The 54375-nt window shown below is 68.8% G+C and carries 59 protein-coding genes (2 of these 59 running past the window's edge); 27 read left to right on the forward strand and 32 right to left on the reverse strand.

Annotated features, from left to right (window positions below; all coding sequences use genetic code 11):
* Both LHP98_RS15085 and LHP98_RS15090 read left to right on the forward strand, forming a co-directional pair.
* Positions 1-955: the 3' portion of a sugar-transfer associated ATP-grasp domain-containing protein gene (locus LHP98_RS15085; protein ID WP_227253373.1), read on the forward strand. It extends 200 nt beyond the left edge of the window; the window shows 955 of its 1155 coding nt (coding positions 201-1155); its start codon lies beyond the left edge, outside the window; its stop codon occupies positions 953-955.
* Positions 952-1806, forward strand: coding sequence for a DMT family transporter (locus LHP98_RS15090; RefSeq protein WP_227253374.1), 855 nt, complete (start codon positions 952-954; stop codon positions 1804-1806). Before LHP98_RS15085 ends, LHP98_RS15090 begins: the two co-directional genes overlap by 4 nt.
* A gap of 7 nt (positions 1807-1813) precedes the next feature.
* On the opposite strand, the gene LHP98_RS15095 is transcribed toward LHP98_RS15090, so the two are convergent.
* The 3 genes from LHP98_RS15095 to LHP98_RS15105 form a co-directional block, all read right to left on the reverse strand.
* Positions 1814-1993: a YdcH family protein gene (locus tag LHP98_RS15095; protein WP_227253375.1), complete on the reverse strand. Its 180-nt coding sequence runs from the start codon at positions 1991-1993 to the stop codon at positions 1814-1816.
* A gap of 102 nt (positions 1994-2095) precedes the next feature.
* Positions 2096-2857 (reverse strand): tRNA1(Val) (adenine(37)-N6)-methyltransferase, encoded by a 762-nt coding sequence (locus tag LHP98_RS15100; protein WP_227253376.1) that lies wholly within the window; start codon positions 2855-2857, stop codon positions 2096-2098.
* Positions 2854-3069 carry a DUF2007 domain-containing protein gene (locus LHP98_RS15105; RefSeq protein ID WP_227253377.1) on the reverse strand — a complete coding sequence of 72 codons (216 nt, stop codon included), beginning with the start codon at positions 3067-3069 and terminating at the stop codon, positions 2854-2856. The genes LHP98_RS15100 and LHP98_RS15105 overlap by 4 nt, the downstream gene beginning before the upstream one ends.
* 52 nt (positions 3070-3121) lie before the next feature.
* On the opposite strand from LHP98_RS15105, the gene LHP98_RS15110 reads away from it, so the two are divergent.
* Complete coding sequence (locus tag LHP98_RS15110; protein ID WP_413687716.1) at positions 3122-4135, forward strand: polyprenyl synthetase family protein; 1014 nt, start codon at positions 3122-3124, stop codon at positions 4133-4135.
* A 40-nt stretch (positions 4136-4175) separates the two neighbouring features.
* On the opposite strand, the gene LHP98_RS15115 is transcribed toward LHP98_RS15110, so the two are convergent.
* Positions 4176-4352 carry a DUF1674 domain-containing protein gene (locus LHP98_RS15115; RefSeq protein ID WP_227253378.1) on the reverse strand — a complete coding sequence of 59 codons (177 nt, stop codon included), beginning with the start codon at positions 4350-4352 and terminating at the stop codon, positions 4176-4178.
* Positions 4353-4422: 70 nt separating this feature from the next.
* Between LHP98_RS15115 and LHP98_RS15120 the strand changes: the two genes are divergently transcribed.
* Entirely contained in the window at positions 4423-5655 is a 1233-nt protein-coding gene (locus tag LHP98_RS15120) for an RsmB/NOP family class I SAM-dependent RNA methyltransferase (RefSeq protein ID WP_227253379.1), read from the forward strand.
* 633 nt (positions 5656-6288) lie between these two features.
* Here the strand turns inward: LHP98_RS15120 and LHP98_RS15125 are convergent.
* Together LHP98_RS15125 and LHP98_RS15130 are read right to left on the reverse strand one after the other, a co-directional pair.
* Complete coding sequence (locus LHP98_RS15125) at positions 6289-6990, reverse strand: glutamine amidotransferase-related protein (RefSeq protein WP_227253380.1); 702 nt, start codon at positions 6988-6990, stop codon at positions 6289-6291.
* Between the two features lie 9 nt (positions 6991-6999).
* Positions 7000-7659: a TetR/AcrR family transcriptional regulator gene (locus LHP98_RS15130; protein ID WP_227253381.1), complete on the reverse strand. Its 660-nt coding sequence runs from the start codon at positions 7657-7659 to the stop codon at positions 7000-7002.
* A gap of 173 nt (positions 7660-7832) precedes the next feature.
* Here LHP98_RS15130 and LHP98_RS15135 point away from each other — a divergent pair, with 173 nt between their 5' ends.
* Genes LHP98_RS15135 through LHP98_RS15145 form a run of 3 tightly spaced genes read left to right on the forward strand, consistent with a single transcriptional unit; the run spans position 7833 to position 10519 of the window.
* Complete coding sequence (locus LHP98_RS15135; RefSeq protein WP_227253382.1) at positions 7833-8687, forward strand: ABC transporter substrate-binding protein; 855 nt, start codon at positions 7833-7835, stop codon at positions 8685-8687.
* Between the two features lie 4 nt (positions 8688-8691).
* Entirely contained in the window at positions 8692-9774 is a 1083-nt protein-coding gene (locus LHP98_RS15140; protein ID WP_227253383.1) for an amino acid ABC transporter permease, read from the forward strand.
* 1 nt (position 9775) lies between these two features.
* Positions 9776-10519 carry an amino acid ABC transporter ATP-binding protein gene (locus LHP98_RS15145; protein WP_227253384.1) on the forward strand — a complete coding sequence of 248 codons (744 nt, stop codon included), beginning with the start codon at positions 9776-9778 and terminating at the stop codon, positions 10517-10519.
* A gap of 15 nt (positions 10520-10534) precedes the next feature.
* Here the strand turns inward: LHP98_RS15145 and LHP98_RS15150 are convergent, their stop codons facing one another.
* From LHP98_RS15150 to LHP98_RS15200, 11 genes are all read right to left on the reverse strand, one after another.
* Positions 10535-11608 (reverse strand): P1 family peptidase, encoded by a 1074-nt coding sequence (locus LHP98_RS15150; RefSeq protein ID WP_227253385.1) that lies wholly within the window; start codon positions 11606-11608, stop codon positions 10535-10537.
* A gap of 10 nt (positions 11609-11618) precedes the next feature.
* The gene (locus LHP98_RS15155; protein ID WP_227253386.1) at positions 11619-12218 is read right to left on the reverse strand and encodes an ABC transporter permease; all 600 of its coding nucleotides are present in this window, start codon (positions 12216-12218) and stop codon (positions 11619-11621) included.
* Positions 12191-12436, reverse strand: a complete 246-nt coding sequence (locus LHP98_RS15160) for a hypothetical protein (protein ID WP_227253387.1) — start codon at positions 12434-12436, stop codon at positions 12191-12193. Before LHP98_RS15160 ends, LHP98_RS15155 begins: the two co-directional genes overlap by 28 nt.
* On the reverse strand, positions 12429-13316 hold the full coding sequence (locus tag LHP98_RS15165) for an ABC transporter permease (protein ID WP_227253388.1): 888 nt from the start codon (positions 13314-13316) through the stop codon (positions 12429-12431). Before LHP98_RS15165 ends, LHP98_RS15160 begins: the two co-directional genes overlap by 8 nt.
* The gene (locus LHP98_RS15170) at positions 13313-13843 is read right to left on the reverse strand and encodes an ABC transporter ATP-binding protein (protein WP_227253389.1); all 531 of its coding nucleotides are present in this window, start codon (positions 13841-13843) and stop codon (positions 13313-13315) included. Before LHP98_RS15170 ends, LHP98_RS15165 begins: the two co-directional genes overlap by 4 nt.
* Before the next feature lie 42 nt (positions 13844-13885).
* Complete coding sequence (locus LHP98_RS15175; protein WP_319638958.1) at positions 13886-15244, reverse strand: extracellular solute-binding protein; 1359 nt, start codon at positions 15242-15244, stop codon at positions 13886-13888.
* A gap of 802 nt (positions 15245-16046) precedes the next feature.
* Complete coding sequence (locus LHP98_RS15180; RefSeq protein WP_227253390.1) at positions 16047-16787, reverse strand: SDR family NAD(P)-dependent oxidoreductase; 741 nt, start codon at positions 16785-16787, stop codon at positions 16047-16049.
* Positions 16784-17368: a DUF3833 domain-containing protein gene (locus LHP98_RS15185; protein WP_227253391.1), complete on the reverse strand. Its 585-nt coding sequence runs from the start codon at positions 17366-17368 to the stop codon at positions 16784-16786. The genes LHP98_RS15180 and LHP98_RS15185 overlap by 4 nt, the downstream gene beginning before the upstream one ends.
* A 3-nt stretch (positions 17369-17371) precedes the next feature.
* Positions 17372-18610 (reverse strand): MFS transporter, encoded by a 1239-nt coding sequence (locus LHP98_RS15190; protein ID WP_227253392.1) that lies wholly within the window; start codon positions 18608-18610, stop codon positions 17372-17374.
* Positions 18610-19365, reverse strand: coding sequence for a DUF1365 domain-containing protein (locus LHP98_RS15195; protein WP_227253393.1), 756 nt, complete (start codon positions 19363-19365; stop codon positions 18610-18612). Before LHP98_RS15195 ends, LHP98_RS15190 begins: the two co-directional genes overlap by 1 nt.
* A 106-nt stretch (positions 19366-19471) precedes the next feature.
* A complete protein-coding gene (locus LHP98_RS15200; RefSeq protein WP_227253394.1) occupies positions 19472-20767 on the reverse strand; it encodes an NAD(P)/FAD-dependent oxidoreductase in 1296 nt (431 codons plus the stop codon).
* 242 nt (positions 20768-21009) lie between these two features.
* Between LHP98_RS15200 and LHP98_RS15205 the strand changes: the two genes are divergently transcribed.
* The 3 genes from LHP98_RS15205 (at position 21010) to LHP98_RS15215 (ending at position 22908) form a co-directional block, all read left to right on the forward strand.
* A complete protein-coding gene (locus LHP98_RS15205) occupies positions 21010-21558 on the forward strand; it encodes a sigma-70 family RNA polymerase sigma factor (RefSeq protein WP_227253395.1) in 549 nt (182 codons plus the stop codon).
* Positions 21559-21566: 8 nt separating this feature from the next.
* Positions 21567-22211 (forward strand): ChrR family anti-sigma-E factor, encoded by a 645-nt coding sequence (locus tag LHP98_RS15210; protein ID WP_227253396.1) that lies wholly within the window; start codon positions 21567-21569, stop codon positions 22209-22211.
* Positions 22212-22323: 112 nt separating this feature from the next.
* Positions 22324-22908, forward strand: coding sequence for a biliverdin-producing heme oxygenase (locus tag LHP98_RS15215; protein ID WP_227253397.1), 585 nt, complete (start codon positions 22324-22326; stop codon positions 22906-22908).
* On the opposite strand, the gene LHP98_RS15220 is transcribed toward LHP98_RS15215, so the two are convergent.
* The 11 genes from LHP98_RS15220 to LHP98_RS15270 form a co-directional block, all read right to left on the reverse strand.
* Positions 22905-23432 carry a HutD family protein gene (locus tag LHP98_RS15220; protein ID WP_227253398.1) on the reverse strand — a complete coding sequence of 176 codons (528 nt, stop codon included), beginning with the start codon at positions 23430-23432 and terminating at the stop codon, positions 22905-22907. The two genes, LHP98_RS15215 and LHP98_RS15220, sit on opposite strands and share 4 nt — an antisense overlap.
* Positions 23429-24601, reverse strand: a complete 1173-nt coding sequence (locus LHP98_RS15225; RefSeq protein ID WP_227253399.1) for a DNA recombination protein RmuC — start codon at positions 24599-24601, stop codon at positions 23429-23431. The genes LHP98_RS15220 and LHP98_RS15225 overlap by 4 nt, the downstream gene beginning before the upstream one ends.
* On the reverse strand, positions 24598-26391 hold the full coding sequence (gene mutL, locus LHP98_RS15230) for a DNA mismatch repair endonuclease MutL (protein WP_227253400.1): 1794 nt from the start codon (positions 26389-26391) through the stop codon (positions 24598-24600). Before mutL ends, LHP98_RS15225 begins: the two co-directional genes overlap by 4 nt.
* A gap of 119 nt (positions 26392-26510) precedes the next feature.
* Complete coding sequence (locus LHP98_RS15235) at positions 26511-27830, reverse strand: M16 family metallopeptidase (protein WP_227253401.1); 1320 nt, start codon at positions 27828-27830, stop codon at positions 26511-26513.
* The gene (locus LHP98_RS15240) at positions 27827-29224 is read right to left on the reverse strand and encodes a M16 family metallopeptidase (RefSeq protein WP_227253402.1); all 1398 of its coding nucleotides are present in this window, start codon (positions 29222-29224) and stop codon (positions 27827-27829) included. The genes LHP98_RS15235 and LHP98_RS15240 overlap by 4 nt, the downstream gene beginning before the upstream one ends.
* A gap of 88 nt (positions 29225-29312) precedes the next feature.
* The gene (locus LHP98_RS15245) at positions 29313-29846 is read right to left on the reverse strand and encodes a DUF3035 domain-containing protein (protein ID WP_227253403.1); all 534 of its coding nucleotides are present in this window, start codon (positions 29844-29846) and stop codon (positions 29313-29315) included.
* A gap of 56 nt (positions 29847-29902) precedes the next feature.
* Entirely contained in the window at positions 29903-30412 is a 510-nt protein-coding gene (gene lspA, locus LHP98_RS15250; protein ID WP_227253404.1) for a signal peptidase II, read from the reverse strand.
* Positions 30413-30416: 4 nt separating this feature from the next.
* Entirely contained in the window at positions 30417-32003 is a 1587-nt protein-coding gene (gene purH, locus LHP98_RS15255) for a bifunctional phosphoribosylaminoimidazolecarboxamide formyltransferase/IMP cyclohydrolase (protein ID WP_227253405.1), read from the reverse strand.
* A 14-nt stretch (positions 32004-32017) separates the two neighbouring features.
* Positions 32018-33745, reverse strand: a complete 1728-nt coding sequence (locus LHP98_RS15260) for a heparinase II/III family protein (RefSeq protein ID WP_227253406.1) — start codon at positions 33743-33745, stop codon at positions 32018-32020.
* Positions 33746-33844: 99 nt separating this feature from the next.
* Entirely contained in the window at positions 33845-34996 is a 1152-nt protein-coding gene (locus LHP98_RS15265) for a saccharopine dehydrogenase family protein (RefSeq protein WP_227253407.1), read from the reverse strand.
* A gap of 56 nt (positions 34997-35052) precedes the next feature.
* Positions 35053-36105, reverse strand: coding sequence for a saccharopine dehydrogenase (locus LHP98_RS15270; protein WP_227253408.1), 1053 nt, complete (start codon positions 36103-36105; stop codon positions 35053-35055).
* Positions 36106-36299: 194 nt separating this feature from the next.
* Here LHP98_RS15270 and LHP98_RS15275 point away from each other — a divergent pair, with 194 nt between their 5' ends.
* The 3 genes from LHP98_RS15275 (at position 36300) to LHP98_RS15285 (ending at position 38017) form a co-directional block, all read left to right on the forward strand.
* Positions 36300-36473 carry a hypothetical protein gene (locus LHP98_RS15275; protein WP_227253409.1) on the forward strand — a complete coding sequence of 58 codons (174 nt, stop codon included), beginning with the start codon at positions 36300-36302 and terminating at the stop codon, positions 36471-36473.
* A gap of 442 nt (positions 36474-36915) precedes the next feature.
* The gene (locus tag LHP98_RS15280; RefSeq protein ID WP_227253410.1) at positions 36916-37623 is read left to right on the forward strand and encodes a sugar transferase; all 708 of its coding nucleotides are present in this window, start codon (positions 36916-36918) and stop codon (positions 37621-37623) included.
* Positions 37624-37795: 172 nt separating this feature from the next.
* A complete protein-coding gene (locus LHP98_RS15285) occupies positions 37796-38017 on the forward strand; it encodes a hypothetical protein (RefSeq protein WP_227253411.1) in 222 nt (73 codons plus the stop codon).
* A gap of 6 nt (positions 38018-38023) precedes the next feature.
* On the opposite strand, the gene LHP98_RS15290 is transcribed toward LHP98_RS15285, so the two are convergent.
* Positions 38024-38914 (reverse strand): LysR family transcriptional regulator, encoded by an 891-nt coding sequence (locus LHP98_RS15290; RefSeq protein WP_227253412.1) that lies wholly within the window; start codon positions 38912-38914, stop codon positions 38024-38026.
* Positions 38915-39039: 125 nt separating this feature from the next.
* Here LHP98_RS15290 and LHP98_RS15295 point away from each other — a divergent pair, with 125 nt between their 5' ends.
* The 8 genes from LHP98_RS15295 (at position 39040) to LHP98_RS15330 (ending at position 45821) form a co-directional block, all read left to right on the forward strand.
* Positions 39040-39834: a S49 family peptidase gene (locus LHP98_RS15295; RefSeq protein WP_227253413.1), complete on the forward strand. Its 795-nt coding sequence runs from the start codon at positions 39040-39042 to the stop codon at positions 39832-39834.
* A 1-nt stretch (position 39835) separates the two neighbouring features.
* Positions 39836-40006 carry a hypothetical protein gene (locus LHP98_RS15300; protein WP_227253414.1) on the forward strand — a complete coding sequence of 57 codons (171 nt, stop codon included), beginning with the start codon at positions 39836-39838 and terminating at the stop codon, positions 40004-40006.
* Entirely contained in the window at positions 40003-40776 is a 774-nt protein-coding gene (locus LHP98_RS15305) for an SDR family oxidoreductase (RefSeq protein ID WP_227253415.1), read from the forward strand. Before LHP98_RS15300 ends, LHP98_RS15305 begins: the two co-directional genes overlap by 4 nt.
* Before the next feature lie 298 nt (positions 40777-41074).
* The gene (gene uvrC, locus LHP98_RS15310) at positions 41075-42928 is read left to right on the forward strand and encodes an excinuclease ABC subunit UvrC (protein ID WP_227253416.1); all 1854 of its coding nucleotides are present in this window, start codon (positions 41075-41077) and stop codon (positions 42926-42928) included.
* A gap of 76 nt (positions 42929-43004) precedes the next feature.
* Positions 43005-44264 (forward strand): PAS domain-containing protein, encoded by a 1260-nt coding sequence (locus LHP98_RS15315; protein WP_227253417.1) that lies wholly within the window; start codon positions 43005-43007, stop codon positions 44262-44264.
* A 204-nt stretch (positions 44265-44468) separates the two neighbouring features.
* The gene (gene pgsA, locus LHP98_RS15320; protein ID WP_227253418.1) at positions 44469-45134 is read left to right on the forward strand and encodes a CDP-diacylglycerol--glycerol-3-phosphate 3-phosphatidyltransferase; all 666 of its coding nucleotides are present in this window, start codon (positions 44469-44471) and stop codon (positions 45132-45134) included.
* Entirely contained in the window at positions 45131-45379 is a 249-nt protein-coding gene (moaD, locus tag LHP98_RS15325; RefSeq protein ID WP_227253419.1) for a molybdopterin converting factor subunit 1, read from the forward strand. Before pgsA ends, moaD begins: the two co-directional genes overlap by 4 nt.
* A 1-nt stretch (position 45380) precedes the next feature.
* Positions 45381-45821 (forward strand): molybdenum cofactor biosynthesis protein MoaE, encoded by a 441-nt coding sequence (locus tag LHP98_RS15330; protein WP_227253420.1) that lies wholly within the window; start codon positions 45381-45383, stop codon positions 45819-45821.
* Here the strand turns inward: LHP98_RS15330 and LHP98_RS15335 are convergent.
* Positions 45808-46809 carry a P1 family peptidase gene (locus LHP98_RS15335; RefSeq protein WP_227253573.1) on the reverse strand — a complete coding sequence of 334 codons (1002 nt, stop codon included), beginning with the start codon at positions 46807-46809 and terminating at the stop codon, positions 45808-45810. The genes LHP98_RS15330 and LHP98_RS15335 overlap by 14 nt on opposite strands.
* 294 nt (positions 46810-47103) lie before the next feature.
* Here LHP98_RS15335 and LHP98_RS15340 point away from each other — a divergent pair, with 294 nt between their 5' ends.
* Both LHP98_RS15340 and LHP98_RS15345 read left to right on the forward strand, forming a co-directional pair.
* Complete coding sequence (locus tag LHP98_RS15340) at positions 47104-48312, forward strand: aminopeptidase P family protein (protein ID WP_227253574.1); 1209 nt, start codon at positions 47104-47106, stop codon at positions 48310-48312.
* Between the two features lie 153 nt (positions 48313-48465).
* Positions 48466-49383, forward strand: a complete 918-nt coding sequence (locus tag LHP98_RS15345; protein WP_227253421.1) for a L,D-transpeptidase — start codon at positions 48466-48468, stop codon at positions 49381-49383.
* Between the two features lie 57 nt (positions 49384-49440).
* On the opposite strand, the gene LHP98_RS15350 is transcribed toward LHP98_RS15345, so the two are convergent.
* Positions 49441-49782 carry a cupin domain-containing protein gene (locus tag LHP98_RS15350; protein WP_227253422.1) on the reverse strand — a complete coding sequence of 114 codons (342 nt, stop codon included), beginning with the start codon at positions 49780-49782 and terminating at the stop codon, positions 49441-49443.
* Between the two features lie 150 nt (positions 49783-49932).
* On the opposite strand from LHP98_RS15350, the gene panB reads away from it, so the two are divergent.
* Together panB and panC are read left to right on the forward strand one after the other, a co-directional pair.
* On the forward strand, positions 49933-50763 hold the full coding sequence (panB, locus tag LHP98_RS15355; protein WP_227253423.1) for a 3-methyl-2-oxobutanoate hydroxymethyltransferase: 831 nt from the start codon (positions 49933-49935) through the stop codon (positions 50761-50763).
* Positions 50760-51599: a pantoate--beta-alanine ligase gene (panC, locus tag LHP98_RS15360; protein ID WP_227253424.1), complete on the forward strand. Its 840-nt coding sequence runs from the start codon at positions 50760-50762 to the stop codon at positions 51597-51599. Before panB ends, panC begins: the two co-directional genes overlap by 4 nt.
* A 172-nt stretch (positions 51600-51771) precedes the next feature.
* On the opposite strand, the gene LHP98_RS15365 is transcribed toward panC, so the two are convergent.
* On the reverse strand, positions 51772-53052 hold the full coding sequence (locus LHP98_RS15365) for an acetylornithine deacetylase/succinyl-diaminopimelate desuccinylase family protein (protein ID WP_227253425.1): 1281 nt from the start codon (positions 53050-53052) through the stop codon (positions 51772-51774).
* A gap of 125 nt (positions 53053-53177) precedes the next feature.
* Here LHP98_RS15365 and LHP98_RS15370 point away from each other — a divergent pair, with 125 nt between their 5' ends.
* Together LHP98_RS15370 and LHP98_RS15375 are read left to right on the forward strand one after the other, a co-directional pair.
* Positions 53178-54248, forward strand: coding sequence for a hypothetical protein (locus LHP98_RS15370; RefSeq protein ID WP_227253426.1), 1071 nt, complete (start codon positions 53178-53180; stop codon positions 54246-54248).
* Positions 54249-54375, forward strand: the 5' end (the start) of a protein-coding gene (locus LHP98_RS15375; protein WP_227253427.1) for a hypothetical protein. The gene runs 998 nt beyond the window's last position; 127 of the gene's 1125 nt are visible here — the first part of the coding sequence; it begins with the start codon at positions 54249-54251; the stop codon falls past the right edge of the window. It abuts the gene before it with no gap.

Consider the following 54375-nt stretch of genomic DNA (forward strand, 5'->3'; position numbering starts at 1 on the left):
ACGGCGGGCCTTCGTCGGCATGGATGTCAACGCGGCGCTGAACAAGTTGCTGAACCCGCCGGTGGCCAGGGGCGAGGTGGTTGCGATGACCGACAAGCTGGTCGGACATGCGCTGTTTACCGCGGCCGGGCTGCCGCAACCGCGCATTCTGGCGGTGGCCGCCGAGGCCGACCCGGGCGAGGGCCTGCGCTGGCTGGACAGCCCCGAGGCGACGCTGGCCTTTCTGCGCGAGCCGGGCACCCTGCCCTGTTTCGGCAAGCCGGTGCATGGCAGTCTGGCGGCCGGGGCGGCCAGTCTGTTGGAGCTGGACAGCGAGGGCCGGCTGCGCCTGGGCGACGGCAAGCGGGTGACGCCGGAAGATCTGGTCGCCGAGATCTGGCGCGACCATTCCCGCGGGTTCCTGTTTCAGGAGCTGGTGCGGCCGCATCCGCAGCTTGCGGCGCTGATCGGCCCGGTGATCGGCACGCTGCGGGTGGCCTCGGTCGATGCCGGCAGCGGCCCCGAGACGCTGTACACGGCCCTGAAGTTCCCCGGCGTCGGGGCGATGGTGGATTCCGCCTCGGGGCCGCTGGGCGGCTATGCGGCCATCGACGCGCAGCGCGGCCAGGTGCTGCGGGCGCAGGACCGCCGGCAGATGGGCGGGACGGACCTTGAGGTGAACCCGGTGACGGGCGCGCCCTGGGCCGGTGCCGTGCTGCCCGACTTTGCCGAGGCGCTGCGGCTGGCCCAGGCCGCGCATCGCTGCGTCAAGGGCTGGGGCCTGCTGGGCGTGGACATCCTGCTCTCGGACCGCGGCCCGCTGGTGACCGAGGTGAACGGCAATCCGCATCATGCGTCCTATCAGATCGCCTTCGCGCGGGGCGTGTTGAACCCGGATCTGCTGCCGAAGCTGCGGGCCGTCCGCGAGCGGATGCGGGGCATCGCGGGCAAGGTGAGGAATGCCCCGCTGCCATGACCCGCGCCAGGGCCACGGCCATCGGCTTTACCGCCATCCTGATGTGGGCGCTGCTGGCGCTGTTGACCATCGGCAGCGCGCCGGTGCCGCCGTTCCTCTTGAATGCGCTGTGCTTTGGCATCGGCGGGCTGATCGGGCTGGTCTGGACCCTGCGCAAGGGCCTCGGCGTGTTGCGCGGGGTGTCGTGGAAGGTCTATGCCTTCGGCACGCTGGGCCTGTTCGGCTATCACTTCCTGTATTTCACCGCCTTCCGCATTGCCCCCGCGGCCGAGACCGGGCTGATCGCCTATCTCTGGCCGCTGTTCATCGTGCTGTTCTCGGGCCTGCTGCCGGGAGAGCGGCTGACCGCGGGGCATGTGGCGGGGGCCTTGGTGGCCTTTGGCGGCGTGGCGCTGATCGTGCTGGGCCGCGACGAGGGCGGCGGGGCGACCTCGGGCCTGGGCTACGGGCTGGCCTTTGGCTGCGCGGTGACCTGGGCGGCCTATTCGGTGTTGTCGCGGCGGCTGGGCGGCGTGCCGACGGAAAGCGTCACGGTGTTCTGCCTGGCCACGGCCGTGCTGTCGATCCCGGCGCATCTGGCGCTGGAGCAGACGGTCTGGCCGCAAGGCGCGACGGGCTGGCTGTCGGTGCTGGGCCTGGGCCTGGGGCCGGTGGGCGCCGCCTTCTTCACCTGGGATCTGGGAATGAAGAAAGGCGACATCCAGCTGCTGGGTGTCGCCTCCTATGCCGCGCCGCTGTTGTCCACGCTGACCCTGGTGGCCGCCGGCATCGCCTCTGCGACCTGGACCCTGGCCCTGGCCGCGGTGCTGATCACGGCGGGCGCGGCGCTTGCGGCGCGCCGCACACCGTGACCGCGCCCTAGTGGTGCTGGTCCTGATGGGTCAGACGCTCGATCTCTTCCTTCAGCTTCAGCTTCTGCTTCTTCCATTCGGAAATCTGGAGGTCATCCGACCCGGGGCTCCGCTGGGCCTCTGCGACCATCTCGGACAGCGCCTCGTGCTTCTTGCGGAGTTCCGCCAGATGCGAAGCAATCGTCATGTTCGTCCTCCTTGTCATGACACCCACATGATACCAATCCACCACCAAACCTGAGTCTTGTCACCCCAATACCGACAGGCTGCGTCAGGATTTCACGGGTATTCAATCGAAAACCCCGTCAAGCGAGGCCCCGTCGCGCAGGATGGCCCTGGCCAGCGGCGTATAGCTTTCGCGGTCGCCGTCGTGCGCCGCGCCATCGTGCAGGACCAGCGGCGCCAGCAGGCGGAAGGGCGCGCGACCGACCTTTCGGGCGCGCAGGATCAGCCGCAGCGCGGGCCGCCCGGCGCGCGGTTGCAGCGGCAGCACCGACGCCGAGCCAAGCTTGGGGCCAAGGGCTGCAAGCAACTCGGGCAGGCTGTCGGCTCCGGCGATCAGGGTCAGCCAGCCGCCCGGCCGCAGGCGTTGCGCGGCCGTGGTGACCCAGGCCGAGACCGGCAGGCTGACCTGCAGCGCGGTGGCCCGGTCGCGCCGCGGCGAGGCCGTGCCGCCGGGCGGATACCAGGGCGGATTGGCGATGACATGGTCGAAATCGCGCCGCAGGGCACGCGGCATGCGGGAAATGTCGCCCTCCACCACCTCGAACGGAATGCCGTTGCGGCTGGCGTTGCGGCGGGCCAGGTCGGCATAATCGGATTGCAGTTCCAGCCCCGAAAGCTGCACCCCCGGCACCCGCGCGGCCAGGCACAGCGACGCCGCACCGGCACCGCAGCCCAGGTCAAGCACGCTTTCCCCCGCCTGTGCCGGGCAGGCGGCGGCAAGCAGCACCGCATCGGTCGCCGCGCGATAGCCCTTTTCGGGTTGCCACAGCCGCAGCCGGCCGGACAGAAAGCCGTCGTCGGTCAGCCGATCTTCCTGCAAGGTCATGGGCTTGGCGCCAGGCCGTTGTCGCGGCAGACGACGCGGGCCAGAAACAGGTCGCGGTCCGCCACCATCAGGCGCTGCGGCAGGATGCCCAAGCTGCCGTCAAGGATGCTCATGTGGACGTCCATGGCGAAGGCCGCTATACCCTCGCCCTGAAGCAGGGCTTGGGCGAAGGCGATCACCGTCGGGTCGGTCGTGCGCAGAAGTTCCTTCATGGAAATGACTTAAGCGCGCCTGCCCGGCCGGGCAAGAGCGGCGGGGGCAGGGATGGACATGGACGGTTCGGTGGAACAGCCGAAGGAAAGCCCGCAGGACCGGCTGGCGGTGGCGCTGGCCGAGGACATGGCAGCGGTGAACGGGCTGATCCGCGCGCGGATGTCCAGCGAGCATGCGCCGCGCATCCCCGAGGTGACCGCGCATCTGATCGAGGCGGGCGGCAAGCGGCTGCGGCCGATGCTGACGCTGGCGGCGGCACGCATCTGCGGGTATCGCGGCAGCGACCACCAGAAGCTGGCGGCGACGGTGGAATTCATCCACACCGCGACGCTGCTGCATGACGATGTGGTGGACGAAAGCCATCGCCGCCGCGGCCGGCCGACGGCCAACCTGCTGTGGGACAACAAGTCGAGCGTGCTGGTGGGCGACTATCTCTTCGCCCGGGCGTTCCAGTTGATGGTCGAGCCGGGCAACCTGCGGGTGCTGGACATTCTGGCCAACGCCAGCGCGGTGATCGCCGAGGGCGAGGTGCTGCAACTGACCGCGGCACAGGACCTGGCGACGACGGAAGACATCTATCTGAAGGTGATCCGCGGCAAGACGGCGGCGCTGTTTTCGGCGGCGACCGAGTCGGGTGCGGTGATCGCGGGGGCGCCCGAGGCGCAGGTCCGGGCGCTTTACACCTATGGCGATGCGCTGGGGATCGCCTTCCAGGTGGCCGATGACCTGCTGGATTATGGCGGGTCCTCGACCACCATCGGCAAGAACACCGGCGATGATTTCCGCGAGCGCAAGCTGACCCTGCCGGTGATCAAGGCGGTGGCACAGGCGGATGCGGAAGAGCGCGCCTTCTGGGTGCGGGTGATCGAAAAGGGCCAGCAGGCCGAAGGCGACCTGGAGCAGGCGCGGACGATCATGGCGCGGCACGGCGCGATGGAGGCGGCGCGGGCGTCGGCGCTGGGCTGGGCGCGGACGGCCGAGGCGGCGCTGGCCGCCCTGCCCGACGATCCGCTGCGCGAGGTGCTGGCGGATCTGGCGCAATACGTGGTGGCACGAATCGCCTGAGACGGCGCCGGGCATCGGGCCTGGCGCCTGCCGGGGCGGCTCAGAAGTCGATGGCGAGGCCCTTCTTTTCCCAATCGCCGTAGCGGACGGGTTCGGGGCCGTCGCGGCCGCCATATTCCTTGGGCGGGGTCTGGGCCTGTGCGGCCTTGCGGCGGGCTTCGGCCTCGGCCAGGGCCCGAAGGGCTTCGGGCGGCAGGTCGCGCTGGTCCTGTGGCATGGTCGGGTTCCTTGTGCGGTGCCTGGGGGTGGTATAGGGCGCTGCGGGCGGGGCCGCAAAGGGGATTGGCATGGCTGAGGGCTTGGGCGCGCGGGCGGCGGCGGCGGCGATGCTGGATGTCGTGCTGGGCGAGGGGCGGATGCTGTCCGAGCTGCCCGAGCCCGAGGCGCTGGCGCCGGGCGAACGGGCGCGGGCGCGGCGGCTGGCGGAAGAGGTGCTGCGCCGGGTCGAGCCGGTGGACCGGCTGTTGGGCGGGCTGATGCGCAAGGCGCCACCCTTGCCGGTGCTGAACCTGCTGCGGCTGGCGGTGGTGGAAATGGCGCTGGGGGCGCCTGCGCATGGCGCGGTGAACGCGGCGGTGGCGCTGGTGCGGCAGGGCAACCGGACGCAGCATCTGGCGGGGCTGGCGAATGCGGTGCTGCGGGCGGTGCCGCCCGAGCCGGCGCTGGGGGTGCAGAAGCTGCCGCGCTGGATGCGCCAGCCGATGGTGCATGCCTATGGCCGTGAGGCGGTGGCGGCGATCGAGGCGGTGCAGGCCGCCGCGCCGCCGCTGGACCTGACCCTGCGGGACGGGGCCGAGGCGCCGGCCGGGGAGTGGTTGCCGACCGGCAGCCTGCGGCTGGCCTTGCCGGGGCAGGTGTCGGGGCTGCCGGGCTATGCCGCGGGCGGCTGGTGGGTGCAGGATGCCGCCGCCGCGCTGGCGGTGCAGCTCCTGGCGCCGGTGGCGGGTGAGCGGGTGCTGGACCTGTGCGCCGCGCCGGGGGGCAAAACGATGCAACTGGCGGCGGCGGGGGCCGAGGTGGTGGCACTGGACGTCAGTGCCGCGCGGCTGGCGGTGGTTCAGGAGAACCTCGGCCGCACCGGGCTGGCGGCGCGGCTGGTGGTGGCCGACGCGCTGGAGTGGGTGCCTGACGGGCCGTTCGACGCGGTGCTGCTGGACGCGCCCTGTTCGGCCACCGGGACGGTGCGGCGGCACCCGGATCTGCCGTTCGTGAAGGATGGCTCCGAGGTGCCGGGGCTGGTGGAACTGCAGGCGCGGCTCCTGGACCGGGCGCTGGGGATGGTGCGGCCGGGGGGGCGGGTGGTCTTTGCCACCTGCTCGCTGCTGCCCGAGGAGGGCGAGGGGCAGCTGGCGGCGGCGCTGGCGCGGCATCCGGGGCTGGCGGTCGAGAGGGCGGCGATTCCGGGGGTTGAGCCGGGCTGGTGGACCGAAGGCGGCGGGCTGCGGCTGCGGCCGGATTTCTGGGCCGAGCAGGGCGGGATGGACGGGTTCTTTCTGGCCCGGCTGCGGGTGCCGGGCTGAGGTGTCCCATGATGGGACGGGGAAGGCCGCAAAGGATTCCACGGGGTTACGCAGCCGTTTTCAGGATTTGTTGACCTTTGGGCCTTGCAGCCCGCCGCAGGACCGGCTGATTTCGTCGCCCGGAGCGAACCACCTGCCGGTGCCACGCGCGACACCGGCCCGCGCCCGACCGCGAGGGGGCGCATCCCACGGAACGAAGCCGGCGCCTTTAGGGGGCGGCCTCTCCCAAGGGGTGAACGAAGAAACGCCCGCTCCGCGACGCGGTCTTGGCGGCGGTCGGGTGCTGGCCGGGGCCGGGCACGTCGATCCGGGCGTCGCCGGCGGAAGGGGCGGAGAGCAGGCGTTGCAGGAGCGGAGTCTGCCCCGCGGCCTTCTGGTCCAAGCGGTCATTCAGCCAGGCGGCCGCGTCAAGGGGCAGCGGCGGCCGCGCACCGCCCAATGATGCCGGCCGCTCGCGCCGCGCGCCGCGTTCGGCAGGTGCGGTCGCCGGGTCGGGCGCGGAGTGGATCCCTCACCGACCGGAAGGTTTCTTCGGCGACCGATGGGAAAGCCGATGAGTCCGACGGCCTTCTATCGACCTGAACGACGCATCCGATGCGGCCGGCCGGTCGCCCTTGCCGGGGCGAGCGGCAGTCAGCGTGCGCCGGCGCAAAACAACCTGGCCAGGAACCCGTTGAACCAGGCGGACTGCGCGGCGTCGTGCCGGGCCATCAGCCGGGTCTGCTCGTCGCGGTCCTGCACGCCCGGCTTGCCATAGGGCGCCCAGTCGGCGTCCTGCCAACGGCGGAAGATCTCGATGGTGCATTCAGGGTGGAACTGCACGCCAAAGACCCGGTCGCCGAAGCGGAAGGCCTGGTTGACGTAGTTGGTGCCGGTGGCCAGAAGCTCGACCCCGTCCGGCAGGGTGAAGGTGTGGTAATGCGCCTCGGTCACATGCATCGGGCCGGGCATGAAGCCCTTTCCGGCTGCCGTGGGCGTGACCGGGTAATATCCGAACTCATGCAACTCGCCGTCGTGCGGCCCCACCCGGCCGCCAAGGGCGCGGATGATCAGTTGCGCCCCAAGGCAGATGCCGAGAATCGGGATGTTCGCGGCCATGCAATCGGTGATCCAGCGCAGTTCTTCGGCAAGGTAGGCACAGCCGTCGTCATCCTCGGCCGATTGCTTGCCGCCGAAGACCACGGTTCCAGCCAGGTCCGCCGTGGGCCGTGGCAGGGCATCGCCGCGGAACGGCCGGTAGGTGACGGGCCGAAAGCCGTTCATCAGGGCAAAGCTATGAACCCGATCATCATCGGGCTCATCGCCGTGGCGGATGAAGACGAGGTCTGGGGCCATGGCGTCCTCTCAGCGGCTTTTGCTGCCGGGCGGCAGGCCGGTCAGGATGAAGGCGCGCACCTCCTCGGCGGTGCCACAGACCATCAGGTCGCTGCGGCCGGTCAGGGCCTCGGCGTAGAAGCGCAGGTTCAGAAGCCGCTCATCCGGGTCGTCGTGAATTTCCATCGCGCCATAGCCGACCTGGTGGAAATAGGTGATCCGCGCCCGGATCTGGGCGCGCTTGTCGTCGAAGCCCAGGGCAAGGAACATCCGCGCCAGCAGGTCGATGCGCAGCGCCTCGACCTCGGCCAGCACCTGCGCCGTGCGGGGGGAGGAATGCGCCCATTCGCGCACCGCATTGTCGAAGCGCGGGTCGATGCCGGTTTCCAACACCGTCACCCGCAGGCCGGCAAGATACTGCCGAAAGCCATCGGCTCCGGCATCGGTCAGGGCGGCAACCAGCGGCGTGGTGTTCTGATCGCGCCACTTCTGGCGCAGCGCCTCGTGCAGGTCTTCCAGCCCGGAAAAGGCGGAATAGAACGCGCCCGTCGTAACCCCCAGCGAGCCGGCCAGCCCGCGCAGGTTCAGGGCCGGGAACCCGCCGGAAATCAGGATGTCGCGCGCCGCATCGACCCAGGCCTCTCGCGCGGCATGCGCCATCCTGGATTGCAGTCGGCCTGATTGAGGCACCTTGACGCTCCGTCCGGTTGCAGTTGACACATCGAGCTTTCGTAACATACGTTATCCATCAATAACACGAGTTACAAGCGCTTCCAGTGAGGGCGGCCTGCGCGGCACGGCGCGACGGCCGCTGGCAGCAGAAAGAGGCGCGGCGACACCACGACCCAACAGGAGGACCCGAGATGATCACCAAACGCACCCTTGCCGCCGCGCTTCTGGCCAGCCTTGCCCTGCCCGGGCTGGCGCTGGCCGATGGCGATGCGCCGAACTTCGGCAATTGCGCGCCCACCGGCGAGGCCGGCAGCATCAGCCTGACCACGGTCGAGCCCGATACCCTGATCGTGGCCACCGTGCTGCCCAACCCCGGCTGGTGGAACGGCACCTCGCCCGAGGAAACCAAGGACGGCTTCGAATATTGCCTGGCGGCCGAGGTCGCGCATCGGGCGGGGCTGAAGCACCTGAAACTGATGAACCTGGCCTGGGACCAGTTCATCGGCGGCGCGGCGACGGGCTATGACATCGCCATGGCCTCGGCCTCGGCCACCGACAAGCGGCGCGAGGTCTTCGACTTCTCGCAGAACTACTTTGCGGCCAATCTGGGCGTGGCCACCAAGGCCGGCGCCGACGTGACCGCGGCGAACCTGAAGGACAAGCGCATCGGTGTGCTGCAGGGCAACCTGGGCGCCGACTGGGTGATCAACACGCTGAAGCCGAATGCCGAGGTCGGCCAGTATCAGGGCCAGCCCGAGATGATTGCGGCGCTGATGGCCGACCAGGTGGACGCGATCATGACCGACACCACGCTGCTGCTGACCGCGACCTCGGGCACCAATGGCGCGCTTGAGGTGGTGGGTCAGTTCGAGACCAACTGGGGTGTCAACGTGATCACGCCCAAGGGCTCGGCCAACACTCCGGCGGTGGACGCCGCGGTGGGGGCAATGAATGCGGACGGCACGCTGGCCAAGCTGTCGGCCGCCTACCTGACGCCGCTGTTCGGCAAGGACCCGAACGCCATTCCGGTCTGGCCGCTGAACTGAGCCGATGGCAGCGGCAGACCCGTCGGGGCTAAGCCCGCCCCCGCCCAGCCTGGGCCTGGCGGTGGTGGCGCTGCTGGTCGCCGTGGCCGGGCTGCTGGTCATCGGCATCACCGGCGGCGCGGTTCGGGCCGGGGTCAGCGATCCCGGCCTGCACGGACTGGCCAGCGGCGCACTGTATGTGGCGCTGGCGGCGGGGGCGGTGACCTTGTGGCTGGGCGCGCGGTCACTGACGCTGGCGCTGCAAAGCCGGGCCGATCTGGCGCGGTCCGAGATTCTGGCGGCGCGGGCCAGTGCGGCCCGCGCCCGCGACAGTGCGCTGATCGTCTTCGGCCTGACGCTGGCGCTGATGATCGGCTTCTTTCTGGTGCAGATGATCCTGTTCAACGACGGCAAGATCCAGAAGACCTTCCTGCGCTGGGACCTGATGACCGAATCCGCCGCCGACGTGGCGCGGGCCTTTCTGGTGAACCTCAAGCTGGCGCTGATCGCGCAGGTGCTGGTGATGATCGTCGGCCTGTTCCTGGCCGTTGCCCGCCTGACGCCCGGCCGCGCCGGCGCCCCGGTGCGGATGCTGGCCATCGCCTACATCGACCTGTTCCGCGCCGTGCCCGCGATCATCGTGCTGTACCTGATCGGTTTCGGCCTGCCGCTGACCGGGCTGCCGCTGATCTCGAAGGTGTCGTCGCAATGGTTCGCCATCATTGCGCTGACGCTGACCTATTCGGCCTATGTCGCCGAGATCTACCGCTCGGGCATCGACTCGATCCACCCGTCGCAATGGTCGGCCGCGCGATCCCTGGGTTTTTCCTTTCCGCAGACCATGCGCTTTTTCATCCTGCCGCAGGCCATCCGCATCGTGATCCCGCCGCTTCTGGGTGCCTTCATCGCGCTGCAGAAGGATACCTCGCTGGTCAACGTCATCGGCACGATGGACGCCTTCAACCAGGCCAAGTTCTACGCCTCGGCCAACTTCAACCTGTCCTCGGTTCTGGTGGTGGCGATCCTGTTCGTCATCATCACCATTCCGCAGACCCGCTTTGTCGACTGGATGCTGGAACGGTCGCTGGAAAAGCGGAAGCGGGGATAACATGGCCTTCATCGAGATCGCCGGCCTGAGAAAGATCTACGGCAGCCACGAGGTGTTGAAGGGCATCGACCTCGAGGTCGACCGCCACCAGGTGGTCAGCCTGATCGGCGCCTCGGGGTCCGGCAAGTCTACCCTGCTGCGCTGCATCAACGCGCTGGAGCCGATCGACGCCGGCCGGGTTTCGCTGGATGGCGACGTGGTGTCCGGCCCGGGGGTCGACCAGAACCGGCTGCGCCGCAAGGTCGGCATGGTGTTCCAGGCGTTCAACCTGTTCCCGCACCTGTCGGTCGAAGACAACATCATGGCCGGTCCGATGCGCTTGCTGGGCGAAAGCCGCGAAGCCGCGCGCGACCAGGCCCGCGCGCTGCTGGACCGGGTTCAACTGGGCCACCGTGCCAGCTACTACCCCGACCAGCTGTCCGGCGGCCAGCAGCAGCGCGTCGCCATCGTGCGCGCCATCGCCATGCGCCCCGAGGCGCTGCTTCTGGACGAGATCACCTCGGCGTTGGACCCCGAACTGGTGGCCGAGGTGCTGAACATCGTGCGCGACCTGGCCCGCGACGGCATGACGATGATCCTCGCCACGCACGAGATGCAGTTCGCCCGAGAGGTCTCGGACATGGTGGTGTTTCTGGAGCAGGGCACGCTTCTGGAAAAAGGCCCGCCGGAGCAGATCTTCGGCAACCCGACGGAGGCCCGCACCCGGCAGTTCCTGAAACAGATCATCGAGGCCGGGCGGCTGTAGGCGGCCGCCGGTGCTTCAGGCGAAGATCGCCTGTAGCCGCGCGTGATCCAGCGCGCGGCAAGTCAGGCCTGCGGGCTTGACCGTGGGCACGTCTTCGCCTGCGACCAGGGCATTGACCACGGCCTCTTCGATCGCCTGCACGGCGGCAAGATAGAGCGGGTCCAGGAGATCGATGTTCAGTTCTGCCTTCAGCGCCACGGCCGGGGCGAACTGCGGCATCGGGCCTTGGTTGGCGGTGGAAAAGGCCAGAAAGATGTCACCCGAATTGTTGCCCCCCGGCGTGCCGCCGCGACCGATGCCGATGGCCGCACGTTTGGCGACCTGGCGCAGGGCCAGCCCGGACAAGGGCGCGTCGGTGGCGACGATGACGATGATCGAGCCCATCTCGCCCGAGTAAAGCGCGTCTTCGGGCATCAGCTGGCCCACCGGCTTGCCGAGGATGGTCAGCCAGGGCCGGATGCCGTGATTGGCCTGCACCAGCGCGGCCACGGTGTGGGCCTGCCCGCCAAGGTCGATCCGGCGCGACGCGGTGCCGGTGCCGCCCTTGAACTCATAGCAGATCATGCCGTTGCCGCCGCCGGTCGACCCTTCGGCCACCGGGCCAAAGCTCCGGGCCTCCAGCGCCGCGATGGCATGGTCGGGCTGGACGTGCAGCGCGTTGATGTCGTTCAGCACGCCATCATAGGTTTCCGCCACGACCGGCATGGCCCAGGCGTGTTCGCGGGCGAAATACTCGGCATAATGGCCGATCATCCAGCGGGTCGCGCCCAGATGCGCCGCCCCGACACCGTGGGTATTGGTGATCAGGATCGGCCCCAGGAAATAGCCCGCATCGTTGATCCAGTGCGTGCCCGTCATCTCGCCATTGCCGTTCAGCGCGAATTGCCCGGCCCAGACCGGCTGCGGCTGGGTCGACGGGCGCGGCAGGATGGCGGTGACGCCGGTGCGCATCCTGCGGGCCGGATCGGTGAGGGTGCAGAAGCCCACGGCCACGCCCGGAACGTCGGTGATGGCGTTCAGCGGGCCGGGCGTGCCGGGGAAGGGCAGGCCAAGGTCTCGGGCGCGCGGTCTGGCGGTGGTCTGGGTCATCTCAGTCGGTCTATCTGCTGCGCAGCCAGAGGCCAAGGCCGGCGACGACCACCGAGGCCAGAATGATGAGGGTGGCGATGGCGTTGATCTCGGGCTTCACCCCCCGGCGGATCATGCCGAAGATGAAGTCCGGCAGCGTGGTGTCGCCGGTGACCGAAACGAAATAGGGGATCACCAGGTCATCCATCGAGATGACGAAGGCCAGAAGCGCCCCGCCCAGCACCCCCGGCGCCAGTTGCGGCAACAGCACCTTGCGCAGCGTCACCCATTCCGAGGCGCCAAGGTCGGCCGAGGCTTCCTCGAGCGCCGGGTCAAGCCCGGCGATGCGGGCCTGCACGATGATGAAGACGTAAGAGGTCAGGAACGTGCAGTGCCCGATGATGATGGTGATCAGCGACAGGTTCATGCCGATGGTGACGAAGAAGATCAGCAGGCCGATGCCCAGCACGATATCGGGCATCATCATCGGCAGCAGCATGAAGCCGTTGTAGAACCCGCGCAGGCGGAGCTTGTAGCGCGCCAGGGCGATGGCGGTTGCCGTGCCGATCACCGTCGAGATTGTCGTGGTGAACAGCGCCACCGTCAGCGAGGTGCGCAGCGCCGCCAGCATCTGGTCGGTGCTCGATAGAGGCGGCGCGATTCCCGATGTCCGTTGTGCGATCCGACAGGCCCAGCAGCCCAGTCGAAGGTGAAGCTCTCCCAGATCATCATGTTGACCGGGTTCGAGTTGAACGAATAGCCGATGATCACGAACAAGGGCGCGTAGATGAAGGCAAAGAACAGCAGCGAAAACGCTGTCAGCGCCGCCCAACCGCCGGGGTTACGCATGGCCGCCGGCCTTTCTGGCCCGCGTGACCGCGACCAGCAGCACCGTCAGCACCACCGCCATGATGATCATCGACAGGGCCGAGCCGAAGGGCCAGTTGCGCGCGGACAGGAACTGCTGTTCGACCAGGTTGCCGATCATCAGCCCCTTGGCCCCGCCCAGCACGTCAGGCACGATGAAGTTGCCGACCGAGGGGATGAACACGATGACCGCCCCGCCCATGATGCCGGGCAGGGTCTGCGGCAGCACGACCTTCAGGAAGGTCTGCAGCCGGTTTGCGCCAAAGTCCAAGCTGGCCTCGACTTGCGCGCGATCCAGGTTGTCGACCGCCGAATAGAGCGGCAGGAACATGAAGGGCACCATGACATAGACCATGCCCAGAACCACTGCCGTCGGGGTGTAGAGGATCTCGAGCGGTTCGCGGATGGCGCCGATCGACAGGAGGATGGTGTTGAGCAGCCCCGAGGGTTTCAGGATCAAGAGCCAGGCATAAAGCCGCACGATCAGGCTGGAAAAGACCGGCAGCGTGATCAGGACCATGAACACCAGCCGCCAGCGCTCCGACAGGCGCGACACCCAGAAGGCCACGGGGTAGCACAGGATCAGCGTGAGAACGACCGTCAGCGCGGCGAAGGACAGCGAGCGCAGCAGGATCTGCAGGTAGATCGGCTCATAGATCTCGGTGATCCCGTCGGCCCAGCCGAAGATGCGGCCGTGGTTCCAGTGGTAGAAGCTCCATTCCACCCCGCCATAGAGGCCGGGTGTCAGGACCGAAAGCACCGCGATGATGCACAGCGGCAGCAGGAAGAACCCGCCGAGGAACAGCGTGACCGGGGCCAGCAGAACGCCCAGCAGCACCGATTGCCGCTGCATCGCGCTCATGCTGACTCCAGCACATGGACGCGGTCCGGGTCATGGGTCAGGTGCACGGCGGCGCCTTCCTCGAACCCGGCGCCGTCGCGGGCGATGACGCGGATTTCGGGGCCGCCGGCCTGCGGTTGCACGAAGAGGTAGAGGTCGGACCCCAGGTAAACGGCGCGGGTGACGGTGCCGGGAATGCCGGTTGGGCCAAAGCTGAAGTCGGCGGGGCGCAGGATGGCCATGATCGGCTCGCCCGCCTTGCGGCCTTCGGCGGGCAGGCGCAGTTCCATGCCCTCGGCGGTGCGGGCCAGGGCCGTGGCGCCCTCGACGCGGTCGACGGTGGCCGGAAACAGGTTGGTCTCGCCGATGAATTCCGCGACGAAGCGGTTCTTCGGATGGCGGTAGATCGCGCGCGGGGTGCCGGTCTGTTCGATCCGGCCAGACCGCATCACCACGATCCGGTCGGACATCGTCAGCGCCTCTTCCTGGTCGTGGGTGACGAAGAGGAAGGCGATGCCCAGGCTGTGCTGCAGCCTCTTCAGTTCCAACTGCATCTGCTGGCGTAACGAGCGGTCCAGCGCCGACAGCGGCTATTCCAGCAACAGCAGGCGCGGCTTGGCGATGATCGCCGGCGCCAGCGCCACCCGCTGCCGCTGCCCGCCCGACACCTGCCCCGGACGCCGCGCGCCCATGCCGGCCAGGCCCACCTTCTGCAGGGCCTCGGTCACCTGCGTCTCGCGCTGCGCCTTGGGCAGACCCGCCACCTCCAGCGCGTAGCCCACGTTGCGCGCCACATTCATGTGGCCGAACAGGGCATAGCTTTGAAACACCGTGTTCACCGGCCGACGAAACGGCGGCAGCGCGGTCAGGTCGGCGCCGTCCAGCCGCATGCTGCCGCTGTCGAGCGTCTCGAACCCGGAAATCGCCCGCAGGAGCGTGGTCTTGCCGCAACCCGAAGGCCCCAGCAGGGTGACGAACTCGTTCGCGCCGACGTCGAGGTCGATCCCGTCAAGGGCGGCCAGATGGCCGCCCTCGGGGGTGACGAATGTCCGCCGCGCCGCGCGGATTTCCAGCAGCGGCGCCATTCCCTGCGCCGTGCGGATGGTGTTCCAGGCCCGGTCATACAGTTTCAGCGCCGCGCCGATGTCTTCGAAGATCTGCAGGCGGGTCAGCGTCTCGGGGCCGACGTTGATATTCGGGTTCGACTTGATCGCCTCGGGCGTCAGGTCGTTGGCGGGCAGGTTCGGCGTGCCGTTGAACTGCTGCGCCACGTTCAGCGCCGCAATCTCGGGGCGCAGGTAGAACTCCATGAATTTCATGGCGTTCTTCTTGTCGGGCGCGGAGGCGAGGACGCAGATGTTTTCCTGGTACATCGTGCCGCCCTCGGCCGGGATCACATACTTGATGTTCGGCGTCTCGGTGAAGAACACGTTGCCGCCGACGAAGAAGTGCCCGGCCGCGATATCGCCCGAGGTCGGCAGCGGCGGCCCTTCGTAGGTGAAGGCCGACACCGCGCCCTTGCGGGCCAGCACATAGTCGGTGGCCGCCTGCACCGCCGCCGGATCGTCGCTGTTGACCGAGGTGCCGTTCATCACATGCCCGATGGCGATCACCTCGCGCATGTCGTCCAAGAGGGTGATCTTGCCGCCGGTCTTTTCCGGGATGGCGAAGAAGTCGGCCCAGCCGGCAATCGGGCCGGTCACGGTTTCGTTGTAGAAGATCCCCACCGTGCCCCAGGCATAGGGCAGGCAGTATTCCGAAGCGGGGTCTTCCTTGGCCCGCAGGAAGGCCGGGTCGATGTTCTTGAAAGGTGCTGGCGCGGCATCCGGGGCCGGCGGTCGAGAGGGTGGCGATTGCGGGGGGCGAGCCGGGGTGGTGGACCGCCGAGGGCGGGCTGCGGCTGCCGGGATGAAGTGCCCGACGATGGGACAGGGAGGGCCGCAAAGGATTCCAAGGGGTTAAGAACCTGTCGTCAGGATTTGTTGACCTTTGGGCCTTGTCGCCTTCGCAAGATCGTCTGTTTTCCTTACCCGGAACGACCCCCCCGCCCACACCACGCGCAACACAGGCCATCGTCCGACCGCGGGGGGGCGCATCCCAAGGTGCGAGGATGGCGCTTTATGGGGCGGCCGCTCCGAAGGGGTGCACTAAGGGGTGACGGCGCAGAAGCGCCCGCCCCCCGAAGCGTTCCTGCGGGCGGTCGGGCGCTGGCCGGGGCCGCTTCGCGACTGTTAACCCGGCCAGGGTTGGGTGCGAGGGTTTGGTTTGCAGGACAGAGCGGCCGTTGACCCACGCGGTGCCTCTGGTCATTTTCGCCGTATATCAGAACGGCGAGGATGCATGGTGCGGAGAGCACCGTTTCCGGCAACCATGTCTTTCTGACAGGCATGACCGGACGCGGACCTGAAGGAGCCATGCCGGAAAACCTTGACGTTCAGTTCCGACAGGCAAGCTGATCCAAGCGAAGGCAACGGGTGCTGGCCTGTCCCTTCGCCCCCATGGCGGCGACCATAGTCGTCGCCACAGTGCCACGGTGCCGCCGGACCAGCCGGGGGCCCATGCCCCCGGCCAGCGCCCGACCCGCCCCTGGCGGGCGCTTCTCGCCCGCCGGGTCGGGCGATGGCCTTTGGGGTGCCTGGTGGGGGCGGTCTTGCGGGGGCGTGGCGCGTCGGGCGGGGAAACGCGGTGCGTTTCCTGGTCCGCCCGGAGGGGGCGTCGGGACGGCGGAAATGGAGTGCGGGCCTGGCCCGCCTACTTCCCCGGCGGGAACATGCGGTACCACAGCGCGTCGGGGAGGAATTGGCCGCCTCGGAACAGCCAGGAGAACAGGGTGGGGAAGCTGCGTTTGAAGCCTCCGCGCGCCATGTGGTCGAACATGATCTGGGCTGCGGCTTCGGGTTCCAGGATGAAGGGCATCTGGAAATCGTTCTGCGCGGTCAGGCGGGTGCGGATGAAGCCGGGGTTGGCCTGCTGCACGGTGATGCCGGTGTTCCGCAAGTCGGCGTAAAGCGATTCGGCCAGGACCATGGTGGCGGCCTTGGAGGCGGCGTAGCCGATGGCGCCGGGCAGGCCCCGGAAGCCTGACAAAGAGCCGGTGATGACGATGTGGCCGGCGTTGCGGGCGACCATCTGCGGCAGCACGGCGCCGACGACGCGGGTGCAGCCGGTGGCGTTGACGTTCAGCATCGCCTCGGCCTTGTCGGCGTCCCAGTCCTGCGCGCGCATCGGCCAGTAGACGCCGGCCAGGAATACAAGGCCGTCGACTTCGCCGACCTGAGCGGCGGCGGACCGGACGCTGGCGGTGTCGGCGACGTCCATCGGCACGGTCTGCGCCCCGCCGGGGATGCTGGCGGCGGCCTTCGCCAGGCCCTCGGGTGAGCGGGCCGAGAGGATGAGCTGCGCCCCGGCCTGCCCCATGCGCTGGGCCAGCGCGAGGCCCAGGCCTTCGGAGGCGCCGACCAGCCAGTAGCGTTTGCCGGCGAAATCCCTCATTCCGCGGCCATGCGGGCGGCGGCGGATTCCGGCGCGGGGCGGATGGTGGCGACCAGTTCGGCGACCTTGACGCCGAACTTGCGGAATTCCGAGCGGTTCATCAGCGTGCCGTTGTCCAGCAGATACATCCAGTCGGTGACCGACAGAACGTGCCCGCCGGCCTGCGGTTCCAGCTTGATGCGGTAGCGCATGACCAGCGCCGAACCGCTTGCGCGGCCGGTGGCGGTGCCGACGATATCGGGCGCGGTGCCGGTGATGGCGCCGTCCGGCCCCAGGGTCAGCGACCAGGCGCGGGACTGGCGGGCGCCGCTGTCATAGATGAAATCCTCGGTCAGGGTGCCGGTTGGGCCGGTCCAGGTGCCCCGGGCGCTGGCGACGAAGCGCGACACGACGCGGCCGGTGGGGCCGTAGAGCAGCCCCTCCATGGCAAGCGGGCCGGAGAGGTGGGTGGCGGGGTCAAGCGCGGGGCCGGTGGCATAGTCTTCGGGGCGTTGCGCGGTGAAGCCGGCGAAGCGGGTGCGGGCGTAGGCGAGGGCCAGGACGACAAGTGCGCCGAGGGCGAAGGCAAGGAGGGTGGGCACGGGTCAGGTCTCCATGTCGGGAGTGCGGGCAAGGAGTGCCAGCGCGGTCAGTTTCAATACGCAGGGAAGGGCGGCGTAGATCAGTGTGAGGGCGAGAAGGGCGCTGTCGGGGTTGGTCGGGCCGGGGGTGAAGCCGGCGGCTTGCAGCGCCGGCAGCAGGGTTGCGGCGGCAAGGGCGAGCGAAAGCTTGGAGACGAAGGACCACAGGCCGAAGGCGGCGGCCTCGGTGCCGGTGCCAAGCTGGCCCAGGCGGCGGGCGAAAAGCGCGGGCAGGAGCGTGAGGTCGGCGCCGAGGGCCGCGCCGGAGGCGGCGCAGATCGCGGCGAAGGCGAGGGTGTCGCCGGCGGTGAGGGTGGCGGCCCAGAGGAAGGCGGCGATGGCAAGGATCATGCCGGCCATCAGGGCGGGCTTGGCGCCGAAGCGGGCGGCGGCGCGGGTCCACAGCGGCGCGGCGGCGGCGGCGGAGAGGAAGAACAGCAAGAGCAGCGGGCCTTCGGCGCCGGGGGCCTGAAGGCGGCTTTCGACGAAGAACAGGAAGGTGGTCGAGGTGACGGCCACGGGTGCTGCGTTCAGCAGCGCGATCAAGAGCAGGCGGCGGGCGAGCGGGTCGGCAAGCGCCGGGCGGAACAGGTCTATGGGCGAGGTGCGGGGTCCGCTGCGGGCGGTGGTGGACCATTCGCGGTGCATGGCGATGGTGGCGATGAGGGCGACGGCCGCGAAGACGGCGGCGAAGGCGGTGAAGGGGGCGTCGGTCAGGCGGGCCAGCGCCACCGGGGCGGTGGCGGCCAGGCAGACGCCGATCAGGCCCCCGGCCTCTCGCCAGCCGGCGAGGCGGATGTGGCCTTGCGGGCCAAGGGTGGCGGCCTTGGACACTCCATCCGCGTAGAAGGTGATGGTGAGGAAGGAGAAGGCCGAGAACAGCGCGGTCAGGGTGAGGGCGAACCACAACAGCGGGGCGGTGGGCGGGGGCATGGCGAAAAGCCCCCACATCGCGGCGGCCATCAGGGCGGTGGCGGCGGCGATGGTGGTGCGGCGGTGGGGCCGCGTCGTCTCGGCAAGCCAGCCGAGCAGCGGGTCTTGCACCACGTCGATCAGGCGCAGCGCGGCGAGGGTGGCGCCAAGGGCGGCAAGCGGCACGCCGTAGCTGTCGACATAGAACTTGGGCGCATGGATGTAGATCGGCAGGCCGGCCATGGCGATGAGGGCCGCAAACAGCGACCAGGCCGGCAGGCGATGGGCCATCAGCGGCTGACGTCCTTGGCCGGCGGCGCTGCACGGGGGCGGAAGGTCACACCCTTGAGCCAGAGCTTCAGCGCCTGCCAGTGGATCAGCGCCAGCACCCGGCGCGAGCCGAACGGGCGGCGCAGGCAGGCGCGCAGGATGCCGGTGTTGGTCAGCGGCGCGCGGGGGCCGATCAGGTTGGTGAAGAGGCCCCCGGTCGGCGAGGTGTAGTCGATCCAGACGCCGATCCGGTCGGGGTTGATGTCGAAGCGAAAGTCGTAGCGGCCCTCGACGGGCTGGAAGGGCGAGACATGAAAAAGCTTTTCAGCCGTCAGGGTATCGGTGCGGGTGATGGGCCGGCCATCGGGATGGGTGCAGAGGTAGGAGTGACGCTCGCCGTAGGTGTTGGACACTTCGGCGATGACCGAGACAAGGTCTCCGGCCGCGTTGTGGCAGAGCCAGAAGGACACCGGGTTGAAGACGTGGCCCAGCACGCGGGGCTGGCCGAGGAGCAGGATCCGCTCGGATCCGGGGGCGCCCTGGGCCGCAAGAACCTCGCGCACCCAGGCGGTGCCGCGACCTTGGCCGGGGGCGCCGCCATAGTCGGCGTCATGCAGCGCGACCAGGTTGGCGCGGTTGCGGGAAAACAGCGCCGGGCCGGTGGCGCTGTCGGGGTCGAGCAGAAGGTAGTCGACGCCGTAGCGGAAGGCGTTCTTCACCGCGCCCTTGCGGCCGTGGAAGGTTTCGCCGCGGATGTGTTCGACGGCATCTGTCATGCGCAGACGCCGGGGGTGTCAAAGCCCGTTCCGGCGCGAGTGTCGCGCCGGGAATTCGCAGGAGTTCCTGCGACGGTGGGGCCTTGGCGCGAAGGTTGGGCGTTGGTCATGCGGCGGCCTCAAGCGGCGTGCGGCTTTGCAGACCTTCTACCACATCATGCGCCGAAGCGATGCCGTCTTCGTGGAAGCCGTTCTTCATCCAGGCGCCGCAGAACCAGGTGTTCCCGGTGCCGTTCATCGCGCGGATCTGGTCCTGCGCGGCCAGGGTCCCCAGATCATAGACCGGGTGGCGGAAGGTGGTGACATCGTGGATCCGGTCGGCGCGGATGGCCTGGGTGGCGTTCAGCGTGACGAACAGCGGGTCGTCCGGCGGAATGGGTTGCAGCGCGTTCATCCAGTAGGTCAGGTCGATGCGGTTGCCGGCACCGCCCTTGGGTTCGACATAGTTCCACGATGACCAGGTCTTGCGGCGTTGCGGCATCAGGCGGGTGTCGGCGTGCAGGACGGCCTCATTCGGCTGATAGCGGACGGCGCCCAGCGCGCTGCGTTCATCGGGCGTGGGGTCCGACAGCAGGCGCAGGGACACATCGGAATGGGTGGCAAAGACGATGTCATCGAACACCTCCCAGGTGCCGCCCTGGGCGCGGACCTGCACCGTGCCATTGTCGCGCCGGACGGCGGCGATCGGGGCGGACAGGCGGATGTCGACGCCCTGGCGCGCCATCAGGGCCTGCAGGCGGCTGACGTACTGCACGGAGCCGCCGCGAACGGTGTACCACTGGTGCTGCCCGTTGGGCGACAGCAGCGCGTGGTTCTTGAAGAACTGCACCAACGCCTTGGCCGGGAAATCGAGGATGCCCATGGTGGGCGTCGACCAGATCGCGCCCGAGAAGGGGGTGATGTACCAGTCGCGGAAGGCCGCACCGGTGCCCAGTTCGTCCAGCAACTCGCGGATGGTCATGCGGCCGTCTTGCGCCACGGTCTCGGCGTGCTTGTTGAAGCGCAGGATGTCGGTGATCATGCCCAGAAACCGCGGTGACAGGGCGTTGCGGCGCTGGGCGAAGATGGTGTTCAGGTCGGCCAGGCCGTATTCGACGCGGCCGCCGTCGATCGAGGCGGCAAAGGACATGCTGCTGGGGGCGACGGGCACGTCAAGCTTTTCGAACAGCTTCACGAGGTGGGGATAGTTCACCCGGTTGTAGACGATGAAGCCGGTGTCGACCGGCTGATCGCCGCGCTTGCCCGCGATCAGGGTGCGGGCGTGGCCGCCAAGGCGGCTTTCGGATTCGAACAGCACGACCGAGTTGCCTTCGGCCAGCAGGTGGGCGGCGGACATGCCCGAAATGCCCCCCCCGACTACGGCGATGCGGCGAGGGGGGTTAACAGAAGTCTCGAATGGCATGAAGCGTTCCCGTGGATGACCGTCTTTTGCAGTGCATACGGCGGGCGGGTGCGTTCGGATCAGGTGAAACCGCAAGAAATTCCACAGGATGGAAATTCGCGCCGCAAGGTGATCCGGTCCGCGGGCAGCGGCGTAGAAGCGGCATGATGTTCGACGCTTGTCCTGACGACAAAACGGATGCATCCCTGTCGACGCCCCCCTATGGTGCGCCGCAAACGGGGATTTGGCAGCGGGATGGCCGGGTGAAGGCGGACGGGTCGGATATTCAGGACTGGGCGGCGCTGGTGGCCGCCGTGCGCGACCGTCAGGACCGCGCGGCCTTTGCCGCGCTGTTTCGGCACTTTGCCCCGCGGGTGAAGGGTTTCCTGATGAAGTCGGGCGCGGATGCGGCGCTGGCCGAGGAATGTGCGCAGGATGCCATGGCCACGGTCTGGCAGAAGGCGCATCTCTTCGACCCCGCCCGGGCAAGCGTGTCGACCTGGGTCTTCACCATTGCCCGGAACCGCCGGATCGACGTGCTGCGCCGGACGCGCCGCCCCGAGCCGGAAGAGCTGCCCTGGGGACCGGAGCCTGAACCTGATCAGGCCACGGTGCTGGAGGTGCGGCAAGAGACCGAGCGGCTGGGCCAGGCTTTGGCGCGGCTGCCCGACAAGCAGCGCGCGCTGATCGAGCGGGCGTATTGGGGCGAGGTCTCGCACAGCGAGATCGCCGCCGAGACGGGATTGCCCCTGGGCACCATAAAAAGCCGGATCCGGCTGGCGCTGGACCGGCTGCGGCAAGAGTTGAAGTGAGAAGGCACATGACCATTCGTCACCACCTGTCGGAAGAATTGCTGATGGCCTATGCGGCGGGCGAATTGCCCGAGGCCTTTGCGCTGGTCGTCGCCACGCATGTGTCGCTGTGCGACGAGTGCCGGGCGCAGGCCGAGGCCTATGAGGCGCTGGGCGGCGCGGTGGTCGAGGAGATCGCCGCCGAGATGGACGATGCGGCGCTGGAGGCTTGTCTGGCACGGCTGGACGGGATGCCGCAAATGGCCCCCGCCCGGCCGGCGCCGCGGCGGCGCGGGGTGCTGCCGGGGCCTTTGGCCGATTATGTGGGCGGCGGGGTCGAGGCGGTGAAGTGGCGGCCGGTGGGCAAGGGCGTGCGGCAGGCGATCCTGCCGACCGACCGCGGTGCGACGGCGCGGCTGTTGTACATTCCCGCCGGCGTGGCGGTGCCGGACCACGGCCACCGGGGCCTTGAGATGACGCTGGTGCTGCAGGGCGCCTTTGCCGACGAGACGGGCCGGTTCGGGCCGGGCGACGTGGAGATCGCCGATGGCGATCTGGAGCATGTGCCGGTGGCCGAGGCCGGGCAGGACTGCATCTGCCTTGCGGCCACGGACGCGCCGTTGCGGTTCAAGGGCATCGTGCCGCGGATGGCGCAGCCGTTCATGCGCATCTGACGGGCCGGGGCACGGAATTCGAAGTCGAATTCCGTCCACGATTTCCGAATTCGGAAATCGGTTCCCCGGGGTGGTCTTGTCTCTGCGCCTGTGATCGGAGAAAATCCGCGCCATGGCGACAGATGACACTCTTTCCACGACCGGCCGCGCCGATGCCCTGAGGGCGGCGACGGATGACACCCACAAGGCGCTGGACGCCTGGGTGATGGCGGCGAACCCGTTTGCCAGCCATGAGCGCTATGGCCGCTATCTGCTGATGCAATACGAGATTCATCGCGATGTGGCTGGGCCCTATGCCGACCCGGCGCTGAACGGGCTGATCCCCGGCCTGGCCCGGATGGCCCGGCTTGAGGCGGTGGCGGCGGACCTGACCGATCTGGGGCTGGCGTGCCCCGGGGGGCAGGCGGAGGCGGAGGGTGCGGCGCTGCCCGAGGCCCTGGGGTGGCTTTACGTGGTCGAAGGGTCGAACCTGGGCGGGGCCTTCCTCTTGAAGGCCGCAAAGAGCCTGGGCTTGGGCGAGACCCACGGCGCGCGGCACATGGTCGATCCCGACGAGGGGCCGGCGGCGGTGTGGCGGGCGTTCAAGGCCGGGCTTGAGGCGCCGGTGCTGACGGCAGCCGAGGAAGCCCGGGTGATCGCCGGGGCCGAGGCGGCCTTTGCCCGGGCACATGCGCTGGCGCGGGCCTGGCTGGGCTAAAGGCCGAAGAGACGGGTCGCCACCACCGGGGCGCGGCCGTGGATCCGCGCCGGCCCGGTGGTCAGCAACAGATCGTCCGCGCCGAGGTCTGTGCCGTTCACCGAGACCGGCGCCAGCGCATAAAGTGCCAGCAGGCCCCCCGCCGCCAGAATGCTGCCGTCGCGCGCAATGGCCACTTCGGGCGCGGGCAGGTGGGCGGCGGTCATCACGTTGAAATCCTCGGAGTCGTGCCCGCCGGTGCCGGTGGCCGCAACCGCCACGTCGCCGGGAAAGGCCACCGGCTCCAGCGGCGCACAGTCGAGGTCGACGCCCGGCCCGACCAGCCGGAAGCCGCGGCCGGTGAGCACGGTCAGGTTGCGGCGCAGGCCGGGGAACAGCGAGAACGGCCCGTCCTCGGTGACGGTGGCGCGGGACAGCCGCGCCAGCAGGATGCCGTCGCGTTCGGCCCGGAACATCTCGACCGTGGTGCCGCGGCCGTTCTTCCACGGCTGCACGCGGTAGTCGGCGGGGGTCAGATGTCTCATTCCGCGGCCTGGGGTCCGATCACCCGGACCGGCTCGGACGGCTCGGCCACTTGCGCCAGTTCCTCGAAATCGAAGTTGTCCAGCCGGCGGGCGCGCTTGCTGGCCTTGTCGGACGAGGTGCGGATGTCCTCGATGTCCTTTGCGGCCTGCGAGAAGTGGCGGTCCAGGCTGCCGACCCGGTCGGACAGGCGTTCCACGTCGGCGTAAAGCAGGCCCAGTTCGCGGCGGATGGCGCCGGCCTGTTCGCGCATCCGGGCATCTTTCAGGATCGCGCGCATGGTGTTCAGCGTGGCCATGCAGGTGGTGGGCGAGACGATCCAGACCTTCAGCGCGAAGCCTTCGCGGACGATTTCCGGGAAGTTGGCGTGCAACTCGGCATAGACCGCCTCGGAGGGCAGGAACATCAGCGCCCCGTCGGCGGTTTCGCCGTCCAGGATGTAGCGGTCCGCGATGGCGCGCAGGTGGGCGCGGACGGCAATGCGCAGTTGAGTGGCGGCTTCCTGTTGCTGGCGCGGGGTCTGGGCGCGGCGCAGCGCCTCGTAGGATTCCAGCGGGAACTTGGCATCGACGACAATGGGGCCGGGCGGATTGGGCAGGTGGATCAGGCAGTCGGCGCGGCGGCCGTTCGACAGCGTCGCCTGCATGGTAAAGGCGTCTTTCGGCAGGGCCTTCTGCACGATGTCGTTGAGCTGGATCTCGCCAAAGGCGCCGCGGGTCTGCTTGTTCGACAGGATGTCCTGCAGCGACAACACGTTGCCCGAGAGCTTTTCGATGTTGGCCTGGGCCTTGTCGATGGTTTCCAGCCGCTGCTGCAACTCGCCCAAGCTGCGGGCGGTGCGGGTCGAGGTGCCGTGCAGGGCCTCGGTCATCTGGCGCTGCACGTCGGACAGGCGCTGTTCGACGAGGTGGATCATCGAGGTCTGGCTGGTGGCCTGCGCCTCGGAGACATGGTGCAGCCCGCCGGCCAGGCGTTCCTGCGCCTCGCCCATGTGCTGGACCTTTTGGGAAAGCCAGACCACTTCGCGCAAGAGCGGGTCGGCGTTGGCCGAGGCGCGCATCGCGGCGCGCAGGATCAGGCCGAGGAAGACCAGCAGGACAAGGGCGATGGCGCCGAGGAGCAGGACCTCGGGCGCGTTCCAGGCGTAGCTCTGGCCAAACAGTGTGATCATCGGCGGCCGAACAGTCGTTCGATGTCGGAAAGCTTGAGTTCGACATAGGTCGGCCGGCCGTGGTTGCACTGCCCCGAGCCGGGCGTCGTCTCCATCTCGCGCAGAAGGGCGTTCATCTCCTCGGGGCGCATCTGGCGGCCCGAGCGGATCGAGCCGTGGCAGGCCATGCGCGACAGCACCGCGTCGATCCGGGCGCGGGTCAGGCCTGAGGTGCCGGCGTCGGACAACTCGTCCAGAATGTCGCGCAAGAGGGCGGCGCCGTTGACCGGGCCAAGGATGGCCGGGGTTTCGGTCAGCGCGACGGCGCTGCCGCCGAAGGGTTCCACGATCAGGCCGGCCTCGGCAAGGGTCGGGGCGGCGGCCAGGATCAGGGCGGCGTCGGCGGGGGAAAGGGTGACGATCTCGGGGATCAGCAGGGGCTGCCGGGCGATGCCGGTGGCGGCAAGTTGCGCCTTGAGGCGTTCGTAAGTCAGGCGTTCGTGGGCGGCATGCTGGTCAACGATGACCATGCCATCGGCGGTCTGCGCGACGATCCAGTTTTCATGCAGTTGCGCCCGGGCGGCGCCGAGGGGGTGCGTGTCGGGCGGCACCGGTGCCTCGGCGATGCGGGCCTGGGGGGCTTCGGCAAAGCCTTGCGGCGGCGCCTGAAGGGCGAAGGCCTGGGCCAGGGTGGACTGGCGCGGGGTCTCGGGGCGGAAGGCGGCCAGGGTTGCGGCGGCGACGGTGGTCGAGGCGCGGTGGCCGGCGCCGGCAAGGGCGGTGCGCAGGGCGGTGATGATGAGGCTGCGCGCGGCATCGGGTTCGCGGAAGCGCACCTCGGCCTTGGCGGGGTGGACGTTCACGTCGATGCGCTGCGGGTCTGCCACCAGGTTCAGCACGGCGGCGGGGTGGCGGTCGCGCGGCAGGAAATCGTAATAGGCGGCGCGCAGCGCACCCAGCAGCAGCCGGTCGGTGACCGGGCGGCCGTTGACGAAGAGGTATTGCTGCGCCGAGGAGCCGCGCGAATAGGTGGGAAGGGCGGCGTAGCCTAGCAGCGTCAGGCCGTCGCGACTGGTGTCGATGGCCAGCGCGTTGGCGGTGAAGTCCTGGCCCAGCAGCCGGGTCAGGCGGCGGTGCAGCGCGTCGAACAGGTCGCCGGGTTCGGGGTCGAGGCGGAGGATGACGCGCGGGCCATCGGGGCCGACCTCGGTCAGGGTGACGCCGACGGTGGGTTCGGCCATGGCAAGGCGCTTGACCACCTCGTGAATCGCCTGGGCCTCGGCCCGGTCCGAGCGCAGGAATTTCAGCCGCGCCGGGGTGGCGTGGAACAGGTCGCGCAGGTCGACCACGGTGCCGCGGGTCAGGGCGGCGGGCTTCGTGGCGGAGAGCCGGCTGCCGTCGCAGGTGATCTGGGCGGCGTCATGGCCGGCGGCGCGGGAGGTGAGGGTGAGGCGACCGACCGCGCCCAAGGAGGGCAGCGCCTCGCCGCGAAAGCCGAAGGAGCGGATGTCCAGCAGGTCGGAGCCGTCGATCTTCGAGGTGGCGTGGCGCGACAGGGCCAAGGGCAGGTCGGCGGCGGTCATGCCGCAGCCATCGTCGGTGACGCGGATCAGGGTCTTGCCGCCATCGGTGTAGTCGATGGCGATGCGGCTGGCGCCGGCGTCCAGCGCGTTCTCGACCAGTTCCTTCACGGCCGAGGCCGGGCGCTCCACGACCTCGCCGGCCGCGATGCGGTTGATCGCGGCTTCGTCCAGTTGCCGGATGACCGGGCGGCCCGAAGCGCCCGCTATCTTGGGGGTGTGAAGCGTCATCCTGCAATATCTAGCAGGTGCCCCCGAGTCGGGAAAGGGCGCTGCGGGGTCGGCGGGGCCGATTTCCGAATTCGGAAATCGTGCACGGAATTCGTCTTCGAATTCCGTTTCCCGGTCGGTCAGGGCGTGCCGGGCAGGCCTTCGGGCTGGCCCACCACCACGAAATGCAGCGCCTGCGGCTGGAACAGGCGCGACGCGACGCGCTTGACCTCGTCCATCGTCACCGCCTCGACCTTGGCGTTGCGGGTGTTGACGTAGTCCAGCGGCAGGGCGTCCAGCTGCATGCCGACCAGGATGTTGGCGATGGGGCCGTTGCCGGAAAACCGCAGCGGGTAGCTGCCGGTGAGATAGGTCTTGGTCTCGGCCAGTTCCTGTTCGGTGACGCCTTCGGTGGCGATCCGCGCCCATTCGGCGCGCACCACCTCAATCGCCTGAGCGACCTTGTCGTTCGAGGCGGAGAACTGGCCCAGGACCATTTCGCCGAGGTCCATCGGCACCAGATAGGTACCGATGCCATAGGTGAGGCCGCGTTTCTCGCGCACTTCGCGCATCAGCCGGGCTGAGAAGCGGCCGCCGCCGATGACTTCGTTCAGGATGAAGGCCGCAAAGAAATCGGGGTCGTCGCGGCGGATGCCGCGGTGACCGAAGAACACCACCGACTGCGGCGAGGGGAAGTCCTGCACCGTCAGGCCGGGGGGCAGGGTCCAGGGCGCGGGCGGCGGCAGCGGCGCGCCGGTTTCGGGCAGGCCGCCGAGAAGGATGTCGAGCAGCGTCGCCAGGTCGGCGGCGGTGATGTCGCCGGCGGCGCCGATCATCACGCGGTCGCGCGCGAGGGTCGCCTTGTGGGCGGCGAAGATGTCGTCACGGGTCAGGGCCGCGACCGAGTCGATGGTGCCCTTGCCGGGCGTGGCATAGGGGTGGTCGCCGAAGGCCAGCGTGTCGAACAGGCGGGGTGCGATCGCCTCGGGGTCCTTCTCGTCGGATCGCAGGCCGGAGAGCACCTGTTCGCGCACCCGGTCGACCGCGTCCTGGTCGAAGCGCGGCGCGGTCAGCGCCTGGCGCAGCAGGTCGACGGCAGCGTCGCGGTTTTCGGTCAGCATCCGGGCCGAGACCGACAGCGTGTCGGCGCCGGAATCGAACAGGAAGCTGGCGGCCAGCGCGTCGCGCGCCTCGGCAAAGGCGCGGCTGTCCATGTCGCCGGTGCCTTCCTCGATCAGCCCGGTCATCAGGTAGATCGCGCCGCGCTTGCCCGGCGCATCCAGCGAGGTGCCGCCGCGGAATTGCAGTTCCAGCGAGACGAAGGGCAGGCCGTGGTCTTCCACCAGCCAGGCGGTCAGGCCGCCGGGGGTCTTGACCTCCTGGATTTCGACCTCGGCGCGGGCGGGCAGGGCCAGCGCCAGCGCCAACCCAAGGGCGGCCAGAACGGGGCGCAGCATCATTCCAGAATCTCCTGGGCCGGGGGCATCGGCAGGCCGCGGTCGGTCGCGGCTTCGGTGGCGCCATCGCCTTCGGGGGCCCGAAGCCAGCCGGTCACGGCGTTGTCGCGGTTCAGCACGCGGGCGGCGACCGCCTTGACGTCGTCGAGGGTGACCGTCATCAGCACCTCGTCATAGCTCTGGATGTCTTCGATCGACAGGCCGATGGCCAGTTCCTCGCCATACATGTTGGCCAGGCCCTGCGCATTGTCCTTGCCGTAGATTTCGGCGGCAAGGATCTGGGTGCGGATGCGGTCGAAGGCTGCCGGATCGGGGCCTTCTTCCAGGAACCGCGCCAGCGTCTCGTCCAGCGCGGTTTCGGCGATGGCCAGGCTGATGCCGGGAGCGGGCACGATGTAGATGCCGAAGCTGGTGTCGTCGATCGAGGTGCCGTCGTAGAAGGCCGAGGTATAGACCGCGATCTGGCGGTCGAATTGCAGCGCCCGGGCCAGCACCGAGGTCTGCCCGTCGCCGCCCAAGAGTTCGGCCAGGATCGACAGCGCGGCGGCATCCTTCTGGGCGCCGGCGTCGCGCTCGGGGGCAAGGTAGCTGCGGTAGATGTAGGGGTCGGACACCCGCTCGTCGCTGAGCACGAGGCGGCGTTCGGCCCGATGGGGCGGTTCCTGCGGGCGCAGGCGCGGGGCCAGCCCTTCCGAAGGCGGGATCGGGCCATAGTGTTTCTCGGCCAACGCCTTCACAGCGTCGGGCGTCACATCGCCGGCGATCACCAGGAAGGCGTTGTTGGGCGCGTAGAAGCGGCGGTAGTAGTCCAGCGCGTCCTCGCGGTTCAGCGCCTCGATCTCATGCCGCCAGCCGATGATCGGAATGCCGTAGGGTCCGTTCAGATACTGCGCCGCGCGCATCTGTTCGCCCAAGAGCGCGCCGGGGTCGCTGTCGGTGCGCTGGGCGCGTTCCTCAAGGATCACCTGCCGTTCGGTCGCCACGTCGTCCTCGGTCAGACGCAGGTTGCGCATCCGGTCGGCTTCCATTTCCATCACCATGTCCAGCCGGTCGGCGGCGATGCGCTGGAAATAGGCGGTGTAGTCCCAGGAGGTGAAGGCGTTGTCGTCGCCGCCTTGCGCCTCGACCAGCGCCGAAAAGGCGTTGGGGGGGATCTTCTCGGTGCCCTTGAACATCAGGTGTTCCAGGAAATGCGCGATGCCGGACTTGCCGGGCGGTTCGTCGGCCGCGCCGACCTTGTACCAGATCATCTGCACCGCCACCGGGGCGCGGTGATCCTCGATCACCACCACTTCAAGGCCGTTGTCGAGCGTGAAGGTCGAAACGGTTTCGGCAAGCGCCGGGCGCAACGGCAGAACAGCGGCAAGGCAGACAAGGAGAAGGCGGCGCAGGGGCATGGGGAACTCCGGCTGGTCCGGGACGCAGGGTGGAGGCCGGGGCCGGGCCGGTCAAGCGCCACACCCTGTGCTGGCGAGGATGTGACCGCTACTCTTCGCCGGGCTTGCGGGGCGGGGCCGAGGGCGTGCGCGCCCCGAGCTTGCGCCAGCGGGCCAGTTCGGCCTGCTGGTCCAGCGCCATGTCGCGGTAGGCCTTGTAATAGACGTTGACGTTCAGCAGCCGTTCCAGGATGCGGCCGTTGTTGTCGCGGCGCCATTGCAGGTCTTCGCCGGCCAGGGTCTGGCGGATCGAGGCATCAAGGCCGAAGCGGCTGGCATGGGCGAAGAGCGAGCTGTCGGCCGAAGGAATGCCGCCGGCGCTGCCGGGCTTGCCGCCAAGGGCGATGACCGCGTCGTCCAGCGGGCGCGGATCGCTGCGGTTCGACCCGCCGGGCGTGGGCTCGGGCAGGTCTGCCAGGGTTTCGGGCATTTCCAAGGGCTTGGGCGGCACGATGGCGAATTCGTCGGGCCCTTCGGTCGAGCGAATGTTCATCAGCTCGGGCGGACCCTTGCCGTCGCAGCCGGCGAGCGCCAGCGTCGCCATCGTCGCGATGACGCCGAGCCGACCCGTCCTTGCCCGCATCCCCGGCCTCCAAACCTTCGTCTTGCCGCCCGTCTTAACGCAAAGGATTAGCCCCGTCACGGGGTCTTTCGGCCGGGTTTCCCGCGTCTTGGCGGATTTCCCTCTGTCGACCGGCCGGCAAACAGCGCCAGACCCAGTGCGCCGGCGAAGATGGCGATGTCGGCGATGTTGAAGGCATAGGGGTTTTCGATGCCGCAGCAGGACATGTTCAGGAAGTCGGCCACCGCGCCATAGGCCAGACGGTCGACCACATTGCCCAGCGCGCCGCCGATCAGCAGGCCGGCGGAGATTTGCGTCAGCCGGGTGGGTGCGGCCTTGCGGACCCAGAGCCAGACCCAGGCCGAAATGGCCAGAGCGACGCCGATCAGCAGCCAGCGCGCAAGGTCGGTGTTGCCGGAGAACAGGCCGAAGTTGATGCCCCGGTTCCAGGCCATGCGGAACACCAGGAAGGGGGGCCAGACGTCGATCTCGCCCCGGTTTTCCAGGTTCAGGCCCTTGACCACGGCCAGCTTGGTGGCCTGGTCAAGGCCGAAGGTCAGCAGAGCGGAAAGCGTGGCCAGCCGCATGGCGTCAGTGCCGGAAATGGCGCTGGCCGGTGAAGACCATGGCCAGGCCCTGCGAATCGGCGGCGTCGATCACCGCCTGGTCGTTCATGCTGCCGCCGGGCTGGATCAGCGCCGTCGCGCCCGCTTCGGCCGCGGTCAAGAGGCCGTCGGGGAAGGGGAAGAAGGCGTCGGAGGCGACCACGCTGCCTTTCGTCGGGCTTTCGGCCAGGCCCAGGGCGGCGGCCATGTCCTCGGCCTTGCGGGCGGCGATGCGGGTGCTGTCCACCCGGCTCATCTGGCCCGCGCCGACGCCGACGGTGGCGCCGTCCTTGACGTAGACGATGGCGTTGGACTTGACGTGCTTGGCGACCTTCCAGGCGAAAAGGAGGTCGGCCAGCTCGGCGGGGGTGGGGGCGCGCTTGGTGACGACGCGCAGGTCGGCCTCGGTGATGGTGTCGACGTCGGCGTCCTGCACCAGGAAGCCGCCCGAGACCTGGCGGAAGGCAAGGCCGCCCTTGCCGGCATCGGGCAGGGCTTCGGTGGTCAGCAGACGCAGGTTTTTCTTGGCGGCGAAGATGGCCCTGGCCTCGTCGGAGGCGCCGGGGGCGATGACGACTTCGGTGAAAATCTTCACGATCTCTTCCGCCGTGGCGGCGTCAAGCGGCTGGTTCAGCGCCACGATGCCGCCGAAGGCCGAGGTCTGGTCGCAGGCCCAGGCGCGCAGGTAGGCGTCGCGCAGGGTGGCGGCCTTGCCCACGCCGCAGGGGTTGGCGTGCTTGATGATGGCGCAGGCGGGGCCGGCCCCCGCGAATTCCGCCACCAGCTCGAAGGCGGCGTCGGTGTCGTTGATGTTGTTGTAGGACAGCTCCTTGCCCTGCCACTGCTTCGCGGTGGCGACGCCGGGACGGTTGCTGCCATCGGTGTAGAAGGCGGCGGACTGGTGCGGGTTCTCGCCATAGCGCAGGGTCTGGGCAAGTTTCCCGGCGAAGCTGCGGTAGCGCGGGGCGGTCTCGTCCAGCGCGGCGGCCAGCCAGGTGGACACGGCGGTGTCATAGGCGGCGGTGCGGGCGTAGGCCGTCAGCGCCAGCTTCTGCCGGAAGGCAAGGCTGGTGCCCTTGTGCGCGGCGAGTTCGTCGATGAGCAGCGCATAGTCGGCCGGGTCGGTGACCACGGCGACAAAGGCGTGGTTCTTGGCGGCGGCGCGAATCATCGCCGGGCCGCCGATGTCGATGTTCTCGATGCAGGTTTCATGGTCGGCGCCTTTGGCGACGGTGGCCTCGAAGGGGTAGAGGTTCACCACCAGCAGGTCGATCGGGCCGATGCCGTGTTCGGCCATGGCCGCCAGATGGGCGGGGTTGTCGCGCAGCGCCAGCAGGCCGCCGTGGACCGATGGGTGCAGGGTCTTGACGCGGCCGTCCATCATCTCGGGGAAGCCGGTCACGTCGGAGACGTCCGTCACCGGCAGCCCGGCTTCGCGCAGCATGCCGCTGGTGCCGCCGGTGGACAGCAGGTCCACCCCCTGCGCGTGCAGGGCACGGGCCAGGTCCAGGAGTCCGGTCTTGTCGGAAACCGAGATCAGGGCACGGGTGATGCGGACGGGGTCAGCGGGCATGAGGCCTCCGGGGCTTAGATCGGGGCCGGGTCTTCCCGGCCAAGGTCGCGGATGCCGGTGGGAGTATCCTGTGCCTTCGCCAAGGTCCAGCCGATGCGGGATTCATGTTGTCGCGCCTTGGCGGACAGCACCACCTGCCAGGCCGGCCGGGGCCGCAGCCGCCCGGTTTCCAGATACACCGAGGGCTCCAGCGCCAGCGCCGCCTTGCCATCGTGGCGGAACACCCAGATCTCGCCCGAGCGCAACTGCATGGACACCGCGGTGCCGCCCATGTCCAGCGTGGCATCGACATCGGGGTGCAGGTGGAAGCGGATGGTGAAGGCGACGCCTTCCAGTTTGGACCGGGTCAGCATCTGCTCGAACCGGGCGATGCCTTCGGGGGTGGTGGCGGCCAGCGTGTCGACGCCGGACAGCCGCCGGCCGTTGGCGGAAAGCGCCAGGCTGCGGCCGCAGGTCAGGCCGTGGGTCGAGGACCAGCCGTCGTGGGCGACATAGACCTCGGCGCCGTCCTGCGCCCAGGTCGACAGGGCGGTGACGCGGGCGCTGTCGCCCAGGCCGCCGGGTTGCCGGCTGTGGCCGAAGCGCGACGAGGAATAGCCGGCGACGGCCAGCGCCGAATGCGACTGCGTGGCCCGCCCCGCCAGCCGCCAGTCGGGGCCGAACGACAGGCCCGAGCCGCAGGACACGATCATCGGCCGGCGGCCCGAGGTCAGCTCGATGGCGCCGGTCGAGGCATGCGCGGTGACGCTGGCCGCACCTGCGGGCGGGGCCGCGGCGTCGAGGATCACGCTGGTGCGTCCGCCGGACAGCCGCACGAAGCCCATGGCCTGGGCCAGGTGGCCGGCGGGTTTCAGCATGGCCGAGGCGGCAAGGGCCTGGTCCAGCCGCCCCTCGACCCCCTTGCCGCCGCCATGGAACCGCGCCAGCCCGCCATCGGCATGGCGCAGGGTGCGCAGGCAAGGCGCGATTCGGTCGATGGCCTCGCTCAGTTGCGGCGGGATCTCGCGGTCGGCCTCGGCCAGGGCGCGGACAGCCCAGGTGAGAAGGGTCAGCACCTCGAGCAGTTCCTCGGGGTTGCGCGAGGGGATGCCGCCGTCGGCGCCGATCTCGGCCGCGCAATCGTGCGTCAGGGCGGCGGTGGCGGGGACGACGTGCCGCTCCATCCCGATCAGCGCCAGGCTGGCGCAGAGAAGGCCGGTCAGCGCCTCGAACCGCGGCAGGCCGGGGCGGGCGGCCGGGGCGCGGCGGGCGAGAAAGGCGGTCTGCCGCGCCAGGCTGCCCAGCAGCGCATCGGCGGCTTGCTTGTCCTGGCCGTGCAGAAGGAAGATCGCATGGTGCAGCAGCCGGATCACCCGGCGCCCGGTCAGGTCGGGTGACCAGCCGGGACCGGCGCGCGCACCGAACCGGTCGATCCAGCCCAGCGTCCAGCCCTGGGCAATCTTGCGCGCCTCGGCGGTGCCCACCGCGACCAGGTCATCCAGCCAGGCGAAGCCGTGCGCTTCGGCGGCGAAGGCGGGGTCGGGGGTGTCGATGTCCCACAGCAGCTGCCCCGGCGCCTCGGCCAGGTGACCGGCCAGAAGGATGTTGCCGGCAACCAGCTGCTTGCCGCGGGCGTAAAGCCCCATCGACCGCGGCTCGGGCTGCGAGACGAAGCCGGTCGCGCCAGAGGTCCGCCCCGCCCGCCAGACGGCGACGCGGTCGGCCAGCCCGGCCCGGACCTCTGCTGTGCCTTCCCTGCCCATGCGCGACGATGCCCGCCTTGTTCCGCCCGGGTTTCCCCCGGATCGCCAAGCGAACCATAAGCCCAAGCCGGGGCGGAGTCACCCCGCCCCGCGCCGGGTTCAGGCCAGATGGTCAACCCGTTCCAGATACTGCGCCAGCCGGCGGGTCTGGTCCAGCCAGCGGGTGACAAGCCTCGGATCATGCGGGGCCGAATGCACGCCAGCGGGGATTTCGCGGTTGAGCACCGCCTCGACCGCCATCGACACCGGGACCGAGACCAGCCGGCCCATGGCGCTGCCGCGGGCATCGCCCCAGGCGTCCATCGCCCAGGTCTCGTGGAACACCGGGCGGCCGTCGCGTTCGGCTTTCAGCGAGACGAACAGCACCACGCGGTCAGGCTCGCCGGGGGCATAGCTGTTTTCCTTGAGGAGTTCGGCCGCCAGCGCGTTCAGTTGCGCGTCGACCTCGGCCGCGGGGGCACCTTCCAGGGATTCGACGGTGCGGAAGATGCCATCCCAGGCCTGCGCCCAGCCCTTGAGGCGGATGGTGCCGCGGACGAAGTCGCTGACCTTCCACGCGGCGTCAAAGCGGTAGTCCTGCAGGAAGGGATAGCTGTCGCGGTTCGGATAGACCTCGAACGCCTCGGGCTGCGGCAGCGGGGCGATATAGTCCGAGATCGCGTCCCAGGGCCGCGACACGCGCAGTTCGGTGAAATGCTTGAGGCTGCGCGAGGGCGAGCGCAGCGCCTTGAGCACGCCGGCCGGGGCCCAGGAGAACTTGTAGCGGAAGGGGTTGGGAATCCTGGGGATGCCGCCGCAATAGGAGGTGAACGAGATCACGTTGTCGGCGTGGTAGACCCGGCTGGCGCGGTAGCGGGCCACCAGATCATGCGCCATCAGGTGGTCAAGGCCGGGGTCGAGGCCGATCTCGTTCTGGCTGACCAGGCCACGCTCGCGGAAGGCCTCGTCCAGCGCGCGCATCTCGGGCGCGATATAGCTGGACGAGACGAAATGCGCGCCTTTCCCGAGGCAGGCCTTGGCGATCGGGACGTGCTGGTCGGCGGGCAGCATCGAGATGGCCACGTCGCCGGGCTGCAGGGCCTTGGTCAGGGCGTCCAGCGCGTAGGCGCGGATGTCGGTGGCGATATCACCCACCGCGTCCTGCGCATTGGCGATGGTGCGGTTCCACACCACGACCGGGTAGCCGGCGTCGATCAGGCGGCGAAGGCCGGGGCCGGAGGACAGTCCGGTGCCGCACCAGTGGAGGGTCATGTCTGTGGTCCTTTCGGGCGGGGGCGAATTTTCGACGAAAATTCGGGGTCCTTTGGTCAGAGGGTGGCGCTGTGGCGGGCGAATTCGGCGTGGGCCCGGCCCCAGACGCCCGCGGCAAGGTCGGTCAGCGTCAAGAGCGAGGGCAGCAGTTGGGCGGCATAATCCTGCGACGATTCGACCGGCATCAGCGAGGGCAGGTTGTCGATGGCGGTCACGTCCAGCGGCGGCGTGCCGTGGACGCGCAGGGCGGGGGCGTCCCATTCGGTCGCACGGTCATAGATCTTGATCGGCGAGAAGTCCGAGGTCGGGTCGCAGGCGATGTCGCCGATGACGGTCAGCTTGCGGGCCGGGTCGGTTGTCGCGCTGGCGGGCACGAAGACCGGGCAGCCGGGGCGGGCGAGGATGCAGTTGAGGAAGATCTCATGCTGCAGAACCTGGGGAAACGGGCCGCCGTGCGCGGTTTCGGCGATGTCCCAGCGGGTGACCTCAACCCCCATGGCGGTGCAAAGGTCGGCGGCGCCGGTGCCGACGCGGCCCAGCGCGCCGATGATCAGGGCACGGGGGCGCGCGAGGCCCTTCAGGTCCTCTTCCAGCGCGGCGATCAGGGCGGCGCGCGAGGGCACCTTGGCGACCGGGCCGCAGAGGGCCTGGCGCTGTTGGGCGGCCCAGCACTTCAGGCTGACGGCGGCGCCGGCGAAACCGGCCCAGTAGCCGAAGGCGGCGACGCGGCGGCCGGTCTCGTCCACCAGGTATTCCAGGTCATAGAGCGTGCCGCCGCCGGCCATGAAACGGCGCAGCAGCTGCTGCCCTGCCGGCTGGCCCTTGTAGGCATGGCCGAACATGATGTGGCGGTGCGGCAGGGGCGTGCCGTCCTCGGGCAGTTCCTTGAGGCCGAAGATGATGGCGTCGCGCGGGGCGTCGGGCCAGCTGTTTTCCGGCACGATCTCGGCCCCGGCGGCACGGTAGCCGTCGATCGGGATGGCGCGGACCGAGGAGTGTTCCACCGACACGCGGATGCCGGCGGCGATCAGCGCGGCCAAGCCTTCGGGCAGCAGGCCCACCCGTTCCTCGTTCGGGCGCTGCTCGGCCCGGACCCAGAGATGCGTCATGTGTCTCCTTTTCCGCGCGGCGGTAGCGGCCGTCGCATGCCCCGCGTGCTTAATGCGCGTCGCGGGCTTCGTCCACCGCGTCCGGCGAAGGACTGTGTGCTGCAGCCGGATTTGCGTTTTGTTAACCGCTGCCGTGTCAGGCTTGCCGGAACCGGCCGCCCTGGCCGGGTTGGATTTCGCGCCATGGGGGTTTCATGCTGGTCGGTCTGCTGCTGATCTCGATCCTGTCCGGCCTGACCGCCGCCGCCGCCGCGCTGGTCGCCGGGACCACCTTGCCGATGGCCCTTGCCTGCTACGTTCTGGGCGGCGCTTTCGGTGCGGGCCTTCTGATCCTGCACGCCTGCAGCGGCGTGACCGACCAGACCTGACCGACCTGACCGACCAGACCAGACCGGCGCGGAGAGTGCCGCGGGCGGATTATAGCCGATCGCGAAACGATTCCTGAAGATCGGCGGGAACCAGCGCAAAACCCGGACGGAGATCGGCGAACCTTTGCGGGGCGAATCGGTCTGCCGCTAAAAAGTGTCGAGAAATCAACAACTCGCCCGCTGGTTGTGCCGCGACGGACCCGGGCCGCGAGAAGGCCGGAAAAACTGCTCCGTTCACGTTCAATTGCGGCCGAAATGTGGTGCCATGCAGGACTATTTCATGGCCAAGACCCCAGCATTGGGAGTATTCTTGACCTGTAGACGGTGTGTGACGTGTACGGTTCATGGGACGGGACGTTTTGGGCTTTCAGAGCCAGTTTGATGAGATTTTTGCCGGACGGAATTGTGCTGTCTGGCCAACACTGTTGGTAGGTAATTGACAATGGGCATCAGCTTTCACGACTTGAACCGAACCGCGGCGACCAGTGTCGTGGTGACCAAACCCGCAGCTTCCGTTCGCCCTGAGACGACCGCGCTTGGCCGCGGGCTGTATCGTCGCATCGGCAAGCGGGCGCTGGACGTTGCGCTGATTCTTGCCGCTGCGCCGGTGATCGTGCCGGTGGTCGGCGCCTTGGCGCTGGGCGTGGCGCTGGATGGGGGCCGTCCGTTCTATGTTCAGTCCCGCGTCGGGCTGAACGGCAAGACCTTCCGGATGTGGAAGCTGCGCAGCATGGTGCCTGACGCCGATGCACGGATGGAGGCGCATCTGGCTTCGGATCCCGAAGCGCGGGCCGAGTGGGATCGGACGCAGAAGCTGCGCCAGGACCCGCGGGTGACCCGGTTCGGCCAGTTCCTGCGCCGGTCCAGCCTGGATGAGCTGCCGCAGTTGTGGAACGTGCTGAAGGGCGACATGAGCCTGGTCGGACCGCGGCCGATGATGCCCTGCCAGCGCCAGATGTACCCCGGCACCGCCTATTATGCGCTGCGTCCGGGCGTCACCGGCTTCTGGCAGATTTCCGACCGCCACCGCACCAGCTTTGCCGCGCGGGCCGAGTTCGATGCCGCCTACGAGGCCAGTCTGTCTGCGCGCACCGACGTCGATGTGCTGGTTCGGACGTTCTCGGTGGTGCTGCGCGGCACCGGCTGCTGACCCAGCCGACCCATCGTCCTGCCAAGGCCGCGCCTTCGGGCGCGGCCTTGTGCGTGCTGCAATGCCGCGTTGCGGGTGCAGCGACGAATTCGCGCGACAAGGGTAAATCATTCGCTAACAGTTCACCTATTGCCCGGGCGCACAGCCGAGGGGCCCTGGAGGAGGGCGGAGGATGAACAAGGTGATCGCCACGATCTGCGTCATCAGCTGGTCGGGCTTCTGGGCGTTCGGGTTTCTTGCACTGTCCGCCGGGGTGGGCAGCAGCAGCCAGCTGGTCATCGCGCTTGTGCTGGCAGCGGCGGGCCTGTTCACCGGGGTCTTCACCTATCTGAAGATCGCCCGCTCGACCGATCCGCAGCGCTGGCGCCATGTCCGCCAGGTCGATCCCACCTGACACCCGCTAGCGGCCCTTGGCGCCCAGCCGTTCGGCGGCGTCGATCAGGGCGGCCAGCATCGGTGTCTGCGGCTCGCGCCGCGGCGCGATCAGGCCGACCAGGTGCTCGGCTTCGGGCTCGACCAGGGGGATGACGCACAACTGCCCGCCCGCCGCAAACAGCTCGGCCAGGCGCTTGGGGACCACGCTGGCCCAGGCGCCGGTCATCACATGGGCGACCAGCGCGATGGTCGAGTTCGATTCGATCGACGGCGCCGCGCGCACGCCGGCCTCGGCCAGGTGCTGGTTGACGATGCGGCGGTTCTGCATGTCGCCTGTCAGGAGGCACAGCGGCGCGTCCGCCGCCTCGGCCCAGGTCACCCGGTCGCGGGCGGCCAGCGGGCTGCCGGGGGCGCAGAGAAAGCGGTAGAATTCCGCGTAGAGCGGCACCTTGGCGACGCGGCCGAGGGGTTCGTTGTCGAGGTAGGTGATCCCGGCATCAAGGTCGAGGCTGTCAAGGCCGGCCAGGATTTCGGCGCTGGTGCGCGACAGGATCTGGATGCGCACGCCGGGGTGGCGGGCAAGGAAGGGGCGGGTCAGGTCGGCGACCATGGGCAGCGCGGTGGGGATGACGCCCAGCCGCAGGCTGCCGGTCAGGCCGGCCCTGAGGCTGCGCATCTCGTCTTTCAGCGCGCGGGTGTCGCCGACGATGCGAAGCGCGCGGTCCAGCACGCGCTGGCCTTCGGGGGTGAGGCCCTGGAAGCTGCGGCCGCGGAAGACAAGCTGCACGCCAAGCTGGTCTTCCAGCTGGCGGAGGGCCGAGGACAGCGACGGCTGGGTTACCCCGCAGGCCTGCGCGGCGCGGCCGAAGTGGCGTTCGCGGGCCAGCGCAATGAACATTTCCAGCTTGTCGATCATGTCGGCAGCCTGCCCCGGTGTTGCGCCCGGGGCAAGGGTCCGGGCCGACGCCGCGCCCACCCGCCCACCCCGCGGCGCCGGCCCGGCCCCTTGCCCTGCGGGGGCCTTCGCCTTACCTCTGCCGCATGCGCCACCTCATCCCCTTCTTTCCCAAGCCGGCCTTCGTGCCCGTCCTTCGCCTGCAAGGCACCATCGGCGCCGGCGGGCGGGCGTTGAACGACGCCGCCCTGGCGCCGATGATCGAGCGCGCCTTCAGCCGCGGCAAACCTGCCGCGGTGGCGCTGGTGATCAACTCGCCCGGCGGGTCGGCGGCGCAATCCAGCCTGATCGCGGCGCGCATCCGGCGGCTGGCGGATGAGAAGAAGGTGCCGGTGCATGCCTTCGTCGAGGACATCGCGGCCTCGGGCGGCTACTGGCTGGCCTGCGCGGCGGACGACATCTGGGTCGATGCCAGTTCCATCGTCGGCTCGATCGGGGTGATCTTCGCCGGCTTCGGCTTTCAGGACCTGATGAAGCGGCAGGGTGTCGAGCGGCGCATCCAGACCGCCGGCAAGTCGAAGAGTTTTGCCGACCCGTTCAAGCCGCAGACGGCCGAGGACGTGGCCCGCATCCGGGCGCTGCTGACGCCGCTGCACGACAACTTCATCGGCCATGTGAAGGCCCGTCGCGGGGGGAAGCTGGACGCAAAGGCCGACCTGTTCAACGCCGACATCTGGGTGGGCGAGGCCGCGGCCAAGCTGGGGCTGGTCGACGGCGTGGCGCATCTGAAGCCCAAGCTGATGCAGCTTTACGGCGACAAGGTGCGGTTGGTGCCCTATGCGCAGCGGCGCAGCCTGGCGCAACGGCTGGGGCTGGCGGCGGCCGACACGGCGCTGGCGGCGGTGGAAGACCGCGCGATCTGGTCCGGCTACGGGTTGTGACATGCTGGTGAAGATCATCCTTCTGTTCCTGCTGGCGATGGTCCTGATCGGCATGGTCGGCAAGCTGCTGTTCCCCGACCGGATGCCGCGGCTGGCCCGCAAGAAGACCTGCCCCCGCTGCGGCCGCCCGCAGATCGGCCGCAAGCCCTGCGACTGCGGGGGCAAGGCATGACCGCCCTGGTCACCGGGGCCGGGCGGCGGCTGGGCCGGGCGATGGCCTTGTATCTGGCGGGCCGGGGACATGACGTGGCGGTTCACCACGCCACCTCGGCCGATGAGGCGGAAGCGGTGGCCGACGAGATTCGCGCCCTCGGCCGCAAGGCGGTGACGCTGGAGGCCGACCTGCTGGTCGAGGCGCAGGTGCAGGCGCTGGTGCCGCGGGCGGCGGCGGCGCTGGGGCCGCTGAAGGTGCTGGTCAACAACGCCTCGATCTTCGAATACGACCGGATCGACACGGCGACTCGGGAAAGCTGGGACCGTCACATCGAATCGAACCTGCGCGCGCCCTATGTTCTGATCCAGCACTTTGCCGGGCAATGCCCGCCGGCGATTCCGGACGCAGCCGGAGAGCCGCTGGCGCAGGGCCTGGTGGTCAACATGATCGACCAGCGGGTGTGGAAGCCGACGCCCGAGTTTTCGACCTATACCATCGCCAAGATGGGGCTCTGGGCGCTGACGCGCACGGCGGCGCAGGGTCTGGCGCCGCATGTGCGGGTCAATGCCATCGGCCCCGGGCCGACGTTGCGGGGCGGGCGGCAAAGCGCGGACCACTTTGCCCGGCAGCGCGCGGCGACCATCCTCAACCGCGGAGCGAATGAGGCGGACATCACCGCAGCCTTGGGTTTTCTGCTGGACGCGCCCGCCGTCACGGGGCAGATGATCGCCGTCGATGGAGGCCAGCATCTGGCCTGGAAATCGCCCGACGTGCTGGGAGTCGAGTGACCCCGGCCGGAGTTGTCCACTTCGAACATGCATTTCACGGGTCTGTTACAAAAAGCCTTGCGAACTCAACGATTTGCCGGATGGTCAATAATCTTTCCTGCAAATTCAATGGCTTGCGGATTTGCCTCTTTTTTGTGCAGACCGCCTGCCCGGGCCGAATACAAGGAGAATTCCGCGCTCGCGCGATTTTCTCCGCCGAGTTATCCACAGAAACCGTGGACAGCTTTCCTCTTGCGCCGGCCCGTGGTTCATTGCAGCCGGGCCCCAGAATCGCGGCATCTCAGACGGGCCGAACGGCATGAACGAACAGACCCGCACCGGGCATGAGGTGATCCAGGACTACCTGCGCACGCTGGACGGCTCGCCCGGCGTCTATCGCATGCTGAACGCCGCTTCCGAGGTGCTGTATGTGGGCAAGGCGCGCAACCTGAAGGCGCGGGTGTCCAGCTATGCGCGGCCGGCGGGGCATTCGGGGCGGATCGCCCGGATGATCGCCGAGACGGCGCAGATGATGTTCCTGTCGACCCGCAGCGAGGTCGAGGCGCTGCTGCTGGAGCAGAACCTGATCAAGCAGCTGAAGCCGCGCTACAACGTGCTGATGCGGGACGACAAGAGTTTCCCGAACATCCTGATCGGCAAGACGCATGCCTTTCCGCAGATCAAGAAGCACCGTGGCGCGAAGAAGGAGAAGGGCAGTTACTTCGGCCCGTTTGCCAGCGCCGGCGCGGTGAATCGCACGCTGAACCAGTTGCAGCGGGTGTTCCTGCTGCGGAACTGTTCCGACAGCATGTTCGAAAGCCGCACGCGCCCCTGCCTGCAGTTCCAGATCAAGCGCTGCTCGGCGCCCTGTGTCGGCCGCATCCGCGAGGTCGACTATGCCGATCTGGTGGCCGATGCTGAGCGGTTCCTGCAGGGCAAGTCCACCACCGTGCAGGCCGATCTGGCCCGCGCCATGGCCGAGGCCAGCGCGGCGATGGAGTTCGAGCGGGCGGCGGCGCTGCGCGACCGGATCAAGGCGCTGACGGCGGTGCAGTCGGCCCAAGGCATCAACCCGGCCAGCGTGGCCGAGGCCGATGTGGTGGCGGTGCATCTGGACCATGGCCAGGCCTGCGTGCAGGTGTTCTTCATCCGGGCGCATCAAAGCTGGGGCAACCGGGATTTCTACCCGCGCACCGGATCGGGCGCGGAAGAGCCGGAAATCCTTGAGGCCTTCCTGACCCAGTTCTACGACGACAAGGACCCGCCCCGGCTGATCCTGCTTTCGCATCCGGTGGACAACGCCGACCTGGTGGCGCAGGCGCTGTCGGACCGCGCTGGGCGCCGCGTCGAACTGGCGGTGCCGCAGCGGGGCGAGAAGGCCGAGCTGGTGGAGAACGCCGCCCGCAACGCCCGCGAAAGCCTGGCGCGGCGGATGTCCGAAAGCTCGACCCAGATGAAGCTGCTGCAGGGCCTGGCCGAGGCGTTCGACCTGGATGCCCCGCCGCAACGGATTGAAGTCTATGACAACGCTCATATCCAGGGCGCGGATGCGGTGGGCGGCATGGTCGTGGCCGGGCCGGAGGGGTTCCTCAGGTCGCAGTATCGCAAGTTCAACATCCGCTCGGACGCGGGCGCGAACAGCGACGACTTCGGCATGATGCGCGAGGTGCTGATGCGGCGCTTCGAGCGGCTGCTGAAGGAAGACCCGGATCGCAAGTCCGACACCTGGCCCGACCTTCTGCTGATCGACGGCGGGCAGGGGCAGGTGTCTGCGGTGGCGGGCATCCTGGCCGACCTCGGGGTGGACGACATTCCGGTCGTCGGCGTGGCCAAGGGCATCGACCGCGACGCCGGGAAAGAGGAATTCCATCGCCCCGGCGAGCGGCCCTTTGCGCTGCAACGGAACGACCCGGTGCTGTACTTCGTCCAGCGCCTGCGCGACGAGGCGCACCGCTGGGCCAATGGTGCACACCGGGCCAAGCGGTCGAAATCGGTGGCCGCCACACCGCTGGACGAGATCCCCGGCGTCGGCGCCACCCGCAAGCGCGCGCTGCTGGCCCATTTCGGCAGCGCCAAGGCGGTCAGCCGCGCCGCCCTGCCGGACCTGATGGCGGTCGATGGCATCTCGCAGGCGATGGCGGAAACCGTCTACAATTTCTTCCATCGCGACTGATCCGGCCGCGCGGAAACCGGATGGTAACGAAAGCCGCGCTATCGCTTGGGGCGCAAGTCCCAAAACGGTGAAGCAGATGTCCGGCCAGCCGCCCGATTCCTTGATCCAGACCTCGCTGGAAGCCTGCTTCGAGTTCCACGAGCTGATCTATTCCCGCACCGATGAACGCGGGGTCATCACCTCGGGTAACGGCGTCTTCCAGCGGATGGCCGGCATCGACTGGCGTGACCTGATCGGCGCGCCGCACCGGCTGATTCGCCACCCCGACATGCCCAAGGGCTTTTTCCATCTGTTCTGGTCGCTGCTGAAGCAGGGCGAACCGGCGGTGGGTTATGTGAAGAACCGCCGCAAGGATGGCGGCTCTTACTGGGTGCTGGCCGCGGCCATGCCCTGCGACGGCGGCTTCTTCTCGGTCCGTCTGCGCCCGTCCAGCCCGCTGTTCGAGCAGGTGAAGGCCCTCTACGCCCGGCACCGGCAAAGCGAGCAGGCCGAGGGGCTGACGCCCGAAGCCTCTGCCGAGGCGCTGCTGGCGCGGCTTTCCGAACTGGGATTCTCGGCCTACGATGCCTTCGCCGCCCATGCGCTGACGCAAGAAAGCCGCGCCCGCAACAGCGAGCTTCGGCGTGCCGACGACCGCTCGATCGAGGCGCAGGTGTCGCTGGTGTCGCTGCTGGAAGAGACCCTCGCCGAACAGGCCAAGCTGATCGCGCGCTTTGCCGACCTGCTGATCCTGCCGGTCAACATGCGTCTGGCCGCGGCCCGGCTGGAACCGCAGGGCGGCCCGCTGAGCCAGATCTCGGTGAACTACAAGATCGCCTCGGAAGAGATCGCCCGCCGGCTGTCCAGTTTCGTCTCGGGCAAGACCAACCTTTGCGCACAGATGGCCAAGGCCGTGCGCCGAAGCCTTATCCTGTCGGGCTGCGCCCGGCTGCAGGAAGAACTGGTGGTCACCTATGACCGCCAGATGGGCTATTACGAAGGGGTCGAGCGGCGCGTCGAACGGGCAATGCTGGAAGGCGTGCGCGATTCCAACTTTGCCCGCGCCCGTGCCTCGCTGGACGAGGCGGCCCGGCTGGCTGCCGTGCTGAACGAGGCCAGCAACGACCTGCGGCGGATGATCCTTGGCCTGGACACGATCCGCATCCTGGCCCGGGTGGAAAGCCGCAAATCCGCCGAAAGCCAGGACGCGCTGACCGCCACCATCGACCGCATCGACACGGTGCAGGCGTCGATCTCGAACAGCCTCAAGGTGATGATGGACCGTACCCTGTCGATCGACCACGGTCTGGCTGCCTTGCGCGGCGTCGGTGCCTCGGCGGCCATCGCGGCCGAGTGACGCGGCCCGCCGCGGCCCCGGCCCGTCGCTGCCTGCCGCGGCCTGCCTTGCGGAACCCATCCTGCCGGTGCGGATTCGGCCCGTTCGCGGCTTGTCCGGTCCAGGTCTGACGGTGCCGTTCCGCCGCAAGGGCCGCGGGTCAGACGGCGCGCGGTGCTTTGCCCGCTCTTCCCTCGCCCCGGCGCATGGGCTACCAATTCGGTCATGATCTGGACGATCCCGAACACCTTGACGGTCCTGCGCCTGCTGGCCGCCCCCGGCGTGGCCGTGATGTTTCTGTATTTCCACCGCCCCTGGGCCGACTGGTTTGCGCTGGCGCTGTTCGTCACGGCGGCGATCACCGATTACTTCGACGGCTACCTGGCCCGGCTGTGGAAACAGGAATCGAAGTTCGGCGCCATGCTGGACCCGATCGCCGACAAGGCCATGGTGCTGATCGCGATCATGGTCATCACCGGCTACAACGGGATGAACCCCTGGCTGATCCTGCCCGCGACCGTGATCCTGTTCCGCGAGGTCTTCGTCTCGGGCCTGCGCGAGTATCTGGGCGCCAAGTCCACCACACTGAAGGTCACCAAGCTGGCCAAGTGGAAGACCACCGCGCAGATGGTGGCGATTGCCGTGCTGTTCCTGGGAACCGGCTTCGAATACCTGAACGGGGTTGCGCTGCGCGGGATGACGCTGGACGAATACAACGTGCTGGTCAGCCAGGGCGAGGCCGACCCGGTACGCGCCTGCGTCAAGTGGGGCTGCGCCTCCTATGCGAACCTGCTTGGCCTGGCCCTGATCTGGATCGCGGCGGGGCTGACGGCGGTGACCGGGTGGGAGTATTTCTCCAAGGCCCTGCCATTCCTGAAGGAGGACAAGTGATCGACGTCCTCTATTTCGCCTGGGTGCGCGAACGCATCGGCCTGCCGCGCGAGCGGATCGAGACGGCCGCCCCCACCGTTGCGGCCCTGGTCGAAGAGCTGAAGGCCCGCGAAGAGCGCTATGCCCTGGCCTTTGCCGATCTCGCCAGCCTGCGGGTGGCGCTGGATCAGGAGTTGTCGTCGTTCGATGCACCCCTGGCCGGAGTGCGCGAGGTGGCCTTCTTTCCGCCGATGACCGGGGGCTGAGATGCGGGTCGCGGTCCAGTCCGCGGCCTTCGACCTGGGCGCCGAGGCGGCGGCCTTTGCCGCTGCCGCCGGCGGCGCAGGGGCGGTGGTCACCTTCACCGGCCTGGTGCGCGACAACGGCGGCGCGCTTGCGGCGATGGAGATCGAGCATTACCCCGGCATGACCGAACGCGCGATCCGCGCCATGGCCAGCGAGGCCAGCCAGCGCTGGGCGCTGGTCGACGCCTTGGTGATCCACCGCTTCGGGCGGCTGGCGCCGGGCGAGGCGATCATGATGGTCGCCACCGCCGCGCCGCACCGGGCCGATGCCTTCGACGCGGCCGAATTCCTGATGGACTACCTGAAATCCCGCGCGCCGTTCTGGAAGAAGGAGATCGGCGCCGATGGGGCCGAATGGGTGGCCGCAAAGGACGAGGACGAGGCCGCGCTCAGGCGCTGGTAGGCGGGCCAAAGACGGCCTGCCAGCAGGGTTGCAGGTCGCCCGGCAGCGGCCGCGCCAGGTAGATCGCGCGGGCAATCGCCCGGGCCAGGCAGGTGGCGGCGGCATGGCCGATCTGGAACCCGTCCAGCAGCGGATCGGCCATCTGCCGCGCCCCGGTCGACAGCGCAAAGACCAGATCGCCATCCAAGGGCGTGTGCGAGGGCACCAGCGCCCGGGCCATGCCGTCATGCGCCGCCACGGCCATCCGCTGGGCCTGCGCCTTGGTCAGGGCGGCGTCGGTGGCCACCACCGCAAGCGTCGTCGCCTCGCCCATCTGCTTTTGCGGCTGGGGCGCCGGCAGAGCGGCAAAAGGCGCCGGGCCAAGGCCGCCGAACTCGGCGCCTTCCTCGAAGGGCGCCGCCCAGAACTGCCCGGTTTCGCCCACCGTGGCGGACCCCAGCGCATTCACCGCCACCAGGGCCCCGACCGTGATGCCCGAGGGCAGCACGCAGGAGGCCGAGCCGAGGCCGCCCTTCAACACCCCGGTCAGCGCACCAAACCCGGCCCCTGCCGTCCCAAGCGCGAAGGCGCTGCCAGCCGCGCGCAGCGCGGCCTGCCCAAGGGCCGGATAGGGGTTTTCGACCCAATCCTTGTCGCCGCCGTTCAGCAGGTCGAACAGGATGGCCCCGGGCACGATGGGCACCCGCACCGGGCCGACGGCGAAGCCGCGCCCCGCCGCGCGCAGGCCCTGCATCACCCCCGAACAGGTGTCCAGCCCGAAGGCCGACCCGCCCGACAGCACCAGCGCATCCACCTGCTGCACCAGCCGGTCCGGCGCCAGCAGGTCGGTCTCGCGCGTGCCCGGCGCCCCGCCCATCACATGCACCGCGGCGACAAACGGCCGTTCCGCCGTCACCACCGTGACGCCCGAGCGCAGGCGCGCGTCACAGGCATTGCCCACACGCACACCGGCCACATCGGTGATCAAGTTCAACGGCCCCGGCCGCATCGACGCCTCCGTGATTTTCCCCAGCATAGCGGCAGTCCCGCCTGAGCGCGACCGGCGCAAGCCGGTTGTGCGAGGCAAAAGACCTGCCGCGGAACGCGGCTCCGCTGGATCACCGCGCTTGCCCCTTGCGCCAGGGTCGGCCTTCCGGCATCTTGCGCGGCGAGCCGTGGCGATGGCGTCGCCACAGGGGCAGATGCCCCGCCGCTTGCGGGCCTGCCCGCATCCGTCCTGCACGCCGGGACCTTTCGGGGTCCGCTTCGCGTGTGGCCCCGTCTCAAGGGGTCTGACATGACACTGAACCGTCCCGAACAGTATCGCTTCCACAACGGCGGCCGCAAGGACGCGCTGCCTTTTGCGGACGAGGAATACCACGACCGCCTGGCCGGCCTGCGCGACATCATGGAGCTGCACGGCCTGGATGCCGTGGTGCTGACCAGCATGCACAACGTCGCCTATTACTCGGGCTTCCTCTATTGCAGCTTTGGCCGGCCCTATGCGGCGGTGGTCACCGCGACCGAGTGCATCACCGTCAGCGCCGGCATCGACGCGGGCCAGCCCTGGCGGCGCAGCATCGGCGACAACATCACCTATACCGACTGGAAGCGCGACAACTTCTGGCGCGTGGTGGCCGGCATCACCGGCACCGGCAAGGTCATCGGCTGCGAGGCCGACCACCTGACCATGGAGCGGGCCGAGAAGCTGAACACCTTCCTGCAGCCGAAGAAGGGCGTGGACATCAGCGCCGCCACCATGCAGCAGCGGATGCTGAAGTCCCCGGCCGAGATCGCCCTTATCAAGCACGGCGCCAACGTGGCCGACGTGGGCGGCCATGCCATCCGCGACGCCATCCGCGAGGGCGTGACGGAACTTGAGGTCGCCATGGCCGGCCGCGACGCGATGGAGCGCGAGATTGCCAAGCGCTTTCCCGATGCCGAGTACCGCGACACCTGGGTCTGGTTCCAGTCGGGGCTGAACACCGACGGCGCGCACAACCCGGTGACCAACCGGAAACTCAAGCGCGGCGACATCCTGTCGCTGAACTGCTTTCCGATGATCAGCGGCTATTACACCGCGCTGGAACGCACCCTGTTCGTGGGCGAGGTCGATCCGGCGTCCTTGCGGGTCTGGGAGGCGAACATCGCCGCGCATGAATTCGGGATGAGCCTGCTGGTGCCCGGCGCCAGCTGCTCGGGCATCACCGCGCAGATCAACGAGTTCCTGGCCGAGCGGCAGATGCTGCAATACCGCACCTTCGGCTATGGCCACAGCTTCGGCGTTCTCAGCCACTACTACGGCCGCGAGGCGGGGCTGGAACTGCGCGAGGACATCGACACCGTGCTGGAACCCGGCATGGTGATCAGCATGGAGCCGATGCTGACCATCGCCGATGGCGAGCCGGGGGCAGGAGGCTACCGCGAACACGACATCCTGGTGATCACCGAAGACGGCGCCGAGGACATCACGCATTACCCCTATGGACCGGGGTTCAACGTGGTCGGCTGACCGCTATCGGTGCCGAAAACGCAACAAAACGCACCCCGGACGCAAGGCCCGGGGTGTTTTGTTGACAATTGCGTGACGCGGGGGCTTGACGCCCAGCCCCCCCCTTGGGCCAAGGTGCGGCTCACAGCTGCCCCTCAACCCCCGAGTCTCAAAGTGTCCTTCAGTCTTGCCCGCCTTGTGGCCGTTCTGGCCCTGCCTCTTGTTGCCGCTTGCGGCGCCCCCCCCAGGACGGAGGGCCCGCCGGCCACCCTGCCGGGCTATGAGGCGGTGCAGGACGGTGAATTCCTGATCCCTGCGGTCGACCCGAAATACCTGGTCGAGGGCAATACCCGGACCGAGGTGGCCTATACCGCCGACGACCCGCCGAACTCGATCGTCGTCGATGTCTTCGCGCGCAAGCTGTACTGGGTGATGGAGGGTGGCCGGGCCGTCCGCTATGGCATCGCGGTCGGCCGCGAGGGGTTGACGTTCAAGGGACGCGGCTATGTCGGGCGCAAGCGGGAATGGCCGTCGTGGCAGCCCACCGCGAACATGATCCGCTCGCGTCCCGACCTTTACGCCGCCTATGCCGGCGGTTTGTCGGGGGGCCTTGAAAACCCGTTGGGCGCGCGGGCGCTGTATCTGTACCGCGGCGGCCGCGACACGATGTTCCGCATCCACGGCACCATCGAGAATTCTTCCATCGGCCGGGCCACCAGCGCCGGCTGCATCCGGCTGTTCAACCAGGATGCGATGGACCTTTATGCCCGCGCCGACACCGGAACCAGGGTCAAGGTGCGGTCGCTGGACGAAAGCCTGGCGATCGAAGGTCCGATGATGGACGACGCCTTTGGCCGCGTCGTGCCGGAAACGCCCGAGGCCATTGCCCAGCGGGAAAGAGAGCTGGTCGAGATCGCGGAGTACGAGAAGCGCGAGGCCGAGCGCCAGGCGAAAGAAGCGGAAGAGGCCCGGATCGCGGCCGAAAAGGCCGAGAAGAAGCGCCTTTCCAGCTGCAAGCGCAAGGGCATTGCCGCCGAGGACTGCCCGGTTCTGGAAACCGCGGCGGCCGAAACCGGCGCAACGAACGGCTGAGCCGCCGTCCGGCGGAGACAGGGCCGCCCCGCCGGGCGGCCCTTTGCGTTGCGGCCGTCAGGTCCGGATGACGTAGTCCTTGAGCGTGGTCTCGACCACCTCCCAGGTGCCCTCGAACCCCGGGCGGATCACGAAGCTGTCGCCCGCCCGCAGCCGGGTTTCGGTCCCGTCCGCCGCGGTCAGGATCGAATGCCCTTGCAGGATGTGGACATATTCCCATTCCACATAGGCCACCCGCCACTTGCCCGGGGTGGATTGCCACAGGCCGCAGTACAGGCCGTCGTCCTCGACCAGGTTCCAGGTGGTGTGGACCGGGTCGCCGGCCAGCACCTTGGCGGGATCGGGGCGGGTGGTTTCCGGGGTGACGCGGTCACGAGAGATGCGCTGGATCAGGGACATGGGGCCTCCGCTCTTCGCCGTCCATAGGGCCGCGGCGGGGCCGGGGCGTCAAGCCGATTGGCGGCGCTGCAGTGCAGCGCTAATTCCTTGCACCCTTGGCCCGGCTGTGCCCTTATTGCGGGCAGTCTGCAAAGCCCGGAGTCCCGCCGCATGAGCGCAACTTCCCCGGTCAGGCCCGTCCTGCCGCCCGACATCCGCGCCCGCAAGGGCGGCGAGCCGCTGGTGGTGCTGACCGCCTATTCCACGCCGATGGCGCGGCTGGTGGACGCGCATTGCGACATCGCGCTGGTGGGCGACAGCCTGGGGATGGTGATCCACGGGTTGCCGTCCACCCTGGGGGTGACGCTGGAGATGATGATCCTGCACGGGCGCGCGGTGATGCGCGGCTGCCAGAAGGCCATGGTGGTGATCGACATGCCTTTTGGGTCCTATGAGGAAGACCCGCAGCAAGCCTTCCGCAATGCGTCCCGCCTGATGGCGGAAACCGGCGCGCCGGCGGTCAAGCTGGAAGGCGGGGTCCACATGGCCGAGACGATTGCCTTCCTGACCGCCCGCGGCGTGCCGGTGATGGCGCATGTCGGCCTGACGCCGCAATCGGTGAACACTTTGGGCGGCTACAAGGTGGTGGGCCGCGCCGACGAGGCGGCGAAGGTGATGGCCGACGCCAAGGCGGTCGAGGCGGCGGGGGCCTTCTCGGTGGTGCTGGAGAAAGTTCCGCAGGGGCTGGCGGCGCGGATCACCTCGGCGCTATCGATCCCGACCATCGGCATCGGCGCCGGGGTGGCCTGCGACGGGCAGGTGCTGGTGGTCGATGACATGCTGGGGCTGTTCACCGACTTCCGGCCGAAGTTCGTGAAACGCTATGCGGAACTGGGTAAGACGGCTGACGCGGCGATTGCGGCCTACGCGGCCGAGGTGCGCAACTGCAGCTTCCCGGCGGACGAACATGCCTTCCCCGACGAAGTGCCGGTGAAGAAATGATCCCGATCCTGCGGACGGTGGCCGAGATGCGCGCCCTGGCGCGGGTCTGGCGCAAGGCCGGGCAGACGGTGGGCGTGGTGCCGACGATGGGCGCGCTGCACGACGGGCACCTGTCTCTGGCGCGGCGGGCGCGGCGCGAGTGCGACCGGGTGGTGACGACGATCTTCGTCAACCCCAAGCAGTTCAACAACCCCGAGGATCTGAAGAAATACCCCCGGACCGAGGCGGCGGATGCGGCGCTGCTGGCGACGGTTCCGGTGGACGCGATCTTCGCGCCCGGTCCCGAGGAGGTCTACCCCGAGGGCTTCATCACCACGGTCAGCATGGCCGGGGTGGCGCAGCCGCTGGAGGGCCACATGCGGCCGGGCCATTTCGACGGCGTGGCGACGGTGGTGACCAAGCTGTTCGGGATGACCCTGGCCGACCGCGGCTACTTCGGCCAGAAGGACTGGCAGCAGCTGCAGGTGGTGCTGCGGCTGGTGCGCGACCTGAACATGGCCGTCGAGGTGGTGGGCTGCGAGACGATCCGCGAGACCGACGGCCTGGCGATGAGTAGCCGCAACGTGCGGCTGACGCCCGAGGGTCGGACGAAGGCGCCGGTGCTTTACGCCGCGATCAGCGCGGCCGCAAAGGACATCCGCGCCGGCCAGTCCGACCGCATGGCGATCCGCGAGGCGGCCGAGACGATGCGGGCGGCGGGGTTCGAGCGGGTGGAATACATCGAGTTGCGCGATGCCGAGACGCTGATGCCCTCGGACGACCCCGCGCGCCCGCGCCGCATGCTGGCGGCGGCCTGGCTGGATGGCGTGCGGCTGATCGACAACATCCCGGTCTAGGCGCGGGGCGGACACCCCGGGGCGCTCCGGACCCCGGGGTATTTGGACCAAGATGAAGCTGACGGGCTTTCACCTTGGCGGCAAATACCCCCGCCGGAGGCCGCCCCGAGCCGGTTGCGGCGCAAGCCGCAGAGGCGAGACAAAAGGCTTGCGGCGAAGCCGCTCGACTGAATCACACCGGTGGGGCCAGGAGGTCGGCCAGGACAAGGGCCATGACCTTGGCGCTGTCCAGCATGTCCTGCACGCCCACCCATTCGTCGGGCTGGTGGGCCAGGTGCAAGAGGCCCGGGCCGTAGGCAATGCAGTCCTTCAGCCGGCCGATGCGGTCGATATGCTTCTGGTCATAGGTGCCGGGCGAGGCGATGAAGTCCGGGAGGCGGCCGAGGACCCGTTCGACGGCGCGGGCGGTCGCGGCCGCAACGGGGGCGGCGCGATCGGTCATCACCGGGTGAACCTCGAACAGGTCGCGGATCGAGTAGCGGAAGCCGGGGCGAGCCCGGGTCAGGTCATCGAGCAGGCGGGTGACTTCGGATTTCACCTCGGGCAGCGCCTCTTCGATCAGGAAGCGGCGGTCCAGCACGATGCGGCAGCTGTCGGCGACGCAGGGCGCGGGCAGCGAGGTGTCGCCCGGAAGCGGTTCCACCTGCCCGCCGTGGATCGAGTTGATGTTCAGGGTGGACGAGCGGGCGCCTTCGGGGACGACGGGCATGGCGGTGGTGCGGGTGGCCAGTGCGGGGGTGAGCTTGTTCTCGATCTCGTCCAGGACGGCGGCCATGTGCCGGATGGCTGAATCGCCGAGGAAGGGCATCGAGCCATGGGCGATGCGGCCGTGGGTTTCCACTTCGGCCCACCAGACGCCGCGGTGGCCAAGGCAGATGCGGTCCTTGTTCAGCGGTTCGGGGATCAGGACGTGGGTCACCCGGTCGGGGTTGAACCAGCCGCGTTCGGCGAGGTAAGCGACGCCGCCGTAGCCGCCGGATTCCTCGTCGGCCGTGGCCGAGATTTCCACCGCGCCGCGGAAGCCGGGCCGGGTTGCCAGGAAGGCCTCGGCGGCGATCACCGATGCCGCGAGGCCGCCCTTCATGTCGCAGGCGCCGCGGCCGTAGAGGCGGTCGCCGTCCACCTCGCCGGCGAAGGGGTCGCGGGTCCAGCCCTGTCCGACCTCGACCACGTCGTGGTGCGAGTTGAAGTGCAGGCAGGGGCCGGGGCCGGTCTGGAACCGCGCGACCATGTTCCATCGCGGGTAGCGGTCGCTGTCGCCGGGCGCGCCGAGGGCGCGGACATAGTCCACCTCCCAGCCCTGGGCCAGCAGGCGGGTGCCGAGGTAGTCGCAGATCTGGCGGTAGTTCAGGCCGGGCGGGTTGAGGGTGGGGATGCGCACGAGGTCTTGTGCCAGACCGATCAGGTCTTGGCGTCGGGTTTCGACTGCTGCAAGAATGTCGGCGTCGGACATGGGGAAAGGATGCCTTGCAGGGGGGCTTGCGGGCAACGAGAATTCCCCGTCGAAGGGGATGTAATTCATCGTTACATTCTTATGTGCAGAACGTTTTGACCCATAGCCCGCAGAGGAGGCTTTCGATGGCGGATTTCGAGGCTCAGATCAAGGAAAGCCAGGAGCAGGTGGCGACGGCGCAGGCGAAGATCAGCGCGATCACCGAGACCATCGACAAGGCGCGGGAAAAGCTGGACCAGGGCATCGCCATCGACGTGGAAAACGCCACGCTGGAGGATGTGCACAAGCACACCGAGGTGATGAACGCCAATATCGCCGAGCTGATCATGGGGCTGGACGATGTGACGGCGGCGTTTTCATCGGAGTTCGCCGAGATGCGGTCGAAGACCGGGATGGAAAGCTTCATCGGCATCTTTTCGGCCGCCAAAGCGGAATCGATGCGGCATGAGCGGCTGCGGGATGCGACGATTGACGACAAGCTGCAGGACCTGATCTCGAAATCGGACGTGATCGTGAAGCTCTTGCAGGGGCAGTTGAACCTTTTGACCACCCAGAAGGGGCGGGTCGAGGTGAACCTGTCGTCCACGCTGGCCGACCGAGAGGCGACGGTGGGGGCGCTGGACAAGGTGCGCAAGGACATTGCCGCGCTGGACCCGCAGATCATCGAGCTGGAGAACAAGATCGCGGTGGAAACCGATGCGGCGGCGCGCACGAAGCTGGAGACCGAGCTGGCGAACCTGAACGCCAGGCACAACGCGCTGGTGCAGGACGAACAGGTGCAGATCGCCCGCAGCCAGACGCTGGAGCGCTACATCGAGAAGGGCAAGACCTGGGTCGACAGCCTGACCAACCAGGCGGCGACGCAGCTTGTGCTGATCAACAAGTTGCAGACCGATACCAAGCAGCGGGTGGTGCTGTATGATGCCCTGACGTCTTCGTTGAAGACGGCCGAGCAGCAGGACGTGGCGCACCGGATCAACGAGATCGGGGTCAAGACCGACCAGGAGGCGCAGGCGGCGATGGCGGCCATCGGGGCGGCCACCAACGACAAGATGGCCGACATGCTGGAGGCGCATGAGGGCCAGATGGTGTTTGCCCGGCAGATTCTGGAACAGAAGGCCAAGGCGGATGAGCGCTTTGCCCGGCGGTTTGCAGCGATTGTCGAGAAGCACGACAAGAACGCCTACGGGGCCTGAGTGGGCGACGAGGTCAAGGAAGCGCTGGTCCGCGACCATGCCGAGTTGTACGACCCGGGCATCGCGGCGCGCTATTTCGCCAAGTTCGGCCGGATCGGGGGGTATTTCCCCCGGATCGCGGCCGAGC

This window comes from Rhodobacter sp. Har01, from assembly GCF_020564565.1.
In the GTDB taxonomy this organism is placed as follows: Bacteria; Pseudomonadota; Alphaproteobacteria; order Rhodobacterales; family Rhodobacteraceae; genus Pseudogemmobacter.

Bases quoted from the DNA above. Each gene is read 5' to 3' on its own strand.
- LHP98_RS15235 (WP_227253401.1), bottom strand. From the start codon at position 27,830: ATGATGCTGCGCCCCGTTCTGGCCGCCCTTGGGTTGGCGCTGGCGCTG.
- panC (WP_227253424.1), top strand. From the start codon at position 50,760: ATGATCCCGATCCTGCGGACGGTGGCCGAGATGCGCGCCCTGGCGCGG.
- LHP98_RS15100 (WP_227253376.1), bottom strand. From the start codon at position 2,857: ATGACCTTGCAGGAAGATCGGCTGACCGACGACGGCTTTCTGTCCGGC.
- LHP98_RS15285 (WP_227253411.1), top strand. From the start codon at position 37,796: ATGAACAAGGTGATCGCCACGATCTGCGTCATCAGCTGGTCGGGCTTC.
- LHP98_RS15290 (WP_227253412.1), bottom strand. From the start codon at position 38,914: ATGATCGACAAGCTGGAAATGTTCATTGCGCTGGCCCGCGAACGCCAC.
- LHP98_RS15190 (WP_227253392.1), bottom strand. From the start codon at position 18,610: ATGGCCCATCGCCTGCCGGCCTGGTCGCTGTTTGCGGCCCTCATCGCC.
- LHP98_RS15155 (WP_227253386.1), bottom strand. From the start codon at position 12,218: ATGCTGGCGGCGCTGCGCACCTCGCTGACGGTGGCGCTGTTCACCACG.
- LHP98_RS15215 (WP_227253397.1), top strand. From the start codon at position 22,324: ATGGCGACAGATGACACTCTTTCCACGACCGGCCGCGCCGATGCCCTG.
- panB (WP_227253423.1), top strand. From the start codon at position 49,933: ATGAGCGCAACTTCCCCGGTCAGGCCCGTCCTGCCGCCCGACATCCGC.
- LHP98_RS15260 (WP_227253406.1), bottom strand. From the start codon at position 33,745: ATGGGCAGGGAAGGCACAGCAGAGGTCCGGGCCGGGCTGGCCGACCGC.
- LHP98_RS15370 (WP_227253426.1), top strand. From the start codon at position 53,178: ATGGCGGATTTCGAGGCTCAGATCAAGGAAAGCCAGGAGCAGGTGGCG.
- LHP98_RS15115 (WP_227253378.1), bottom strand. From the start codon at position 4,352: ATGCCACAGGACCAGCGCGACCTGCCGCCCGAAGCCCTTCGGGCCCTG.
- LHP98_RS15270 (WP_227253408.1), bottom strand. From the start codon at position 36,105: ATGACGCATCTCTGGGTCCGGGCCGAGCAGCGCCCGAACGAGGAACGG.
- LHP98_RS15120 (WP_227253379.1), top strand. From the start codon at position 4,423: ATGGCTGAGGGCTTGGGCGCGCGGGCGGCGGCGGCGGCGATGCTGGAT.
- LHP98_RS15090 (WP_227253374.1), top strand. From the start codon at position 952: ATGACCCGCGCCAGGGCCACGGCCATCGGCTTTACCGCCATCCTGATG.
- LHP98_RS15350 (WP_227253422.1), bottom strand. From the start codon at position 49,782: ATGTCCCTGATCCAGCGCATCTCTCGTGACCGCGTCACCCCGGAAACC.
- LHP98_RS15275 (WP_227253409.1), top strand. From the start codon at position 36,300: ATGCTGGTCGGTCTGCTGCTGATCTCGATCCTGTCCGGCCTGACCGCC.
- LHP98_RS15300 (WP_227253414.1), top strand. From the start codon at position 39,836: ATGCTGGTGAAGATCATCCTTCTGTTCCTGCTGGCGATGGTCCTGATC.
- purH (WP_227253405.1), bottom strand. From the start codon at position 32,003: ATGCCCGCTGACCCCGTCCGCATCACCCGTGCCCTGATCTCGGTTTCC.
- LHP98_RS15195 (WP_227253393.1), bottom strand. From the start codon at position 19,365: ATGACAGATGCCGTCGAACACATCCGCGGCGAAACCTTCCACGGCCGC.
- LHP98_RS15365 (WP_227253425.1), bottom strand. From the start codon at position 53,052: ATGTCCGACGCCGACATTCTTGCAGCAGTCGAAACCCGACGCCAAGAC.
- LHP98_RS15265 (WP_227253407.1), bottom strand. From the start codon at position 34,996: ATGACCCTCCACTGGTGCGGCACCGGACTGTCCTCCGGCCCCGGCCTT.
- LHP98_RS15180 (WP_227253390.1), bottom strand. From the start codon at position 16,787: ATGAGGGATTTCGCCGGCAAACGCTACTGGCTGGTCGGCGCCTCCGAA.
- lspA (WP_227253404.1), bottom strand. From the start codon at position 30,412: ATGCGGCTGGCCACGCTTTCCGCTCTGCTGACCTTCGGCCTTGACCAG.
- LHP98_RS15145 (WP_227253384.1), top strand. From the start codon at position 9,776: ATGGCCTTCATCGAGATCGCCGGCCTGAGAAAGATCTACGGCAGCCAC.
- LHP98_RS15225 (WP_227253399.1), bottom strand. From the start codon at position 24,601: ATGATCACACTGTTTGGCCAGAGCTACGCCTGGAACGCGCCCGAGGTC.
- LHP98_RS15220 (WP_227253398.1), bottom strand. From the start codon at position 23,432: ATGAGACATCTGACCCCCGCCGACTACCGCGTGCAGCCGTGGAAGAAC.
- LHP98_RS15240 (WP_227253402.1), bottom strand. From the start codon at position 29,224: ATGCCCCTGCGCCGCCTTCTCCTTGTCTGCCTTGCCGCTGTTCTGCCG.
- LHP98_RS15095 (WP_227253375.1), bottom strand. From the start codon at position 1,993: ATGACGATTGCTTCGCATCTGGCGGAACTCCGCAAGAAGCACGAGGCG.
- LHP98_RS15165 (WP_227253388.1), bottom strand. From the start codon at position 13,316: ATGAGCGCGATGCAGCGGCAATCGGTGCTGCTGGGCGTTCTGCTGGCC.
- LHP98_RS15305 (WP_227253415.1), top strand. From the start codon at position 40,003: ATGACCGCCCTGGTCACCGGGGCCGGGCGGCGGCTGGGCCGGGCGATG.
- LHP98_RS15330 (WP_227253420.1), top strand. From the start codon at position 45,381: ATGCGGGTCGCGGTCCAGTCCGCGGCCTTCGACCTGGGCGCCGAGGCG.
- LHP98_RS15135 (WP_227253382.1), top strand. From the start codon at position 7,833: ATGATCACCAAACGCACCCTTGCCGCCGCGCTTCTGGCCAGCCTTGCC.
- LHP98_RS15335 (WP_227253573.1), bottom strand. From the start codon at position 46,809: ATGCGGCCGGGGCCGTTGAACTTGATCACCGATGTGGCCGGTGTGCGT.
- LHP98_RS15315 (WP_227253417.1), top strand. From the start codon at position 43,005: ATGTCCGGCCAGCCGCCCGATTCCTTGATCCAGACCTCGCTGGAAGCC.
- LHP98_RS15125 (WP_227253380.1), bottom strand. From the start codon at position 6,990: ATGGCCCCAGACCTCGTCTTCATCCGCCACGGCGATGAGCCCGATGAT.
- LHP98_RS15150 (WP_227253385.1), bottom strand. From the start codon at position 11,608: ATGACCCAGACCACCGCCAGACCGCGCGCCCGAGACCTTGGCCTGCCC.
- LHP98_RS15245 (WP_227253403.1), bottom strand. From the start codon at position 29,846: ATGCGGGCAAGGACGGGTCGGCTCGGCGTCATCGCGACGATGGCGACG.
- LHP98_RS15200 (WP_227253394.1), bottom strand. From the start codon at position 20,767: ATGCCATTCGAGACTTCTGTTAACCCCCCTCGCCGCATCGCCGTAGTC.
- LHP98_RS15210 (WP_227253396.1), top strand. From the start codon at position 21,567: ATGACCATTCGTCACCACCTGTCGGAAGAATTGCTGATGGCCTATGCG.
- mutL (WP_227253400.1), bottom strand. From the start codon at position 26,391: ATGACGCTTCACACCCCCAAGATAGCGGGCGCTTCGGGCCGCCCGGTC.
- uvrC (WP_227253416.1), top strand. From the start codon at position 41,075: ATGAACGAACAGACCCGCACCGGGCATGAGGTGATCCAGGACTACCTG.
- LHP98_RS15280 (WP_227253410.1), top strand. From the start codon at position 36,916: ATGGGCATCAGCTTTCACGACTTGAACCGAACCGCGGCGACCAGTGTC.
- pgsA (WP_227253418.1), top strand. From the start codon at position 44,469: ATGATCTGGACGATCCCGAACACCTTGACGGTCCTGCGCCTGCTGGCC.
- LHP98_RS15105 (WP_227253377.1), bottom strand. From the start codon at position 3,069: ATGAAGGAACTTCTGCGCACGACCGACCCGACGGTGATCGCCTTCGCC.
- LHP98_RS15110 (WP_413687716.1), top strand. From the start codon at position 3,122: ATGGACATGGACGGTTCGGTGGAACAGCCGAAGGAAAGCCCGCAGGAC.
- LHP98_RS15295 (WP_227253413.1), top strand. From the start codon at position 39,040: ATGCGCCACCTCATCCCCTTCTTTCCCAAGCCGGCCTTCGTGCCCGTC.
- LHP98_RS15140 (WP_227253383.1), top strand. From the start codon at position 8,692: ATGGCAGCGGCAGACCCGTCGGGGCTAAGCCCGCCCCCGCCCAGCCTG.
- LHP98_RS15160 (WP_227253387.1), bottom strand. From the start codon at position 12,436: ATGCGTAACCCCGGCGGTTGGGCGGCGCTGACAGCGTTTTCGCTGCTG.